Here is a 57,671-nt window from a genome sequence, read left to right on the forward strand (position 1 = left end):
GCGGAACAATCAATTCTCCATCGAGCGTGGTTTGCAGGTTATGCCGCTCCACTGTTACGGTATAGGCGCCTCCTGCATCTTCAGGAACCAGGAATCGGATTTCCTGATTATTAACAGAAGTAACTTCTGCTTCTGTCATGGCAGTTTCATTTTCCAGGAAGATTTTATCATCCGGATCAAAGCCCTTACCTCTTATGGTGGCTTCGCGGCCCGGCATAACCTCATTAATACCAGGAAAAACTATCTCCTTAAGAATTGGAGCAATGGGAATTGGAGCGGGTGCATCGTCTTTTTGGCAACCCCAGAGAACGAACAGGCAGCAATATAGCAGCCAGCAGTAAGAAAATGTACGCATGGTCAGATCGTTTTATGTTGGAGAATTTGAAGTATCAACAGCAGTTTAGAGGCCGGCTGCAATAACAAGAGAGAGGCCGGCAATAAACAAAAGAAACATGGCTGAAATGAGTTTTTTTACAACAGGCGGACTACCGGAAAATTCCTTCCAGATATATACGCCCCAGATTGCTGCAACGAGTGTGGCACCTTGTCCAAGTCCGTAGGAGATGGCAGCGCCTGCTTTTCCTGCAGCAATCAGGTTAAAGAGGTTGCCGAGTGCCCAAATAGCGCCACCAGCCAAACCAATCAGATGTAATGAAAAACGTCCCTTGAAATAATCGCTATAAGAAAGTGAATGGCCGCTCAATGGATTTTTCATGAGGTAGGAATTGAAAAACAGATTACTTAATACTATACCGAGAGCGAAGACAACAGAGGCGGTATAAGGTGTCATTTTTTGCGCAGCAGGTTGTTGAAAATTTTCAAGATCCATACTCACTGCAATGAATTTGTAAAAGAAAGACATTAATAAACCGGCTACAACAGAAAGCAGAATACCCCTGGTAGCAGGTTTCTGAGATGTGTTGGATTTTTTTCCATAGGCAACCGCATTCAGCACAATTGCCATCGCTACCAATGCAACACCTGTGAAAAGCAAAACTGGATCTCCATTTTCAGTACCGCTATAATTTACCAGCACACCAATAATTAATGCCAGACCAATTCCAATTGGAAAGGCCACCGACATACCGGCTATGGCGATAGCTGCCGTCAGCATCATATTCGCCAGATTGAATACGGCACCCCCAATAAGCGCGCTCAGGAAATTTCCACCGGACACCTGTTGCAAATCTTCCAGAAATGGGCGACCTCCGGCACCAATGCTTCCCATTGTAAGTGCAGCCAGCAGGGAGAATGCCAGGATGCCCAGTACATAATCCCAATAGAATAATTCAAAAGGCCATTTGCCTGTTGTAAGTTTTTGCGTATTTGCCCAGGAACCCCAGCAGAGCATGGTAATAAAACAAAACAGGATCGCGAGCGGATAACTTTGAATGATAAACATAGGCAGCAATTCAATTGGTGAGCAAAGCGTACAATTCTGTTATAATTAGGCACCAGCCAGTTGCAACTGGGCGGCAATCAGTTCATTTCGATAAGGAATGGAAGATTGGGCGCCTAATCGGGTGACGGATATCGAGGCTGCATCGCATGCAAAAGCCACAGCTTCCTTCAATTCTTTGCCTTCTGCGAGTGCCACTGCCAGCGCGCCGTTAAAGACATCACCGGCGGCAGTTGAATCAATAGTTTCAACCTTTCTGGCAGACTGAACAGAGAGTTCCCCATTTTCACAAATCACAGCCCCCAAACTACCCATCGTAACCACAACGTGTTTGACGCCTTTCTCACAAATAATCCGTGCAGCATCTCCAGCCGTTTCCATACTTGTCACTTCCATTCCGGCCAACATACCGGCTTCTGTTTTGTTTGGGGTAAGAATATCAACTCCGGACAATAGTTCCGGACTAAGCACCTGCGCGGGAGCAGGGTTAAGAATTACGCGTACACCATTGGCGGATGCATAATTAACCACATAGTCAACTGTTTCGATGGGAATTTCTAATTGAAGCAACACAATGCCTGCTGTATCAATGGTGGGAAGTGCTCCTTTCAGATCAGCATTTTGGAGGTTGGCGTTTGCCCCGGAAGCCACAACAATACTATTTTCACCCGCCTGATCAACTGTAATTAATGCTACACCGGAAGGCAGGTTTTCATCAAACTGAATTAGGTGAGTATCTATGCCCTCATGATTGAAAAGTTGGGAAAACTGCTTACCAAACAGATCGTTGCCGAGTTTGGAAATAAAAACAACTTCACCGCCCAAACGGGCTACTGCTACAGCCTGGTTGGCCCCTTTGCCCCCGGCATTCATAAAAAAAGAGCCTGATAAAACGGTTTCACCTGGTACGGGGATATGGTCCGTTTTCACCACCATATCCATATTAGAGCTACCAACTACTACTATTTTTTTTGAATTCATATGTTTTTATATGGATGAGAGAACTTGCAATCGTTGAAACCAAATGTACCTATCCAATCAGGTAAAAGAGAAGCCAACAAAACGATGATTCAGGATTCATAAATTAAGTGAATGTATTATTCTATCATTTTATTTCATTGTTAATCAATATATTGCGATTTAGTAGAATTGAACATTTCGTAATTCTTTATTGCAAATCATGTCAATTAAATCGGTTCAGCAATTAATCAACTCGATGTCGGGTGCAGAGAAACGATATTTTAAACTCAACACCGGCAAGGGGGTTGGCGGAAAAGATTATCTGCGTTTGTTTGAGTTGTTGAGCGAGGAAGGCATCCCCGATGAATTACTCCGGCAAAAAGCTCAATCCGCCTTTGACCCTATAGCGCTGGATAGCTTGTCGCGTTACCTGACGGATCAGTTAACGGATTGCCTGATCCAGTTAAAAATCAATAAAGACCCTTTGTTTCAACTATACCAGGGTATTATGCGGGTGAAGGTGTTGCAGGAGCGGTCATTGCAGACGGAAAGCGATAAAAAACTATTGAAGCTTCGGCAAAAGGCAAGTGAACTGGAACAACCATCGATCCAATACATCGCTTACAGATTGGAGCTGGACAGATGGAATGCAACTGGTTTTGCAACTATTACTGACCAGGAATTGGTGGATCAACAAATGAAAGCCCGGGAATTATTAAAAGGCATGAATTATATCCAGGATCATTATTCTCTTTTTGAGATGATGAAATTCAGGTTATTGCAAGGCGGACAAATACTGGCTGATAGCGATAAAAAAAAGCTCAATGATCTGATGTTAAGTGAGCTGGTTTTGATGGCGGGCAAACACCAGAATAATTTTACCACACAGAAACTGCACCTGCTGTTTCAATCTTATTTTCTTACCACGATTGGTGATTTTGAATCAGCTGTCAAAACCTATCATTCGCTTAATAAAGTATTCGAGGATCATCTGCATTTACTGGATCATCCGCCACTGGATTATTTAGCAGCACTGGAGGGAATTCTGAATAGTTTAAGAAGAGTTGACAAGTGGGATGATACGGATTATTACCTGGGAAAACTGATGCAGCTGGATCAATCTGATTATCCGGAATATTTCAGGTATCAGGTAAAAAAGACAGTTGCCATTAATGGATTAAGCCGGCTTCTTAATAAGGGTGATCTGGCTGGTTGTTTGCAATTGATCAACCAGCTTGATAAAGATGTAGTTGAATCTTATTCACGACTCAATGAAGAGAAGCAATGGGAATTGTATTTTTTTATCAGTGTGGTTTATTATCGGAATGGTGCGCTGAAAAAAGCACACCGTTATTTATCCAAGGTGCTGCAACAGCATCAATTACAGGCGAACTGGCTGGTGTGCAAAGCTGTTCGACTGCTGGATATGATTATCTATTATGAACAGGGTGATACGGATTATCTGGCATATGAAATCCGGACCTACACGCGTTTTTTTAAAAAAGAAAACCGTAGTCTGTTGAAAGTGGAAGAACTTGTTATCCGATTGTTTCAGGCTAAGCCAGCAATTGAACGCAAAGCGATGCCGCAGGTTCAGGAAAAAAAACTCCGCCGGCTAATTGCTGAAATCCAGACCGACAAATACGAATGGCAACTGCTGGCCTATTTCGATTTCAGGAAATGGGTGGAGAACCACATTTAGGTGTCAGACAGGTGTTAGAACGCTGTTAGTGAGGCGTCAGATACATGTTAGAACACTCTCAGACATGTGTCTGACACCTGTCTCACTGGTGTCTGACGTCTTGCAGGATCTTCCGGGCATTTTCACTATAGACTTTCCGGAGGACATCGTCGCTCAGGTTCAGGCCATGCAAAGCCCAGTGGTAGCCGTACAATTCCGTGGTATAAAAATGCTCATCCGCCGTTTCGAGAATGCGGAAGGTCGTTTCGTACATGATTTTAGTGGGATGATAATCCGTGCCATATACCACCTTATGTTTGCACTTCTCCAAAAAAGCTGCTGTAGCTCGGGGAATCGGCGCAATCTCCGCCATATGCGCACCCAAATCTGCATAAAGATTATCATAGGTAAGCAACAACCTCGATAACACCGAATAATCATTTTCACTATTCGCCAGATGGCAGGCAATAAAAGTTGTTTTGGGATTCGCTTTCACCACATTTTCCAGGGTCTGAATCATGGCTTTGTGATTTCGAAAGCCTGGCAGGGTAGAATCCAATCGCCATTTGTACCCGTTCATCAAGCCATCGTTGGTGGAATCCATTGGCTGGTACATCCAGATAGGATCACCCGTATGAATACTCACCGGGATTTTCAGTTCCGCACATTTTTGAAACAGCGGCTGCATTCGTTTGTCATCCGGATGCATTCCGTAGGCAGCAACAGGATCCGAAAACAATTCACCCAGCCCCTTATCACCCAACTCACCCACACCGCGGGCACCTACTTTTACGCAACGTTCCAATTCTTTTATAGCTGATGCACCCCAACCCGGCTCCTGGTATCCGGTATAATCAAATCCACACCACAATTCAAAACGATCGAGGTAGGGCGTATACACTTTGTAAACAGAATCAAACAAAGCACCGGTTGCCTTGGTTAAGAGGATAACTTTTTCAATTCCATATTTGTCCATCAGCTTAATCCAGTCCTTGATTTCCTTCTCTGACTTTGCATATTCATAATGCGAATGCATATCAATTACCGGAAATTTCGCCTTTTCAATTTTGGTCACCGGAATATTATAAACCGATTTCGGGCGGTAGTTTTTTAGCAGCAAACTGTCGAGCCGCTGAGCGAAAAGAATAGAAGGAAGTAACAAAAACGTTCCGGCTAGAAAAACTAATGACAAAGCCCTCATCGATCTGTTTTTTAGTTTTGAAAGATCATTTATTTTCGTTTCATTTCAATATGAAACTAAATATAAATTTTTCGAAACTAAATATACTAAAATTGAAGATTCAAACTATTTTTTCCTTTCGTATTTATAAATGTAGGGGTTCTGCCAGTTTGCGGTAAGCCGCGCTCTGTAGCAGACTGTATCGCCCCGCCTGATTGGCTTCCCTTTTTTTTATACTGTTTACGAAGAACGCTAACGCGATTTCTCTGCCAATTCCACAATCAGTTTCATAGCTTTATCCCACATGGCCTCATGTTGTGTTAAATATTTCTTTGCAAGCGGACCGCATTCAATTTCCAACTCAAATTTTCGATCTGCAATTTTGATGAGCCGGTATTTTTCTGAATATTCCCCGGGTTTTGCATTCGGTACCGCATTGATATCATCATACATATCAACCTGCAAATATTCCATCGGACGATGCGCTGCAACAATTCCTTTGGATCCAATATCTCCACCCGGATCTGTCCAGATTACAGTGGAGCCAATAGTCCAGTCCGTTTCAACAAATGCACCATCACCAAATGCCTTGCCCCATTGATTGCCCGGATGAAGTACTATATCCCATATTTTCTCGGCAGCCGCTTCAATTGAACTGCTTTTCCTGATCGTATCCGTTTCCACAAAAGAAGGGAGTGCTTCATTTACGAAATAGTTCCAGCCACCCATAAAACTTTCTCTTCTGAAATTTGGATCTTCCTGCGGAAAGCTTTCCAACCCAGTATGATGCAGTTTCAATCTGGTTGAATGTCCTCCTTCTGCAAATAATTCCCAGGTAAGAACGGAATATCCCTGATAATCGGGATAAGTCCAGGAATAACTGAGTTTATTGGGCGGATCACATTCCAGAATTTCACAGGCATGCAGGTATTGAATTTTTTCATCGCCGCCCGTGAATTGAAATTTAAAACCCTTTTCTGCTTTGAAATCGCCCAAATCAAAATACCATTCCTTCATCTGGCCGGCATCTGTAATTGCTTTCCATAATTTTTCAATTGGTGCAGCATACCTGCGTTCAAGGAGGAGTGGTGTTGATTCCATTTTAAATAGTTTAGTCTAGTAGAAATCTACATTAGTATAGGAATAATATATTTCAGCAAAATTTCAAAGGGAAGTTTACCTCGCCAATTGCCAAAATTACTGCCTGTAAATACAACAGAAGTTTTATAATCCGGAAGATACATCATGTATTGACCACCATTGCCGGAGGAAAAAAGACTTCTGTTTTAATGTTGCCATACTGCAAATCCTCCCGATACCAAAAGAAACCATAACGTGCCGATTCATATCGCGCATTTAGAATTTTTCAATAGCGCGTAAACGAGAAATCAATGTTAATGGTGCAATTGGTGGATTTTTCGATCCATGCTTCACTTACCAGCTGTTTGCCATTCCAGTTTCCTTTCTGTTTCACCAGGCTGATGACCTTGAAAAAATCAATCGGTTTCATAAAAAAGGAACCCGCCGTCATTCCGGAACCGGTAGGTGAAACAGTCCATTTATACTCCTCTATTCTCATGGGTTGGAAAAGGTATTTTTAAGCAAAGTCCATCACCGACATGCCGCTGGCACCTGCAATAATTTCACCCACCAGCAAGGGTTCATTGGAATTATACGACCAGTTCAAAACGGGTTCCCGGATCTTTCAACACCCAGACAAAAAGCACCCAGTCTTAGCTGTTCATCATCTCCGTTTCGCATTCCGGACCAATATCATAGAATTCTTCACAGTTGAGTCCGGATCGCATTTCGAGTAAATCCTGCACCCGGATTCTTTTTTTTCGTTCGTCCTTCAATTCGGGAAAAAATTATCAGATGGAATCGGTTATCTTAAACAGCTGCTGATCGATAGCAATTCCTGCCAGGATACTGGTAATTGATTTGAAAGAAGATCGCAGGTCATGGGGACTATCTTTTGTGAACCCATTGGATAGGTTTTATCGACGATTTTTATTCTACGTTCTTCAGGAATGGAACGGCTTGCTGGTTGTCTGGTTTACTAAGTTATTCAATAGATGGCCTGCTTCCAGCGTTGAGCCCATTTTATGCGTTTGAGCCCATTATTGGCCAATTTGAGCCAATTATTACGCGAAAATGAGCCAATTTTTAAGGGGACTGAGTTTGTATTGAATTACATAAAATCATTTTAACAAACTGATAATCTGTTCATTATGCCAGAATGAAGTGCTTTAACAAATTACCAGTTACCGTATATCTTCCGTTGTTCCTTCGTAGATCCTTCGCATTTGACAGCATAACAGAAGCAATATCAGCTAGTTATCATGGCTAATAAGTTCAGCAGTTGCATGCTGTCTGTATACAAAACATGGCTGTATATAGACTGGTGGCACGTACCATTACAAAAATTGAGTAGCCTTGTTACTAATAATTTCTGAAATGATACAAACCAGGATCAACCGAATTAGTAGTGTAGTGATTGCCCTACTTTCCTTTTCCTATTCAACCATACAGGCGCAGGCCTTACCCGAATTTAATGAGAAACCAGCCTATGTTGATGGCAAATTAAATGAACTGAAAGAATTGGAAAAATCGAGCTACAATAAAATGGCGAAGGCCAAAGGCCTGACAAAAGCAGAGGCCGGCTTTTTCTTAAAAGGACCTGCCTCTTCGGTTAGAATTGCACAGCAACCAGTATTAAAATTTGTGGTTAAGGTAAATCCCGGTACCGACCCAAGCGCTGTTTTTGATTTGGTTCGATTTGAAATCCGAAAAGATCAACGAGTTTTTATAGTGGCAACTGCCAATGCAACAAGCTCAACAACTTCATTCGAAAAAATAAGTTATGAATTAAAGAAAATAAAGGAAGGCTATTATTATTTATTGGTAAAAAATATGGGTGTTGGCGAATACTTTTTTGGTTCTGCTGATTTTATGTTTGCGTTTGGAATTGAGTAATACGGGTCCATCACAGTTTTTCGGTAAAGCGAAACTTCATATCGCAAAATAACCGGCCGATTACTCAGCCGTTTATTACAAATCAAAAAACAACTGCCTTATTTATAATAACTGCCAGCACGTCGAAGGGTTTCAAAATAACAGTTTAATCAGTTCCGGTTTAGCCTGGTAGCCATCTCCTAATGATGTCAGGATACCCGGAGCAATGCGTCAAAGCAAATGCGCCGGCACCTGTTCTTTCAATTCAATCAGGATTATTTCATAGGCTTTTCTTTACGCCAGGGAAATGTGATTCTAAACATTCTACCTTTCTGTTCATACAATAAATTAAAAGACTTTTTTGTCTTTTATTAAAATTCAATTCTTATATTTGCTCCTAATTATCTCAAATGTTTTCGAAAACTTGTGAATATGCCATTCGGGCTATGATTTTTATTGCACAAAAATCCAGAGATGGACGGAAAGTGGGTATAAAAGAAATAGCGGAAGGGATTGATTCACCAGAGCATTTTATCGCCAAGATTTTGCAGGACCTAAGCAGGAAACAATTGTTGCAATCCATGAAAGGGCCGCATGGAGGATTTTACCTGGACCAGCAGGGACTGAAACGTTCACTGGCAGACATTGTGAAAGAAGTAGATGGTGATAAATTATTTACTGCCTGCGGCCTTGGTTTAAAACATTGCTCTGAAAAATACCCATGTCCTATACATCATGAATTTAAAGAGGTAAGAAAACGCATGCTAACCATACTTCAAAACGCTAAACTCAATGAGTTCAATTTGGAACAAAACAAATTGCTCACATTCTTAAAACGCTGATTTTTTTTGCTTTATTAAAAGATATAAAGGTATTTTTCTCTGTTTAATAAGAAACAATGATTACCAAACGAATAATAGTTATTACTGCTCTGTTAGCGTGTTTTACCACCGGCTATTCTCAAAGCAGCATTCCTTCCAGCCTTTCTCTGGAATCACCTGAAGCCTTAACTGTCATCCTGTACCTGTTCCTGTTACTAATCGTACTAGGAGTACTGGCATTAAAAAATAAGGTGATCGGATTACGCCATCATTTTAATTCCAGATCAGAGGGAGACCAACTAAACAGACTCAAAAAGCTGGCAGATAATCTAAGCAGCGGGCAAATAAGCAGGTTGCAGGAGTATAAAAAAAGAAATAGCAATGAACGAATCAACAATGAGTAATCCAGGGATAATTATCACTATTATTCTGTTACTGCTTCCTATATTATTGGGAATAGTCATAGTGATCCTGAAAGTGATGGGCACCATCCGCCAGGCAAAAGACCAGCAACAACTTGAAGACGCAGATAAACTGGCTGAGTATCTGGGAAATTTGTCCAAAGAAGAATTCGATAAGCAAATCGTAAAAAGAAAAGCAGCATTGGATTTCCAACTATCGCATCAGGAATTATCCGGAAAAATGCCACCTGAAGATGAGAAGGGACTCCTTCATATCAATCAACCTCCGGGATTACCGATTGTTGCGGCCAAGAAAAAAGCATTAGCACGACCCCATATTGATCCTAAACTTTCCAAACTTATTATCTGGTATTTTTTGTCCGCAACAGCCTGGTTGCTCTTTGGAACAACTATAGGAGAATACCTCGGTATTAAGTTTGTGGCCCCAGACGCTGATCATATAAGCTGGTTAAGTTTTGGTCGTTTACGTCCCGTACATACCAATTCAGTTTTTTGGGGATGGGCCTCGCTTGGAATGCTGGGCTTAGGGTATTATATCATTCCCCGGGTCAGTAATACAAAACTGGCTAACCTGAACTACGGTTGGTACACCTTAGGACTGATAAATTTTGCTGTACTTATAGGCTCCATTTGTCTGATGGCTGGCATCAATAACGGTGGCGGCGAATATCGTGAGTACATATGGCCGGTTATGCTCATGTTTGCAATTGGTATTGTGCTCACACTGATCAATTTTATACAAACAATTGCCAGACGCACTACCAAAGAAATCTATATCTCAAACTGGTATATAGTTGCTTCCATAATTTTTGCCATAGTCATTACTATCGTAGCATATGTACCGAACTGGCAGAACGGACTGGGTGAAACAATTATACAAGGATATTATATGCACCAGGGGGTAGGTATGTGGTTCATGCTCTTTACACTTGGAATTGTTTATTACATCCTGCCCCAGCAGTTGAATAAGCCCATTTATTCTTATAGTCTGGGTATTCTGGCTTTCTGGACACAGATCCTTTTTTACACCCTTATAGGTACGCACCATTTTGTCTTCAGTTCAATACCCTGGTGGCTTCAGACTGTAGCCATTGTAGGCAGCGCCGGTATGGTGATACCGGTAATAGCAGGAACCACCAATTTCATATTAACATTTAAAGGAGCCTGGTATAAAATCAGCGATAGTTATACACTCCCCTTCTTTCTTGTTGGAATCCTTTTTTATTTTACCGGTTCCCTGCAGGGAACTGCTGAAGCATTCCGAAGCGCGAACCTTATCTGGCATTTCACTGATTTTACGGTTGCCCATTCCCACCTAACCATGTATGGCATTATCTGCTTTTTCCTATGGGCGGGAATTTATGCAATTCTTCCCAGGCTGACAGGTAAAGAAGCCCCACAAATAACGGTGGGTGCTCATTTCTGGTTAGCATTAATCGGACTTCTGTTCTATACCATACCACTAATGTATGGCAGCACACTGAAAGGACTATTATGGATGGATAACAAACCTTTTATTGAAGGAGTAGTGCTGATGGCTCCCTATTGGTTATGGCGCGCCATTGGAGGAAGCCTAATGTGGCTTTCTCATTTATTCTTTGCCTACAATATTTATCAGATGGTCGCCACCAGAAAAGAGGTTGATATTCAGGAAACAGCTATCCGGAAACTCACAGACCCGGTCACCCCTATTCAACCCATCACCTAATTCATATTAGCACAACCATGGAACTTTTTGACAATCATAAAAAGCTTTTTACTACAGCCACATTATTATTCCTGCTATTAACACTATTTGTTGCGATCCTGCCCGCGATTAATAACCAGCAGCGAAACCGCCCGCTTCCAAATGCTAAAATGCTTACAGAAGCTGAAATGAAAGGAAAAGCAATTTATATTTCAAATGGGTGCGTCGCCTGTCATACCCAACAAGTGCGAAATGTAGATATGGATAAAATCTGGGGAAGCAGGCCGAGCATCGCAGCAGATTATGCCGCCATCCATCGAACAGACCTATGGCGCAATACAGCAACTCTAATGGGAACGGAACGAACTGGTCCGGACCTTACAGATATCGGAACAAGGCAACCGGGAAAAGAGTGGAATCTCGTTCATCTCTATAATCCGCGTATTGTAGTCAAAGAATCAATAATGCCTGCCTATCCCTGGTTATTTACAATAAAATCAGCCCCATCCGATTCAGATGTTGTAGTAAATGTACCGGCAGCTTATCTTAAAAGTAAGGAAGGTAAACTGGTTGCAACCAAAGAGGCGCTTTATCTGCTGGCATACCTGCAATCCTTAAAGCAGACCAAACTACCGGAAGGCAACCCGATCCCGGAATTTCTTTATAAGAAAGCAATAAAACAAGCCGATAATAATCAGGGTCAGCAACCTGAACTGGATGGAAAAGCACTCTATACGGCGAGCTGTCAAAGCTGTCACCAGGAGAATGGTGAAGGATTACCCGGTGCATTTCCAGCTTTAAAAGGAAGTCCCGTTGTAATGAGTAATAACCTAGAATTATATGTAGACATCATAATGAATGGTTATGATGCGAGGCCGGAATTTGGTATCATGTCACCCATCGGGACAAACCTGGAATGGACTGAAAAAGAAGTAGCTGCAATAATAAATTATGAGCGTACGAGTTGGGGAAATGATGGGAAAAAAGTAACTCCGGATGAAATAAAAAAAATCATGGACTTGCTGAAATTAAAAACAACAGCACAATGAAAAAGATCCTACTATTCATGGCAATGCTTGTTCAATGCAGTTACTCCTTCTCCTGTCCGGTTTGTGAGCGAAATAAACCCGAAATACTAAAAGGAATTACCCATGGCCAGGGGCCTTCTTCCAACTGGGACTATGTCATTATTATAAGCATGATTGCAATAGCCCTGATCTCCTTTTACTTATCCTTAAAATGGATGGTACGCCCTGGAGAAAAATCAGCACATCATATCAAAAGAACCATTTTAAATATTGAATAAAATGAGTGACAAAAGCACCATTTTCATTTTTATTGACAACGATTCAAAGCCCATTGCGAAGGTATTGTCTCCCGTAAGTTTTGAACTGGATACGCGTAAGCTAACCGATGGCGAACATATTCTGCGGATTATTAGCAAAGACCCTACAGGAAAAGAGGGTATTCGAAAGATCCCATTTGTTGTACGGAATGGTCCGGCAATTGACATAGAAGGTATCCGGGAAAATGCGATTGTAGATGGTGTTATCCCCATTATGATTAACGCTTACGGGAAGGGAGATCAAAAAGGATTCCTGATATCTGGCAGTGAAACTCCGCAAAGCATACCCTGGTGGGTATGGATCATTATTATCGGATTTTCGGGTTGGGCTATGTATTATATGTTCATGTATTATTCAATTGTTTAATTATCATCAATGAGCTTGAAAGGAGATATTACATCGATAGAAGATATAAAACTACTGGTTAATTCATTTTATGGAAAAATCAGGGAAGATCAATTGCTGGGTACCATATTTAATACTGTCATACAGAACAGATGGCCGCAACATCTGAACAAAATGTATACCTTCTGGCAGACGGTACTTTTAGACGAACACACTTATTATGGAAGTCCTTTTCCTCCGCATGCCAAATTACCCATTCAACAGGAACACTTTGACAGATGGCTTTACATCTGGCATAACACCATTGATGAACATTTTTACGGCCAGGTTGCTGATGAAGCAAAATGGCGGGGTGGTAAAATGGCTTCTATGTTTTTAATGAAGCTTGATTATTTAAGGAACAGTGAAAGTCTGAATTCCTAATCAGCTTATTTTGATAATGGCAATGTTTTGCCTGGAATATTATGAATACAGCCAGGTAATGCATACCGGGCTCCCAACAGCAATTGTATGTTCAAAAAACAAATGGCCATCAGATTGTCTGATTGAGAACACAGTTATTGTATTACTGTCCTGATTGGCAGCCAATAACCAGTTTTCCGATGGGTCAATCGAAATATCTCTGGGCGTTTCACCTTTACAATGAATAGTATTAACAGGCCTAAGCTGGTCGTCTTTTATTTCAATCTGATAAATACTGTTACTGTCTCGCTCACTCACGTAAATGAACGTTTCAGAAGGGTTGGTTATGATAGCAGCGGCACTTGCAGAATCCTCCTTAAGCAGTAAAAGACTATGCATACGCTTGTATGAATACCCTTGCTTTTTGTAAAGGAATAGTTCGCCTCTCAATTCTCCAAGCACAACCAGGTAAGTATGTTGCTGCAGACTCAGCAGATGACGGGGTCCGGTTCCGGGAGGCAACTGAATTGTTTTAGTAACCTTCCTCTCAAAGCGTTGCAATTGTTCATCACGCTCATAGGTAAAAATGCAATCCATGCCCAAATCGGGTACCCAAAACGAATTTTCGTCAATTGTATAAATCATGTGCGGGTGTGCCGCCTCCTGGCGATCCGGATTAAAGCCCTTTCCGTCATGGGTATACGTGATAACATCCTTACCCGAAAATGTTCCATCATTAAAATCAACTATGCTTACATCACTGCTACTATAATTGGCCACTACCAAATCATCTCCCACCAGCGCTGTATGGCAGGGTGATGAACCGGGCAGAACCAATTGCTCGCGAAACACCAACTCCTCCTGGTTTAGCAGGTAAGATGCCAGGATTGGCTTCTCTCCGCTCATCACTTCTTCGGCAACAATCAACTGTTTGTGCTCCTTTATCCATACCGGATAGCTGGGATTACGTAAATAAACCTGTTGTACCAACCTTAAAAATGGCGGTTCAGGAAAAAAAATATACAAGTTAAGCCCTTCGCCTATTGCTTTTTTCGCAGGTGAGTTTTCCTCTGTGTATGACCCCGTAACGAACAACATATGGAATAATTTATGTGCAGAGTAAAGCTGCCTTCATGTAGCCAAGTGCATATGCCATTCCTGCATACCAGCCGCCTTCTCCAGCCATTTGTGGTGTATGATCGGGAATAAGCACTCCCTGAAAATTTTTCTCCCGTAAGATCCGGATAATTTTGATCATATCGATATCTCCCTCGTCTACAAACACTTCTTTATAATTCGGCGCTTTCCCTTTTACATTTCTGAAATGGATATAACTGATACGCTCTGCGTACTGCCTGGTTGCTTCATACACATCACCCTCTGTCATTTCTGCAATTGACCCCAGGCAAAATTCCAGTTTATTGGACGGACTGGAACTTATATCAAGCAACCGCTGGTACATGGCTGGCTGGTAAACCAACCGGGGCGTATTTCTTACATACGGCACCGGAGGATCATCTGGATGAGCCGCCAACTGCACACCCGCCTCCTCTGCAACCGGCAACAATTCTTCTAAAAAAAAGGCAACCCTATCCCATAAAAGGTCATGCGTTATGGCAGGTAAAGTACCAGGCTCTGCATCCTGATCATACACCATGTTCCAAACCATACCGTTAGGAATTGATCGTTCGTCAACGGCATCCATCCCTACAGAAATGGCACCTCCACGCGCAAATGGTCCGGTTATTCTGCTCGATACACCCGCCAAACTAAAATTGTATCCAATGATCGGAATGCCCGCTTTGCCTACATTTCGGATGTGCTTCTTTAACAATTCTATCTGTTGCTTTTTCTTTGGTCCGTCCAGAAGGATATCATGCCAATGGGCGGGATCAAAATTTTCTATCGCCTCCCAAACCAAACCGGCGTCTTCAATTTGTTTTTTTCGTTCGATGAGTGCTTCATATTCCCAGGAAGCAGCGGTGTTGCCGGCAATTCCCCAACCACTGTTATCGCCAATAGGCTGGTTGTTTTTGCTTTCCTGATTACCTCTATAAAAATAGTCTACAAGATGAACCACAATATGCGTGCAACCACATTGTTTGGCAAAATCAAAATGCGTTTTATTCAACATGTGACTGTATAAGCCAAGGCCAAGTTTCATTCTTATAATATTTAAAGTATACCATATTTAGCAAATGCGTCTGTACTTGACATACCATTCTCAATCTCTTTTCTTACCAGTTTTTCGCCGCGGGCTTTCAAAAGCGCACGTTCAATTACTTCCCGTTCATGTTTGCTTGGAATAATCAACACGCCGTCCATATCTCCAAAAATCAAATCACCGGGGTTTATCCAAACGCCGCCAATTTCAATCGTACATCTGTAATCTGCCACCTGTGTGCGAACAGAGGAATCCTGCGCGTACCGCCCCCTGCTGAATACCGGCCAGTTTTGTTCAAGTACTTTAGGAGTGTCGCGAAAATAACCATCCACCACAGCACCTCTTGCGCCGCGAACTCTTGCTGTAGCCGTCAAAATTTCTCCCCAATAGGCACAACGCATGGTGCCACCTGTGGTTATATAAATTTCTCCTTTTTCCAGCTGATCCAAAGCTTCTGTGAGTTTACCAAAAGGCTTTTTCTGCGGACCAAAAACATCAATCATCAGCACGGGCATAGCCCTGCCTATCACTTTATCCTGCAGAGAAGCGGGTTGAATCGGCTGTGGCAAAAACTGGTGGTAGCATCCCAGTTCATCCAGGATATCGCCAAGGACCGGCGTATACAATTCAGTTTCCATCAGGCTGTATAACTCCTCATCGGTTGACCAACTTACGCCCCCCATGGATTGGCTTTTATTTGTCATATTATTAGGTTTTTAGTTTATAATATTCTGGCACTGGTATATGCATTCGCGAAGCTCATTTCGCTGTTCATCATTTAACGGATGGTAAATAAAATCACCCAGGTGTGTATTATTTTTTTCAACAATAATCATTTCAGCGTCCTCTTGCATGGCAATGTTGTGCCAAACCATAGGAGGAATATTGTAGGTTACACCAATTTTCATATGTACACATTCGTACGTGATACGATCAGTTTCAATTGAAGCTGCAATAAGTATTGCCTGACCTTTCGTAAGCACAAATATTTCATCGGTTTGTTCATGCAGATCCAATCGGCTAATATTGTCGTAGCTGTGTTCAGGCAGGTAATTCAATTGCGCTACCTGCCAGTGATCTTTAATAAAAAAAGGATGATAACCCTGTTCATTGGTATAATATGTTTCTATCAGCGTTTGCATATTCGTCATTTTCTGGGATCATATTGAATAGTACTCTCTTTGTAACCTCCATCAATGTAGATTTCAGTACCAGTAATATAAGAGGCTAAATCGCTCGCAAGGAAGGCGCAGGTCCAGGCAACCTCTTCTGTTTTCCCCACCCGTGCTAACGGAATCCATTCATTAAACCGATGTCTGCCAAATTTTTCAATCTCGTCTTTATTCATATCCGTTTCAATGGCTCCCGGCGACACAGCAATCACTCGCACACCATCTGCCGCTAACTCCAAAGCCATACATTTGGTTAGCATATTCAGACCTGCTTTGGAACTGCAATAATGAATCAATCCCTTACGTGCCACTTTATCATGGATAGAACTGATATTCAGAATGCAGCCCTGCTGTTGGGTTTTCATCATTCTGCCGGCCAGCTGAGCTACATAAAACGCGCCTCTCAGATTTACCGAAAAAATTCGATCCCATTCTTCCAACGGCAGTTCAAGGCAGTCAGCTACCGATTCAACTCCGGCATTATTAACCAGTATATCTAAACCACCCCATCGGTTTGCCAACTCCTGAAATAAATGGTCCACTTCTGCGGGTATGCTTATATCTGCCTTAATCAAAATTGCGTCTATCTGGTAGGTGTCTTTCAAGTATTCCTTAAACTCCTCAGCGGCTGCATTTATGTGCGGAACATTTAAACAAATATTGGCACCAGAACTGGCCATTGCTTCTGCAATAGCAGCGCCAATACCCATTCCGGCCCCTGTAATAAGTACTCGTTTATTGTTCAGATCAATTTTGTTTTTCATACAGATTTTTTCAGTTTGATTTCTCGTAATATTTCATCGGTATGTTGCCCTAACAAAGGAGGAGCTGAATAAAATTTGCACGGCGTTTCACTGAATCGAACCGGAAAGCCGGTAGTTTGTACGGTGCCCGCTTCCGGATGTTCAAAATCTATGATCATCTGGTTATGTACAATTTGCGGATCATTCACCATGCCATCCAATTGATTTACATGCGAACACCAGATATCAGCGGGCAATAAAATATCCAACCATTCCTGCGTGGTTTTGTCCAAAAGCGTTTGCTGCAATAAATTAAACACCTCGTCGCGATATTCTATCTTATTATTGGTTGTGTAAGTTTCAGTATCTAACTCAGGTATATTCATCAACTGGCCAAGCTTTCGAACTGAGTTCATACCAATTGCCAAATAACTATCCTTTGTATTGTAAATTCCATAAGGTGCCCCCAACCATGGATTCGGAATGCCAGCCTGGCTTCTTTTGGGCAGGGTACCCATCGACAAAAAACTGGTTATTTCCTGGGTATGAAAAGAAATGACAGAGTTTAACAGGCAAGCTTGTATGTACTGACCCTGTCCGGTAGTAGATCTGTGATGAAGCGCAGCTAATACGGCCTGTACGATAAACAGCGCTGTCAAAAGATCAGCTTGCCCAACTGCCGTTACAACGGGCAGGTCACCATCCCTTCCATTCAAAAATGGCGTGCCTGAAATGGCCTGTGCCAGTAAATCCTGTCCCGGTCTGTCTTTATACGGTCCATCTCCCCCATACCCCGAACTGGAGCAATAAATTAAACCGGGATTTATCAACTTCATTGCCTCATATCCAATACCTAGTCTGTCCATAACACCGGGCCTGAAATTCTCTATTAAAATCGTTGAATCCGCTATCAGATCCTTAGCAGTTCGAATGCCTTCATCCGTTTTTAGATCAAGGCAAATACTTCTCTTGTTACGATTGAAACTCAGAAAGGATATGCTTTGTCCGCCTGGATAATGATTGCCATACGCATAATGCCTCATCCAGTCGCCTTTGGGAGGTTCTATTTTGATGATATCTGCACCTAAATCGCCTAACATCTGGGTTGCCCAGGGGCCCTGTGCCAGTTGGGTGAAATCAGCTACTTTCACACCCGCCAATGGTCCTGTTTTCTTCTGCTCCATCTTATTTTTTTTGGGTGAAGGATTTAATCATTTCCGCGGCAACGGGAGAACTGAACAACTCGTTAACGGAAGCTGATTCCATGTTCAGCCGGTCACTAAACCTTACGTTAGAGAGATGCGGACTGGTTAGCTCTTTTAATTTCCTGTGTGATTGTTTTGGAATTTTCAGTAGTTCATCAATCAAATCCTGTTTTCGTTCTTCCCAGTTATCAGCCACTATAACTTCTGTAATTAAATGGCGGTTGTACATTTCCGATGCATTGTATAATCGTCCCAGTAATAGCATTTCCTTAGCCACACTTAAACCGGCCAGTTGTGTGAGCCGTTGGGTACCCCCACCGCCCGGTATTAACCCAAGCTTCGCTTCAGGAAGTCCCATTTTTGCGGTGTCTTTTGCAATTCGGATATCACAGGCGAGGGCAATTTCCCAGCCGCCCCCAACTGCATAGCCGTTGATGGCAGCGATCACCGGGAAAGGTGCTGTTTCTATTAACTCATAAATTCGGGCGCTTTGTTGTTGAAAATCTAAAAAATCTGCAGCGCTAAATTTTTCATATTCCTTGATATCGGCGCCAGACATAAATGCCTTTCCGCGACCTTCCAGAATCAGCAGGCATAAAAATTCATCTGCCACCAACTCTTCCAGAATCGAAATGAATTCCTTCATAAGAAGGGTGCTCATGGCATTGTACTGTTCTGGTCTGTTAAAAAAGATCCGGGCCAGTCGGGTGTCATCCCGTTGAATCTCAATGCAGGTGAGTTTCCTGATGGCAGTGTTCATTATACAATTTGTTTATAGACTCAATTGTTGAGGCAATTGATCTGCTTGACGTAATGTGTTCAAAAACGATATCAGCTGCTTTCTCCTGGAATACATTAAAACCCGGTACTCTGGGCCTCAGGTAAGCCTGTTGCAGGGTTTTAATAGTATTAATGAAAAATCCATGGCAGAGAAAATTTGCCGATTCATTTACCCAATCGGTAACATGTGCCGACTGTCCGCCATTTTTTACATAATGGCTTTTGTAAACCGGAGGATTCAGCAAGTACTTAAGAAATGCGATTGCCTCCGTTGTACGGGTCGACTGACCGGAAACCGCAATACCTGCGCCGCCTAAAACAGACGAGTACCGTGAGCCCTGTAACTTGGGAACATTATCAAAGTGCAGCAACAGCTTTCTGAATCCCGTGCGTGCATAATTTGTGTAGCCAAACACAAATGGTGTATAAACGATCTCCTCTGTTGTACTCATATGGTCCAGTAACTGAATAGCATTCATTTCGCAGGAAGCGGGATGTAAAAAAGATTGCCATTCTTTGAGCATCAAGAGTGCTTTGGTTGCAGGCTCAGTTCGAACTCCTTTGGATGAAAAAACTTCCCCATTAGAATCCTGCGCACATAACGTTAAGAACACGCACCAGCAATCGGTTGGACATAATGCAATCGCTATTTTTTTGCCAACCGGAAGTCGTTCTGAGAATTCCTGAAGGTTCTCTAGTTTAGTAGGAAAACCAAATGTCGCATTTTCAAATGCTCCCTTATTGTAAGCTGCAACCATTGCTGCAGCATCAACAGGTAAAGCGTATAGGTTTCCATTATACCGGTAGCTTGCAAAAGAGGGGCCCACACTTAAACGCTCCTGCTCCTGTAGAAACGATGGCTCAAGGTGATCTGTCAAATTTACCAGAAGCTTATTGCTGTGTGCCTGCCCCATATAAGGATGGTCCAGCACTATTAAATCAAATCTGGCAGCCAGTTCTTCTACCGGCGTATCACCAAATTCTTTCAAACTCCGTCTGCTCCATGTTACCTTAATTCCGGTCAGTTTTTGATACTGATCACTTATGGCTTCAAGCGGCTGGTACCCTCGCGGGTGATCCCATGTAATTCCTTTCAATTGGGTAGATGATGACATAACACTTCTTTCTATGACTTGAGATGCAACGGCTTTGCAGGTTCAACCTGCTTCCAGGTTTGTTCTATTTCTTCCAGGGTTTTGCCTTTTGTTTCGGGGATATATTTTATTACAAAAAGTACCGACGGAATCATGATCAACCCATATAGCATAAATGTTGGACCTATTCCTATAGCGTCTCGCAATACCGGATAGGTTTGCGTTACAAAAGTGGACCCAAAGAAAAGAGAAAGGGTGGCAATAGACATGGCGCGTCCACGCACTGCTGTAGGATATATTTCAGCTATTACTACCCAAACCCCGGGGCCCAGTGACGCTGCAAAAACCGCAATATAAAAGATGAAGCCTGCAACCAGCAGATATTCGCTCTGATTGTTCATGAAAAAATACCCTATTAAGAATAAAGAAATGCTTAAGCCCGAGAAACCCGCAATCAGCAATGGCTTTCTTCCCCAAATGTCGATTTTCCAGATAGCCACTACCGTAAAAATCATATTAAAAAAGCCTATCACAGCAGCGGTACCCATGGCAGAATCGGTTTGAAATCCGGCTTTCTCAAAAATTGCAGGAGCATAATACATAACCGTAGTGATGCCGGCCAACTGACTTAAAAATGGTAAAACTATACCAATTACAAGAGCTAGTCTGTAACGGGGAGAAAATAACTCGCGCAAGGTTCCTTCTTTCTTACTAACAGATTCACTGATTGCAGAAGCTTCTTCCTGTGCTTTTTGTATCCCGTTAATTCTTGTTAGAATTTTCAATGCTTCCGCGGGTTGGTCTTTTGAAAATAGCCAACGCGGACTTTCGGGAACCAGCAATAGAAAAAGAAAAAACAGGATTGCAGGAACCATGTTAGATCCAAGCATTGCCCTCCATACTTCATCAATAAAATATAAATCCATCCAGTTATTGAACGGTTCACCCGTAGAAATTTTCAACAACCAGGCATTCGATAAATAGGAACACAAAATGCCCAATGTTATTGACAATTGATACAGGGAAACTAATCGACCCCTCAAATGAGCAGGAGCCATTTCAGATATAAACATCGGAGCTACCATTGCGGCAAAACCAACCCCAACGCCACCAATTATTCTAGCCCACACCAAATGGAACGGGGTGTTTGCCAGTGCACAATAAATGGCAGATACAATAAATAGCCAGGAAGATAAATACAACAGTTTTTTTCTTCCATATCGATCTGCCAGCCAGCCGGCAATTGCTGCGCCGCCCATACAACCAAGCAGTGCTGAACTCATCAGCCATCCTTCCATGGCTGCACTGAGATGAAATTGCTCTCTAAGAAAATTAATGCCCCCTGAAATTACGGCAGTATCAAATCCAAACAGGAAGCCCCCTAAACCTGCCGTTAGACAGATAAGAACCAGATAAACAGAGCCGCTCATTTTCATTTCTGTTGCTTTAAAGGGTAACGTAAACTGTACGTTTGTATGGCTTGTTTAGGGATGCTAAGTGGAAACCCAGAACCTTGTGCCGGCAGCTTTTCAAGTTCTTCCTCAATAAGATTGGTGGTACTAACAGCTTCCGCTTTCCAGGCATGCTGAAACTGAATGTTCAGCGGCTTCTCTTTCATGTTAACAATTCTTAAGATAACATCATCTGTATCGTCAGATTTTTTTACAGCAGTAATTTTTGCAAAAGGATCTGTTGTTCCGAAGAAGGAGTGAACCTGAGGCAAACGCCCTTTTTTCTGCTGATTAACACCTACCGCATACAAAGGATGATTGCTTTCAAATCCAAACTGATAACCGTTCTCCCAACCTGGCTCGTGAGATGTTATTGAAAATCTGAAGAGGTGACGACCTTTTTGATAATACCAGGGTCCTTCGCCATGACAGCTTTTCTGTGAGGTAAGTAAAACATATTGCAATACAGGATAGGAAACCGCTTCCCTGGTTGGATCAATCCAGTCAAAAACAGCCAATTGAGATGACATGGTTAAACCAAATTTAGCAGTTGAGGCGGTTACAAAATTTTGCGATTCGCGTGGATGAATTTCTTCCGGCTTCTGCCAATAGGTTCCACCCCAGGCCCAACCCTGCGGCCGCATCTGCAATTCGGAGTGCTCAACTCTAGCCATGCCCATGGGAATATCGTAGTCAATTGTAGCCTTGGGCGCCAATAGGGGCATTGCAAAGGTCAGTTGTCTGTTCTTTACTCCTTTCCAGTTTAACAAATCAATTTCAATGTCTATTTTTTTGATGGTATTATACACATAAATGCGCTGTATATAATCTACCTCATTCATTTTATAGGTTGCTTCGAAAACCGACAGCAGCTCGCCATCCTGTACCAGCTTCCAGTTTACCACGTGATTGCTAAATTTATCGTAATCGCGCATATTGGGCGGCGTCAGAATCGTGAACTCTCCGGCATCTAACCCGTCATAACCCAGATCCAATATATCTCCACCAGAAAATTTGGTGTCATTGATCAGTTCCTGCTTAAGACCCTTGTCGTAAAGGCGTTTAATACCTCCCGAACCGAGTTCAACGATATAAAACGAGTTCTCCTTTTTGTTGGAAAGAACCGGCACAAATTCTTTTGCAGCACGTTTTGTGGCTTCCATAGACATGGTGGAATATCCAATTGATGGAATTTCCTTAGCATCTATTGCGAGGTATTGTTTACCCTCTTTTTTGATAAACTGCGTAGCTACCGTTTTTCCTTCAGCAGTTTTAATTACAGATTCCTGCTGTGCTGAAGAAACGGGGAAATAAGCCAACCCATTCCGTTTCCAGGATACGTCGTTAAAAACGGCAACAGATTTATTTGATTTAGTATTGATTTCAGCTGCTATTGAACTTAGTGATTTTTTCAGCTCATTTACCGCCAGATGGTTTCCGCGTTCGAGGTAAGCCCGAAATATACTGTCAGTAATGTCTCCATTCTTACCACCCCAACCATGATCGGGATAAATAGAATAGTACCAGGCGGAATCAAATACTTTCTGCGGATACCTACTTAAATCATTACTCAACAGACCATCAATGGTGGCAAATGTTTCGGCTGCAGGCAGATGCACCGCCGACTGTCTTTTTGCCTGAATGGCTTCGTAGTGTGCAGGGCCGTGTATATAAAGCCAAAGATCCGGACGCTCACCAGAAATGGAATCAAACCTTGCCGAGGGTACATTTACCGTGCTTAAGAACTCATCAGCGGTACTATATTTTAAAACCGGAATTGCTTTGCCAGACAGTGCTACAATTTTGTTCCAGTCGCGCAGTACCTCTTCATAAAATACGGGTCCGGCTGCATCATTACTCAATACCACGGCGTAATGTGGTGGAATATTCCTACTTCTATAATATTCATTCCAGTTTTGCAGCACCTTATGCAGTTTGTCCATTGCGGTAGGCGCATCCTCATCAAAATATTTAAAGAACAACACTGCCCAGCCGTAATTACCCGGACTATAAGTAAATATTTTTGAACCATCAGGGCTATACCAGTTGAAGAATCCTTCTTTAAAGCGACTAATAAACAGATTTTTCACACCAGCCCGTGCAAGTATCTGAGGAAACTGCGGTGTTCGTGCAGGCACATCAATATTAAACGCTGTTTCTGCTGCTATTTTACCGCCGAATTCCTTTTTCATCCACTTCTTTCCGAGGTACAATTGTCTAACCAGTTGCTCGCTTGATTCGATACCCTCGTAAGGCTGGTTAAATGTTGCTCCCCAACCAAACTGACCAGACTGGTAGTTGCTAATCGCCCTTTTCGCATATGCTGCATCTTCATTTACCAGTTCAAGCAAATTGAGAGTTTGTTCCATACCAAACTTAAACTCCGGTTGTTTTTCCATAATATCCATGGCGGGTAATATGATCTTATGGATTCTTTCTTCTCTACAGGAATCTGGCGTATTCATCCAGGCGATATCCTGATGAGAGGAGGAGATGATATGGATAGTGCCTTTACCAAAATAATCCCAATCTGAAGGTATCATTGGTGTGAAGCGCTCTTCCGCTATAGCTTTTCCCTTTTGCTCAATTTTTATGTTACCCGCATTACCTATTAAGGGCAAGCGAACCAGTAAGCCGGAATCGGAAATAGTAAATGGAAGCTTTTCGTTGTTATAACTAACTGAGATACCCGCTGTGCTGCCAGCCTGCCGTATTATTGCATTGGCCAGAATTTCCTCGCCTTCTTTTACATATTTAAACGGTCTGAGATACTCTATGTATCGCTGCTGAGCGATGGTTGCCTCTGTGATAAGCATGCATAACACTACACTTAATATCCTGCTTACTGTTCGTTTGTTCACTACCATATTTTCTGCTTATTACAATTATTTCAATAATGGATTAACCTGTGTTTCAGCCAATGGGATAGGAAACCGGAGATTTGTGGTGGAAAAAACCGCGCCGCTCGGCAGGGTAAAACCAACAACATCTACAAACGTTTCAGTTGCCGGGTTCCATACTTTACCGGTTCGAACCATATCAAACCAGTGTTTTGTTTCGGCACTCAATTCCCAATAGCGCTGTTTCCAAACCTCTTCAGTAAATTGCTGTGAAGACAACCCACTTACCGGAGCAAGGCCCGCACGAGAGCGGATGGCATTCACTGCGGCATATGCATCCTGATTTGGATTTCCATCGGCAAGGTTTTGTGCTTCGGCAAAAATCAACAAGACTTCGGCGTACCGGAGCAAAGGAAAATCTTTGCCCGATTGGGGAGCCACATCCAGTTGTGCCGGATCCATAAACTTATAGATGGCCCAAGGAAATTCATAGGTATCCCCATCTACTTCAATACTATTAAAATAGAACCCCTGATTAGATTTTCCCCTTAAGTCTGTTGACGCATAGGACTCAATAAAGGCATCACTCGGAGAAAAACCTCCAAACTGAATATAGTTATTCCGCAGGAAACTTACCTCCTTTGGTAAAAAATAAACAGGATGTGACGCATCATTAATACTCTGTGTATAATTAATGCTGAATATATGTTCTGCCTGGTTATCAAAGGAAGGATTATTCAGCTTATTGAACCAGGTACTGTTTCCATCCGTCTGAAAGAGACGAAAGGTTCCGCTATTGATTACTTCCTGTGCCTTTTGTTTGGCTAATGCATATTTGTCTGTTTGATTAACCGGCTGACCTGCCATACTCAGATAGGCTTTCGCCATCAGCGTTTTAACCGCACCTACAGAAACTCTGCCTGAACCGTCTGGCCCTGCTGGCAAACTTGCTGCTTCGGCTTCCTGTAGGGAGGGTATAATTGCCTGCTCATAAATATCCTTAACCGGAGTTTTGGGCAACAACCCATCAGATGGTGTGCTGGTTGGTGTCAATTTCATAGGAACATCACCGAAAATATTAACCAGATTATAGTAGAAGTAAGCACGTAGAAAATTTGCTTCTCCCAGTAACCGGCTTTTAACAGTATTATCCATGGATATAGCCGGAATATTGGCAATAGCCAGGTTGGCTGCTTCAATTCCGGTATACGAACTGTTCCACCAACTGGATAAATAAGGACTTGCGGCATTATAGCGCAGATTGTAGAAATCGATGGTGATGGAAGATTGAGATTTGTTGATATACTGTCCGGATACTATATCCAGCATGGATGCCGCTAAATCATCATAACCGGTTTTATTATAAGGTGTGTAAATAAATGCATAGATCGCATTCACTGCAGCTTCCGCATCTTCAGGAGTTGCGTAGTATTGGTTGGTTGTAACCACTGAAAGCGGTTTTTCTTCCAACCATTTGGTACAGGAGCTAAAACTTAAGGTTCCTGCTATAAAAAGTAATATAGATGACTTTTTCATAATTGCTTAATTAAAGGGTTGCGTTAATACCAATTGTGAAGGTGCGGGGGCGGGGAGTTGAATAAAATTCAATACCCTGCGCAAAAGAGCCACCAAAAGTGCTAACCTCCGGATCATACCCTCTGAATTTTGTAGCCATGAAAAAATTCTGTACGTTTCCGTAAACTCTTAATCCTGCCAGACCTAATCCTTTCACTTTCAACTCAGGAAATGAATAGGCCAGATTGATGCTCTTACCTCTGATAAAAGACCCGTCTTCCACCCATCGGCTATCCATAAAGAAGGTAAGATCTGTTCCAAATGGATCAGCATTGGCAAGGCGCAGGCTGGGCACCGACGTATTTTGGTTTTGAGGCGTCCAGGCATCTTTCAAAATTGTTCCGTAGCTATTGGCATAATGTTGCCTGTCTTCCACCGTAAGAGTGGTGATATTCATGATTTCATTGCCCTGCCGAACCTGAATATCTGCGGTAAGTGACCAGTTTTTATATTGGAAAGAAGTTGAAAACGTAAGCTCATACTTTGGAAACATATTGCCAAGAACCATAGCATCACTATTATCGAATCTGCCATCGTCATTTACATCCAGTCGTTTGATATCACCCGGTTTTTTGCCATATCTGGCTGCTTCGTCAACTTCCTTATCACTCCAGGTTCCTGTTCTCTGGAAGCCCCAGAAGTTTCCAACGGGCTGACCAACCTGAAGTATATTCGTTTGACCCAGAAAATTCGGGCCAGGCAAGATGTCAGAATTTGTTAACCCAAGTGCAAGGATTTTATTTCGGTTTGCTGCAAGAATAACAGTATTACTCCAGGTGAAATTCTTGTTGTCAATCACCGTACCACTAAGCGCAAATTCAAGTCCGCGATTTTGAACACTTCCAATATTAGTTGTAACCGCACTATAACCCGTTACATTGCTGATGGGCACATTTAATAACAGATCAGTCGTTTTTTTGCTATAATAATCTGCCGTTAATGAAATTCGGTTATTCAGGAGAGAAAGGTCAAAACCGATATCCAGTTGAGCTGTTTGTTCCCAGCGCAAATCGTTGTTGGGCACTGTACCGGGTCCAATACCATTGACAATCTGACCATTTAGCGTAATACCATAATTTCTTACAGTTCCTAAAGAAGCATAAGGTGAAATTTCTGAATTACCCGTTACACCATAGCTTCCCCTAAGTTTAAGAAAAGAAATAAGTGAACTGTTTTCCAGGAATTTTTCCCTGGAAACGATCCAGCCAACTGCACCGGAAGGGAAAAATGCATATTTATTGTTTCCACCAAATTTGGAAGAGCCATCATACCTGCCGGTGAACGTCAGGAGATATTTATTTTTAAACGCATAATTTAACCGGCCATAATAAGAATTCAGCTTGAAGTCATAATAATTGGATTGGGGAACTCCACGTACAGAACCTGAAGAAAGGTTATTATATTGAAAATAATCCGTAGAGAAATTGGTTGCACTTGCTTCAGCGCTTTCTTCAGAGGTCTGCATCCAGGAAGCTCCGGCCACTGCATTCAGACTATGATTTAAACCGAAATTGGTAGTATAAGTAAGGTAATTTTCATTTTGCCAATAGATATTTCTGCTTGTACCTACAGATCCAACACCGCGTGTTGGCGCACCCAAATCCAATAAATCCTTACCAACATACAGATTGTTTTTTCGATTAATAACCTGAGCGGCATAGGTAGACCTGAATTCAAGCCCCTTTAACAACTTAATGTTCACAAATGTATTAGCAAGAATCTGATCGGTATTAAAAATCCATTGCATTTCATTAAGCAACCGAACCGGATTTTCTGCCGCATAAATTCCTGCTTTAAAAGCGGATCCATCTGTATTAAAACCATACCCAAAATCATTCAGCGTACTATACCTTCCATCCGGGTACTGAATGGGAAAAATGGGTAACATTTCCAGCATCATGCGCGTAACATTTTCTGCACCTACCCGGTAATCATCCACCACATTTGCCTTGGTTTGATTGTATCCCAGTTCTCCACCAACAGTAAGCCAGGGACGGATATTAATTTCACTGTTATATCTGGCTGTAAACTTTTTATAGTATGTATTCTTGATTATACCCTGATCATCCTGATAACCCAGGAACAACCCATTTTTAGATTTCGCAGTACCCTGTGTCATAGAAACAAAGTGCCTGTGCGATAAAGAGTTTCTTGTTGCAGCATCCTGCCAGTTGGTATTATATTTTGGTGTACCATTAGCATTGAACAGATCAGGATAATCTGTTGCAAGATCAGGTACCGGACCGCGATCCGGATTATATTCCCAGGCACGTTTGAACCAGTCCACATAACCATTTGCATCCAGCATATCTACTTTCCTGGCAACCTTGTTTACACTTAAATTACCGTCATACTGGACTTTGAAATCACCATTTTTAGCTTTTTTCGTGGTTACAATAATAACCCCGTTGGCACCTCTGGATCCATAAATGGCAGTAGAGGACGCGTCTTTCAGCACATCAATAGCTTCAATGTCTGATGGATTGAGCATCTGAAAATCTGCGCCAACAATTCCGTCAATCACAAACAAAGGAGCATTGGATGCAGAGATAGAATTAAACCCGCGCAGGTTCACAGATAACTTTCCTCCCGGGCGACCCGAATTATTGTAAATGTTTAATCCCGGTACCTGGCCAGATAAGGCATCCAGCGGGTTGGAGGTAACTCTGTCTGCAAGTTTGGTTGATTTCACAGTTGAAACAGATCCGGTGAGATCGGATTTTTTCTGCGTACCATATCCAATTACAACAACTTCGCCCAAGGAACTTGCAGCTGTTTCCATTAACACCTTAACAGGCTCATTAGAATTTATACTAATCTCTTGCGTGCCATAACCAGTCATGCTGATTATTATCACTGCGGCATTTTGGTCAGAAAGCACCAATGAAAAATATCCATTATCATCTGTTAAGGTTGCGTTTTGGGTATTTTTTTGTTGTACGGATGCCCCGGTAAGCGGACCCGCTTTATCTCTCACCGTTCCTGTAATTGTTTTGGAGCCAGTTGCCTGCTGGCTAAATCCGTTGGTTGCTGATAGCAATAGCGCCCAAAGCAGAAAAGTACGGATTAAATAAAGAGCGTTTTTTATCATCCATCTTGTTTGTTTCATCACTAAAGAATTAAAGAAGTTTAAAATATAGACAATACGATTTACCAGAAAGTGCGTACACTTTCATTACCCGGGAGGTATAAAATCAAATTTTTCTACAACTTGAGATGGCTGATTAGTCTGGAGTCAGACTTTGTAATTTTTTGTACATGGCAGTCGTTTTGTAATGAATAAAAGCAAGGTTCAGTATTTCAAAAGTAGCGTTAATGAATTTTATAAACTACAAGCCATTTAACTAGTATTTCAAGTATTTTAATCATTTTTACAATAATTAGCTAGTAAAATGAAAATATCGTACATTTTAAGATTCAAATGGTTGCATAATGAAAGCGAAACTCATTGAACTTGGAACCGAAAAGGCGCCACTATTAATCGTAAAAGAAATCACGGCAAATCATTTCTCAACTCCCTTCCATTTTCACGATTACTGTGAATTGAATTATGTGAAGAAAAGTTTTGGAAAACGTATTGTTGGAGACTCCATACAACAGTTCAACAGCGGAGATTTAGTTTTAATGAGCCCAAACCTGCCACATATCTGGTTTAATGATCCAGAGGTGTTCACTAATCCGAGAACAAAAAATGCACAGGCTATCGTTACCTATTTTTCGATGGAACGTATTGGGTCTTTAATATCCGACCCCATTACTTTGGCAAAATTTAATAAGCTTTTTAAAGAAGCCGCATGTGGTCTGCAGATTAAAGGAAAAACCGGAGAGTGTATCAAAAAAAGGCTGGAACAATTGATGGAGAAAAAAGGATTACAGAAGATCATCGATTTTTTAGTTATAATAGATATCTTACTTCATTCCAGGGAATACGAACCACTTGCTAATTTAGGATATAGCCATTCATACAATTATAAGGATACGGAACGAATGAATATCGTTTACCAATACATTATGAAAAACTTTAAGGAAGAAATTACGCTAAGCGACGTATCCCGTGTTGCCAATTTGACGCCACCAGCATTTTGTAATTTTTTCAAAAAACGTACACAGAAATCCTTTACACGTTTTCTAAATGATATCCGCATAGGACATGCCTGCCAATTGCTGAATGATGAATCCTTAAGTATATCAACTGTCTGCTACGAAAGTGGTTATCAGAATTTTGCAAATTTTAATAAATTCTTTAAAGATATAACAGGTAAAACGCCTACTCAATATCGGAAAGAATTATTGCTGACGATTGTTTCAACCAGGTGATGGCGTAAAATCAGGCGGGGTCTATTTAATTATCAACCTGATTTTCATCGATCTTTAGCTAACAATTGGTTGAATAGTTGCTGAGTTTGTCCCACTGGTTTTAATGCAGCTGCTTATGTAGTATTGCATTGGTTTCAACCCCTGCTGGTGAATTCAGCGTCAGGCATAATTGCTATCTTTTAAATTTCAATTTATTAATCATTTCAGTCGTCAGGCTATCAGCATATACACCATAAGCGTCTATAAGTGTACCCTTTAATCCGTCCTTTGATGAAATTGCGTAAACAATTGAGCTGTCATCCGGATTACTGGCCCCCTCAAAACGAAAGAATTTATCAATAATAAAATCAGCAGGATACAATTGCAAGTTCAAAGATTTGCATTCCACGCAATCAGATTTCAAATTGAAATCAAGGACATAACCTTCCTTGTTCAAAGTATTTAAAGTATCTGTAACAGTTGTTGTATTCATAAAATTGAGATTCTGAGGTTATTATTAATTCAATTTCAAAAGCTTTGCATTACTATTTTAGGATGTATGGACAGGATAACTGCTGTTGTCCTATCCAAATAAGATTTGTTATACAGATGTTTTAGCATTAAATGCAGCATTGATGTTTTCTTCGATGATTGTTTTATGAACTGGTTAATTAAAGTGCAGTAAGTCCACCATCAATGATCAATTCACTACCTGTCATAAATGACGATTCGTCAGTGGCAAGGAATAAAACTCCATAAGCAATCTCTTCTAATTTTGCACCTCGTCCCATCGGTGTTATTGAAAGTGCGCCTTTTTCAAAATCATTTGAACCTTTCATTTCTTTTGTCATGGGAGTTTCAACATAACCCGGATGAACCGAATTGACACGAATATTATCTTTAGCTAATTCCACAGCTGCACCTTTTGTATAGATCCTTGAACCACCTTATACTTTTTTGATGCATAAATAATATTGAATATTGTTAGGCCATCTTTTGAATGTGAATTAAACCCGTCTTCGGTGATTATTCTTTATTCCATACATCCGCATATTCCTCCGGATGTCGTTTGAATTGGGCATGAACATAAGGACAAAGGGGAATGACTTTTAAGCCGTTCTTCCTTGCATATCCGACCATTTCATTTAGAAGCATTTTTGCGTATCCTTTTCCTTCTGCTTTTTCAGCAACTTCGGTATGATAAACGGTTAGATTGCTACCGGATATACTTACTTCCATTTCGCCAAGCCGTTCATCGCTTTCCATTATATAAAAATGACCATATCCCTTCTCATCTATTGCTTGTAGTATTTCTTTCATAACTTATTATTTGGCAGAGGCTCCCACACTTTCACAATACTTAAGTATTATTCTTTGATGAATTCTTTTGTACTTCTAACTGTATCAATGGGCCGAACAGAATTTTCTATTACCACACGTTGCGGTTCGAGAAACGGAGGTAATGACAATTTCTCTCCCAGGGTTTCATATGGTTCGTCACCCATAAAACCTGGACCATCTGTTGCAAACTCAAATAAGATCTGCGGAGCCACTCTTGCATACAACGACTGAAAAAAGAAGCGATCTACAAAACCGGAATTAGGGAGCCTTATTTGATTTAACCAGTCAATCCATTCCTTCAGTTCTTCAGTATTTTCCACCCGAAATGCCGCATGATGTACAGTACCAAAGCCTTGTCGGGCTTCCGGCATTTCCGTATTATGTTCAACTATAACAGCAGCACCATTTCCGCCTTCGCCCATTTCGAATAGGTGAAAAGGTCCTTCCTGTGCCGTTTCTGTAAACTTTAGGGCTGATACAAACATTGCTTTCAATGCTTCAAAATTAGATATACAAACAAAAACCGGACCCAAGCCCGTTATGGCATGCTCTAATGGAATAGGTCCTTTTTGCCAGGGCGTACCGGATGCGATCCCATGATTACCTTCATCTGAAATCAATTGATATTGCTGCTCATCAAAATCAGTAAACGAAATAGTTTTCCTGCCGAATTGTGCTATAATTCCGGTGTGCGTAACTTTCAACCGATCAAATCGGCGTTCCCAATACATTAAGGCAGCATCACTGGGCACCCGGAAGGATGTTTTTGAGATTTCATTTTTGCCATGTACAGCCTTTTTCATACCGGGAAAGTCGAAGAAAGTCATGTCCGTTCCGGCACTGCCTTTATCATCTGCAAAAAACAAATGATAGGTTTGAATATCGTCCTGATTGACTGTTTTTTTCACCAAACGCATTCCTAATACGTTAGTGAAAAAATCATAAATTTTTTCCGCGCTGCTGGTAATGGCAGTTACGTGGTGCACTCCTTTAAGTGATTTCATTGTTTATTGCTTGTAATAGTATAACAATTACAGTATTTTAAATGTCATTTTGTAATTAATCTGGATACATTATACATTACCATAGACATTCGATTCACCACCATCAATGGCAATAGTTTGTCCATTTACATAAGACGCATCTTCACTTAAAAGAAATGCAACCACTTTAGCTACCTCCTGTGGTAATCCCAATCGTTTAACAGGGTTGCGTTGTGCATATTCTGTTTCTGCCGCTTTGGGATCTGCGGGATTAACCTGCCTGAAGGCTTCTGCAACCATTGGTGTAAGAATCGCTCCAGGTGCAACCGCATTTGTGTTGATGCCAAACCGCCCATATTCAAGGGCTGCATTTTTTGTCATACCTGAAACCGCATGTTTACTTGCAACATAAGGAATTTGGTTAAGTACGCCTCGAATACCACCAACAGAAGCAACATTTACAATGCGTCCGTACTTTTGTTTTTGCATTACAGGAATAACATAACGCATACCATAATAAACTCCCATCAGGTTAATGTCAATCACCTTTTTGAAAACACTAACATCATACTCAGTCATGCCGGCTTGTTTTCCTTCAATACCTGCATTGTTGTACAATCCATCAATGCGGCCAAAAGATTTAACAGTTTCATCCACATAATTTTTTACGGCATCCTCTTTTGATACATCTGCAACTACAGCTAATATTTTTACGTCGGGAAAACTATTATTAATTTCTTTTTTCGCTTCCTCTAAACTCATTTCATTGTAATCTACTAGTGTTAAGTTTGCCCCTTGTGCTGCAAGTTCCTTTGCCGCTGCCAGACCAAGTCCCATTCCGGCACCTGTGACAATGATCGTTTTCCCTTTCATTTCGCTCATGGTTGTTTGTTTAAAATTAATTAATAGGTTTAACCAGCCAGTTCTTTTGCTGCAGGGAACGGTGATAATGCAAATGATTGTGAAAATCTGCACCCACGAAATAGCATACTAAAAGTTACGGAATTAATGTTACGACTACAAATTATTTAGCTTAGCTATCTGTTATTTTAAAAATTAAATAGCCGTAACCTCACAATCAGTTTCTAATAAGAATCCTAAAGTAAAGGCTGTTTCATTCAAAACCAGATGAATAATGAAATTATTCTTCAATTAAGCTTTCCAATAAATTATCCAGATCAAGAGGCTTTGTAAACATGTCAATTGAACCATTGTCTTTTGTCGGCCAAAGTTCCCTGGGCCTATCCCAATATAACTCTACTCCGTTACCATCTGGATCGTCAAGATATATTGCCTCTGATACTCCATGATCGCTCGCTCCGGTAAATGGATAATAGGCTCTACGCAGCCGGTCGTATATTATTGCCAGGTCTTTTCTTGTTGGGTATAAAATTGCCGTATGGTATAAACCAACACCATCCTTAGGTGCAGGTGGCAAACCTTTGCTGTGCCATGTATTTAAACCAATATGATGATGATAGCCACCGGCCGAAATAAATGCTGCCTGGCTGCCATATATCAAGGTTACTTCAAAACCTAATAAATCACGATAAAACTCAAGAGACCGATTGAGGTCAGCTACTTTCAAATGGACATGTCCTATTCGCGTTTGTGCGGGTAATTTATACGCTTCCATTTTTAAGTAAATTAAATATTATTTTCTATCGTGTTGCTTTTAATTATATGAAAAAGGATACTGTTGGTTAAGTTTTGTATAGGTTAAGGCAGATATGCTGTTTTTTTTATTGGTGGCTATTATATTTCTCTTTTCGTTTCTATCAATCTTATACCGGGCTTAAATCAATCTCATTCGGTGAATACCCAAAATATATTCCTCCAATATCGGTCGGCTCGTATTCAATAACGATAGTGCCTGAAGCAGATATTATTAAAACCAGTAGTGATATTTTTCATACCACTTGAAATTACATCAAAAAGTAAATGTAATATCCACCTTCCTCTAATTCGGTCTCAGTAAAGGACTATTGCATTGGGTCAAATTTATCAAATAACTCACCTACACTCAATTTGAGATTAGAAATTCCTGTTTTAACAGCTAATCTAACAATTCCTTAATGGTAAGTGGCCGTCTTTTAGCCATAGATTTGGCGGAAATTGCAATTTTTCGTGTATGCCTGCCCTTAAGGATATTTGCATGTTTGATAATATCTATAATGAGTACCATAACGCTGTTTATGGTAATATTCTGCGTATCGTAAAAGATCCGGTTGCGGCTGAAGACATTCTGCAGGATGTATTCCTGGCCTTATGGGAAAATAAAAATGAGCTCGTCATGGATTCTGTTGGCGGCTGGCTCTTTACAGTAAGTTTCAATAAGTCCGTCAAATTCCTGCATCGTATAAAACGTCTGCCGCTGCTCTCCCCTGTGGAACTTTCCCATACGCTATGTGTGGAAGAAAATCCAGTTGATGAAGCCCATTTTGAATTCCGTTTAAAACTTATCGAAGATGCAGTTTCCAATTTGTCCTCGAGAAGGCGGGAAGTATTTCGTCTTTGTCGGTTCGAAGGCAAATCTGCGGAAGAAGCTGCTGCGCTTTTGAATATTTCAGTTCAGTCTGTACGGGATTACCTGAAGCAGTCTAACAGACAAATTAAGTCCTATTTGATTACGCGAAATGGTGAACTCACCATACTGAACGCCTTTCTCATCGATCTTTTACTGACGTCCTGAACAGGTAACAATTTGATTACATTGAATAGCATCCCCTTTTTGTTCTTTTCGGGTATTTATACCAGATGAAAGATTTACAGGAACAATTCTGGCAGGATTATCAATCAGGAAAGCGACACCTTTCAAAGGAGCAGTCTGCAGATATCCTGAATAAGCTGCACGGTAAAATAGGGTTTACTTCAGATAGGAAGATCATCCACCTAAAGGGATCCCTGTTAACTTGTGTAATCGCCGCCGCTATACTAGGCTTACTACTTAGTATCAGCTGGCTTCGGAAATCACCGGAAAGTCAGGATCAATTGTCTGAAAATCTTTTGCCTGATTTGGAAAGCGTAGGAATGATCTGGCATACTAATGTATCAGATACCAATCGCAACATTCGACTTTCAGATGGAACCCTGGTGTCACTACATCCTGGTTCCTTGTTGAGAATGCATTCCCGGTTCTCTGTGGACCGAAGACCAGTGTGGCTGCAGGGTACAGCTATTTTTTCCGTTGTTAAAGACAGCACACGCCCTTTCCAGGTTATCAGCCGCGATTGGGTTACAACAGCACTGGGAACCAGCTTCCTGGTTGATGGCAACGATCCGTCATTGTTACGTATAAAACTGATGGAGGGCAGGGTAGTGATTCATGAAAATCGATCGTTAAATAATAAAAAGCCTGTGTACTTGTTGCCTGGTGAGGTTTTCGAATATAATCAAACGCAAAAAAAGATCACGCATATTATTCCCAAGCCTGCAAATTCGCACAGGAAAGATATTCCCACAATTGACCAAATCAAATTGCCAACAAAACCCACACCAGGAGAACTTGTCTTTGTTCAGCAAAATCTGGGTGAGGTGTTGAAACAATTGTCCACCTATTATAATGTTCGGTTTTTGTATCAGCAGAATGAATTAGACTCCTTGGAATTTACCGGCACGCTTACGCTGACTTCTAATCTTGCTGATTTATTGAATATCCTGGCCGCAGTGAATGGTGTGCGCTTTGAGAAAACCAAACAAGGCATATTGGTTAACGCAGAAAAATAATACAGATACATATGAGTACATTAACAAAAATGGCAGCTGGGCTGCTGGGGGGACTTATTTTTGTCCTGTTCGCAAATAACACGCAGGCACAGCCTTCTGAAAAGATTTCGGGAATTGTGCTGGATCTTTCAGGTGAACCCCTAAGTGGCGTCAATATTACACTGATTGATTCATCGGGACAGCAAAAGACCTCCGCGTCAACAAATGCCTCCGGTGCTTTTCAGTTTATGAATCTGCCGGGTGGGGCAAAATATAAAATTACTGCTACCCATGTGGGTTATGAAGTATTCCAGCTCAATTCTTTCCTGATTCGTGAGGGTGTCAGGAATTCATTGGTTATTCGACTGAAGCCATTGGTTTCTGATTTAAATGATGTGGTGGTAATAGGTTATGGAAGCATCAGGAAATCAGATGTTACCGGGGCAGTAAGTTCCCTGAAGTCAGATAAAATCAATCAGGTTGCTGCAGGGGATGCCACCCAGGTTTTGCAAGGGCGCATCTCGGGTGTTACAGTACTGAGCCAGACCTGGAGACCCGGGAATATGGCCCAGGTAAGAATTCGTGGCAATCGCTCCATCAACGCATCTAATGAGCCTTTGTATGTGGTAGATGGAATTCCTTTCTCTGATGCTATCAATGTGATTAGTCCAAATGATATTGAATCCATCGAAGTGCTGAAAGACGCTTCTGCAACAGCTATTTATGGTAATCGCGGAGCCAATGGTGTAATCCTGATTACCACTAAAAAAGGCGTAAAAGGTAAAAGCCAGGTGGAATACAATGGCTATTATGGCATACAGAAAGATCGTCCCCTGCCTGCCCTTATGTCTGCCGCTGATTTTGTGGAATACTCCAGAGAAGCACAGCGGAACGCACTTGGCGGAACATATAACAAGGAACCTAATAAAGAACTTGATTTTAAAAATGAACAGTTGGTGGCTACTCCATATATGCTGGCAAACATGGAAAGGGCATGGGCTTCAGGTACCTATGATCCCACTCGTCTTATCAGTACAGACTGGATGGGTTATGGCATCCGGCAGGGGTCACAGCAAAATCACCAGATTAGTGTTAGCGGGGGGAATGATCGCACCCGTTTTCTTTTGTCAGCTGATTATTTCCGAAATGCAGGTGTGGTACGCGACCAGGATTTTACCCGGTATTCAGTTCGGATCAACGCTGAACATGCAGTAAGTGATATTATTAAAGTAGGCACACAAACTGTTTTTTCCAACTCCAGCCATAATGCAGGATGGGATGATGTATTCAGTGAATATGGTCTGAAAAGTTTTAACCCGCTGGCTTCTCCTTACGACGAAGATGGCAAAACTCTAACACTGTTCCCCACCAACAACACACGCACCCCAAATCCAATAACCAATTTTGGAAATACTAAAAGAGTGAATAACAAAGACCGGTTCCTGGGGAATTATTATTTAGATATTACTCCTCTGAAATACCTGAACTTTCGTTCCAATTTTGGAATTGACTACAGCCATTTGCAACACTATGAATTCAATGCTGCGAATACGGCTTCAGCAGGCGGACAGGCTCCTTCCAGCGCCATCAATAGCGGTGTTCGAAAGTTTATGTACAATTTCGAAAACATTCTGAGCTATAACCGGAAGTTCAATAAGACACATTCCCTGAATGCTACCCTGGTACAATCCCTGCAGTCAGAAAAGACAGAATCTAATTCCATCTCTGTAAAGGATTTGCCCTATGATGAGCAGCTTTATTACAATGTTGGGAGCGCACTTATCATCAACGGCGTAGCCAGTAATTTATCCAAATGGAGCATTGCTTCTTTTATGGGAAGACTAAATTATGGCTATAAGGAAAAATACCTTGTCACAGCCAGCGCCCGATATGATGGTTCTTCAAGATTAGCCGAAGGGCGCAAATGGGTAATGTTTCCTTCCGTTGCACTTGCCTGGAGAATTAACAATGAACCCTTCCTTCGTAACAGCAATGTCCTGAGTGATCTGAAACTTCGGTTGGGATGGGGCCGAACTGGTAACTCGGCCATTAATCCATATAAAACATGGGGCAGCCTTTCAACCATCCGCTATGTATTTGGCGATGCTTCTGTATTGGGATTCACTCCGCTGGAAATGATAAATCCCTCGCTTACCTGGGAAACTACCAGTCAATATAATCTGGGATTAGATTTCGGATTCCTGAAAAACCGCATTACCGGTAGCCTGGAATGGTATCGCCAGAATACCTACGATCTGCTGCTGAACCGGCAGTTACCGATGGTTTCAGGATTCTCGCAAGTATTGTCGAATATCGGAAGAACCATGAACCAGGGCATTGAACTGAACCTGCAAACGGTAAACCTTAAACGAAAAAATCTTGATTGGCGGAGCGACTGGATATTTTCCATGAACAGGCAGGAGATCATTGAGTTATACAATGGTAAACAGGATGATGTGGGTGCCCGGTGGTTTATCGGAAAACCTGTGCAGGTGCACTATGACCTGGGAGCTGACGGGGTCTGGCAGAATACTCCGGAAGACCTGGAATTAATGAGTAAGTTCAACAATAACGGTTCCACTTTCAAACCCGGCGATATTCGTCCCAAAGATATAAATGACGATTTTAAAATTGATGCTAATGATCGTTATATCATTGGTCAGGTAGACCCAAAATGGACAGCCAGTCTGAATAATACCATCCAATACAAAAATTGGGATGCTTCCATTTTTGTATTGGCAATGGTTGGTCATACCCTTTATCACGATGTGGATATGCGCTTTGACGGCCGTTATAATCAACCGAAACTGGATTACTGGACACCTGTAAATCCTTCCAAAACCTATCCTCGGCCACTCCTTGGAACTGCAGGATTGAATTACCTGAGCACACTCAATTATTATGATGCGAGTTTCTTCAGAATAAGAAATATATCCTTAGGATACACCCTTCCGTCCCAAACGCTTTCAGCTTTGAAAGCCAAACGCCTTCGCATATATGGCAGCGTGCAAAATCCATTGCTGACAACCAGATTCCCCGGTTCCGATCCAGAGGGCGCTACCGGTTTTAATGAACCCGCTTCAGTAACCTGGTTGATGGGTATCAATCTTCAGTTTTAACTCCATTAAAAAAGAACACAATGAAAAGATCCATATTATATTTTTTGCTACCGGGATTTATTTTTTGTCTGGGCTCCTGCAAAAAATACCTTGAAGAAAAGGTAGTGTCAAATGTGTCGTATCAGTTATATACAACCGAAAAAGGAATCGAAGGGGCATTGACAGCCGCCTATAATACTTTTCGGTTGGGCGTTTCAGGCGAAAGAGCGCTAACCTTCAGTGATGCCGGTACGGATTTGTTTACCCTGGGCTCCGATGGTAACCAGCCTTTCAACCTCTACCTGGGAACCCTTTCTTCGCTCGAAGGAAAAATTAATGATTATTGGAATTACCATTACAAAGGCATTTCAGAGTGTAATTTGGTAACTACTTACCTGCCAGGTGTTTCAATGAATGAATCGCGTAAATCGGTTCTTGCAGCTGAAGCAAGATTTCTTCGGGCACTTTATTATTTCGACCTTGTCCAGCACTATGGTAAAGTGCCCCTGGTATTGGAATCCTCTGACAAAATAATTACCAGTTTTAAGCGGGCGCCAATAAGTGAAATTTACGAAGCAGTTATTTCGGATCTGGTGTATGCATACGATCAGTTACCCATAACAGTTACGGCTCGTGGACGTGCTACAAAAGCTGCCGCGGCTCACCAGTTGGCCAAAGTGTACATGACTCGCTCCAGTGCTATTACCGCAGAACAAAGATTAGCGCGTGGTTCAAAAAATACTGATTTGGACAGTGTTATTCATTATGCAGGAAAAATTATCAACAAAGATCTTGGAAATTTTTCCCTGGTTACTGATTTCGCAAATTTATTTGATATGAAAAATCAGGTGAACTCAGAAGTTATTTTTGCTATTCAGTTTACTACTGATATGCTGAACAACGGCAGCGGAAACCAAATGCATCTGTACCATGTTCCTCAGTATGATGCCATAAATACCAAAATCCTGGCACGCTCCATAGAATATGGCCGACCATATCGCAGGGTAAGACCAACTCCTTATGTCTATAATGAACTTTTTGGCGATACCCGGAAATATGACTCCCGCTTTGCTAAAAGTTTTTACTGGGCCTATCTGGCCAATAAAGCTGCCAATAGTATTGAAACCCTGGCCGGTAATAAAGTGGACGTAAAAGTGGGTGATACCGCAGTCTATTTTACGCCGGAGTATTTTGCAACTGACCATGATTATACTTCGGCCACTCAGCTGCAAAATCGCTTTCCTTATTATTTCCCCCTCAACTTCTACCTGCCATTTACCAGGAATTACCTCTTCCCGGGACTGAAAAAGTGGAACGATCCATTACGTCCTACCACAAATGAAACAAATGGCTCACGCGATTGGGTGGTGATGCGCTATGCAGAAACATTACTGCTAATGGCAGAAGCTTATGGAAGAAAAGGTGATTTTGAATCCGCCCTGCCTTTTATTAACCAGGTAAGGGAACGTGCCGCCTATAAAACGGGCGAACTTAAAACAACCCAGTACTGGACTTTTGAAGGAGGGCGCTATGAAGATCGCATGCTGTCAACTGTTGGAAACATGAAAGTGAATGTTTCCAATATTAGCGGGAGGTTTGTTGATTTTATATTGGAAGAACGCGGACGGGAATTCCTGGGTGAATTGAACAGATGGGAAGACCTCGTTCGATGCGAGAAACTGGTAGAACGTGTTCTCCTGTATAACCCTGATGCCGTAAACATTCGGGACTTCCATGTCCTTCGACCTATTCCTCAAACGCATATCGACCGGCTTGATCCTAAAGGAAGTCCGGCTGAAGAACAAAATATTGGTTATTACTAAATTGAATGAAGATGAACAAGATAATACTGTTTCTAACTACACTATGTACAGGATTTATTGGGTTTGCCCAGCATAACGATCTTAATGCCGGTGTCAGCCGTACCGAAGAACTTAGGCGGGAATTCATGCAGGGCAATGGCACAACCGTTATGGTGGCAGCACATAGAGGCGTACATAATGATGTGCCGGAAAATTCAATGGCCTCTTTTCACCGCGCAGCACAACTGAGGGTGCATATTGTTGAACTTGATGTCCGCAGCACACGTGATGGGGTTCTTGTTTTAATGCATGATAAAACGGTGGATCGTACTACCAATGGAAGGGGAAGAGTTGATAGTCTGACCTATGCAGAATTGTCTGCCTTATCGCTCAAACATAAAGGGCAGGTAACCACGGAGAAAATTCCTACCCTCGAAGAAGCATTGTTATTTCTGAAAGGCAAAACTTTGGTTGACCTGGATATAAAAGCTGGCGACAAGTCCGGAGAGATCATGGAATTGGTTAGGAAAACAGGTACGGAAAGAACTGTGATATTTTTTGTTTATGATTCCATCCAGCTTCGTATGGTGAAAGAGTGGGATAAAGATGTGCTGGTATTGGCTAGAAGCCGATCGCATACCGCTGTAGCTCCTTATTTTGGTAAATTTAGACCAGAAGCATTGCATATTGATGAATCGCATCACCGGCCGGATGTTGTTAAGCAGATTCATTCCTCAGGAGCAAGGGTATGGCTTAATGCACTCGGCGAAACTGACCGCCTCGCGGCCTCTACAGGACCTCATGCCTTTAATACAGTATTGCAATATGGAGCCAATATTATCCAGACCGATTACCCGGAGTTACTACTTAAATACCTGAAGGGTAGAAACTGATGCATCTCAATTTTTTTATCCTAATTACAGTTTGGATGTTATTTTCACGGTTTTTGGAATTGAATTTCCTTTTCCGTTCGCTTCCAGAGCAACTTATCGTATTTCTCACTGAAATTTCCAATACTGGTGGGATTATTATAGTCTTTGCTAAAATGACATCACTGTTCAGTTCGCGGATCTTACTCAGCATTTCTCCAAGCCCAGTCTTCTGGAAAATCCTGACGAAAAACATCCACACTCTTGATGGCTGTATAACCCTCTTGCCAGATAAAACCCGCCAGTTCCTTTTCAATTTTCATCTTCACAGTTTGCCGGTTACTTATCTCTGAAATAAAAATCATTTTGTTGTACTCAGCTTTCGATGGTAAGTCGGGTTGCATAACACACCCCATATTTCCAAAACTGCAAGCTCAACCACCTCTTAAAGAGTATTTTCCTTTAAATCAATTTATAATGATTTTCAACGTCAAAAAAAAACTTAACTTATTATATACGTCTTACTGTTAACACTACCTTTATAAATAATGGCGAGATTCAGCCAATTGTCAACTTCGCCAATCATAGAATCATCATCATTATTAAATTTACCGGCCTCAAAATTCTTTTATAAGCCATTTACATTACTAATCAAGAGATGCATTACTTTAAAACCAATCTCTTATTGAATAGGTTCAATGTTCCATTTTGTACTTGTTAGCATGATTTCAGGTCATTGGCAACTTTTCTAGTACTTTAGGTTATCTTTTTAATTCAGTCTGAATATGTAGGGATAGCTAAAGAAAAGCACAACAATGCTGTTATTGTTTAGCTTTCAGAAACAAATATTTCGAATACAAATAATTTCTTCTGATTGGTTGTAGGTAGTATGCTTTTATTCCGGCACAAGCTTCCCCACCGTTATTTGTTTGCTATCCAACATTGAACACCACCAAACTCAAAAAAACTGAAGATTGATTAATGAATTCCCAATGGAGATGATATTCACTTCGATTGTTTGCCCAAAATCATAAGGCTGCTTTGATTCAATTAGCGGTTTATCCAGAATTGACATCTTACATATAGTGGACTTATTGGCTTTTTGAGAATTAAATACATAAGTATCGATTGCCCTATTTTCTACTTTCACGAATGGTTCCACGATTGAGTTAACAGCTTGTATATCTGAGGATTAGAGCTGCGCATTTTGTCTTGCCCTGAAATAGTTTTTTGACATGCTATTTCAGAACAAGACACTAATTTCCGGACGAAATAATTTCCTAAGTGGTGAAACAACAAGACAGGCTTATAACTTCGTATAATTTGAAATTAGATCTATTTACACTAGCGTTGCGGCGTTTTGAATAGTAGTTCTTTGAAAGTCTTATTAGTTGCGGGTTCAATAGGATTTTGAGTCGGCAACGATTTGAAATGACTGGAATACCTTCCTATACGTATATCGTTGATAATGAAGAAGAAAAGGATGGCCTTTTCACAGTTTATGGATTTTGCATCGCAGGATATTTTAAAAGTTTGTTTTAATTGTTACAAGGTGATTTATAAAACCAAGGAGTTTACCTGCAGGAAGCAATTTTGGGTCTGGCTTTTGGGCAATTAACCCATCGAGAAAGTATGAGCGACACTATGCGCTACCTAGAACTTAATTACGATAAATTGTATCACCTGGTAATTGGAAAGGCTGTAAATAAACAAGTCAACACTTTCTAGATCACATGAAAATAGGGACTGGCGAATATTTCAAGATTTTAGATTAAAGCTCATCGACCAAGCCAAATTTTTATATGATGGTGATAGCCAACTGGAAGTCCGGCTGAAAGGGAACGCATATGCACTTGATTCCACTACGATTGATCTTTGTCTGAATGTTTTCTGGTGGACCAACTTGTAGATTCAGGTCCATGGAATCCCTCCTATTCAGATTCATGTTATCCTCCCTGTGTTTGGAAATTCGGCGCAATCTGATCACTTTATTCCACTACAAACTGACCACTTGTTTCCAGGGCAAGTTGACCACCGTATTCCCTTAATAAATGACCACGTATGTCTCAACGATATTTATAGCGTTGTACGGTTCCTCAACGAATCGTTCAACTAACTGTACCCGTAAAGTGAAGTAAAGTGAAGGCAGACTAAAATGCAAAAAGCCTGCAAACACTTGATTTTGCAGGCTTTATACGTTGTACTTTACGTACCTTATTGATTTCAGCGGAGAGAGCGGGATTCGAACCCGCGATACCCTTTAGAGGTATACACACTTTCCAGGCGTGCTCCTTCAACCACTCGGACACCTCTCCAACTTTTCCTTTTACCCGCCGGGTGCCACCGGTCGGGTGGCACCCGGCGGGTAAAACGGGACGCAAATATAGGATTTCTCAGGGATTCGTCAACTCGCCGCGTAAGGAAGTTTCCAATAATTCGTGCAGCCGGCGCCGGGATGGCTTCTGCGCCAGTAAAAACATCAGCTTGGCCAGCGTGGCTTCAAAGGTCATATCATGGCCCGATACCACCCCCATCTCCTTCAACCCCCGGCTGGTTTCATACATGCCCAGCTCCACCGATCCCCCATCACACTGGGTTATATCAATCACGGTCAGTCCGCGTTTAATTGCCCGCTTCACCGCTTCCAGAAACCAGGAAGCTGTGGTCGCATTGCCACTGCCAAAGGTTTCCAGTATCACCGCTTTCGCCCCTGGTGTCTGCAATACCGACTCCACTGTTGCCTCCGTTATACCCGGAAAAATCTTCAATACCGCCACCGAAGCATCCAGCTTCCGGTGCACTTTCAAGCCCGCATCCTTATGCTTCAGCAAAAACTCCTTCTTATACTTGATATTAATCCCCGCTTCTGCCAAAGCCGGATAATTCATCGAATAAAAGGCCTCAAATTTTTCCGCATTGTATTTCTTGGAACGATTCCCCCGAAATAAACTGTAATCAAAATAGATACAAACCTCCGGTACCAGCGCCTTCCCACCTTTTCGCGCAGCCGCAATTTCCAGGGCGGTTATTATATTCTCCTTCGCATCGGTGCGGATCTCCCCAATCGGCAACTGCGATCCCGTCAACACCACCGGCTTCGATAAATTCTCCAATAAAAAACTTAATGCAGATGCCGTAAAAGCCATCGTATCCGAACCATGCAAAATCACAAAGCCATCAAACTGCTCATACTTTTTTCCAATAATTCCCGCCAGCTCCACCCAAACATCCGGATGCATATTCGAAGAATCCATCGGCGGATTAAAGGCATGTACATCCACCTCATATCCCAGCTTTACAATCTCCGGAATATTATCGCGGATCTCTTTAAATCCAATCGGTTTCAATGCACCCGTTACCGGATCCATCACCATTCCAACGGTTCCACCGGTATAGATGATCAGGATGCGGGGGGTACTGGAGCTTTTTCTCATTGGTATTATTTAGCAATCGAAGCTGGATGATATTGAAACAAGCGGTTCGCATTGGCTGTCGTAATCGCACCAATTTCTTCAGGCGAAACCCCGTATATATCCGATAACTTTTCGGTTATAGGTGTCAGATAGGCCGGCTGATTTCGCTTACCACGATACGGTACCGGTGATAAATAAGGAGCATCCGTTTCCAGTACAATATGTTCCAGCGGGATATGTTTCAACACTTCGGGCAGTCCGCCATTTTTGTAGGTCACCACGCCGCCAATGCCCAAATAGAATCCCAGCTTCACCACTTCTTTTGCCAGTTCGTAACTGCCACTGAAACAATGAAACACTCCGGATAGTCCCCCATCCTGCAATGCCTTCACCTCTTTTATACATTCCAGGGTTGCATTGCGGGAATGAATCGAGACCGGTATCCTATACTGTTTCGCCAGCTCCAATTGCCTTCGGAATGCCTCGTATTGCTGCGCATCATAATTCCGATCCCAGTAAAAATCCAGTCCGATCTCCCCCACCGCGGCAAATTTCCGCCTGCCCAACCAGTCCTCCACTTTTCGTAGTTCTTCTTCGTAATTCTCCTTTACATAACAGGGATGCAAGCCCATCATGGCAATACAGATTTCCGGATGCGCTTGCTCCAACTGCAGTAAAACATCGTGTTCAGTGCTGTCGATTGCCGGCAGATAAATCCGTTCAACCCCCGCCTGGCGGGCATTTGACAGCACCTGCTCTACATCATTCCGAAACTCTTCCACATATAAATGACAATGGGTATCGATTAAAGTCATTCGGCAAAGTTCAAGAAAATTTTATTCTATTTTAAACGTTTTGGATGCAACCCATTCTAATCTGGAAAGATTCTGCAACCACAAATCACCTTTTATGAAAATGAACCACCCAAAAAAACACCTCTTTTTATTAGCCTCAACAGCCCTGATCATCGGCTTCTCCAGCTGTTCAAAAAACAAGGAAGAAACCCAGATGGATCGCGATCCCGAACTTACCCAGGCTACCGTTGAAGCCGAAGCCGAAGGAGAACTGCTATACGATGATGTCTTCAACAACGTGATGGGCGCGGATCAAAGCGTAGCCATCGGCGGTACCGGCGTTTTTCAGTCGGCCGGCAGCGATCTGCCGGGTCCCCTTCAACCTGCCTGCTTTACCATCACCCTTACCAAAACCGGCGATGGCTTCCCGATTACCGTTACGGTTGATTTCGGTTCAACCGGCTGTCTGGGTCGCGATGGCCGCACCCGCAAAGGCTCCTTCAGCACGGTCTATACCGGCCATATGATCCTGCCGGGAAGCAAGGCTACCACTTCTTTCTCCAATTATTACGTAAATGGGGTAAAGGTGGAAGGCACCCATACCGTTGAAAACAAGAGCTCCGCCAACCAATGGGCTTTTGAAACCAGGGTAATAGATGGAAAACTCAGCCGCGAAAACGGTAACCAGATTAACTGGAACCGCACCCGCACTTTTACGATGATCGACGGATCCGGTACTCCTTATGTTCCTACCGACGATACCTTCGAGATTACCAGCAATGGAACCGGCTCTATAACTATTGGAGATAAAACCGGTACCTGGACCAGCACCACCACCCAACCGCTGGAAAAAGCATTCAGCTGCCGCTGGATCAGTGCAGGCACCCAGGAAATCCAACGGGTAAACGGCCGAAAAGCAAGCCTGGACTTCGGAAACGGCGAATGCGACAATAAAGCCACCATCACGGTAAATGGGGTTTCCCGAGAAATTACTTTGAAGTAATTAAAAATTTAATTTACCTTTAAATCAGTTTTCATAGGGTACGGATTAAAAACGGGCCAGGGTTTCTACCCAGGCCCAACTCTTTTTTAGGGGGTCCCCATTTTTCTCAGATATTTTTTTAGTGCATTTATTCTCAATTGTTTGTTACCCCAGTACCCATATTAAGTGTCTCAAATGTGTATCCGGCTCCACTTGCTTCCTCCAAAAATTTAGGTAAACAATACTGCATGCCGGACTTCGCTTTTTCACTGTCATGAAACACAATAATCGATCCCGGTTGATAGTTTTTTTGCACTAATTCCCAGCAATCTGATGGACTTAGTTGGGTATCAAAGTCAGCACTCAATAAACTCCACATTATGATCTCATAACCCGCTTCCCTAAGTGCTTTTCCCTGAAAGCGGGTGAGCTTGCCATAAGGCGGACGAAAGAGTTTACTGTCAATGTATTTTCCGGCTTCGAGAATATCGTTGAAATAGGCTGCTGTATTGGTTTTCCAGCCATTCAGATGATGCATGGTATGATTCCCTGTTCGATGTCCTTCAGCTAATATCCGTTGGTATATTTCAGGATATTGCGCCACATTTTTTCCAATGCAAAAAAAGCTTGCTTTCGCGTTGTAACGTTTCAATTCATCCAATACCCAGGGGGTGATTTCCGGATGCGGTCCATCATCAAAACTTAAGTAGATTTTTTTCTCTTTACTTTTTACTGACCAGATCCAATTCGGATACAGTGTTCGTAAAATTTTATTCCCTTTCGCCCAATAGATCATGACACGAAAATAATCAATACGCACGCAACAATACCCGACTTATCTTTGCGGCCTATGGCAACAAAAGTTCGTGTTCGTTTTGCTCCGAGTCCCACTGGCGGATTACACCTGGGTGGTGTTCGTACGGTCCTGTTTAATTATCTGTTTGCCCGCCATCACGGGGGCGATTTCGTTCTCCGGATCGAAGACACCGACAATACCCGATTTGTTGAAGGTGCGGAAGACTATATTATGGAAACCCTTCGCTGGTGTGGTATGGAGCCCGATGAGAGTCCGGCTGCGGGTGGTCCTTTTGCCCCCTATCGCCAAAGTGAGCGGAAAGCCAATTACCTCCAGTATGCAGAAAAGCTGGTGGCTGACGGTCATGCCTATTATGCTTTTGACACGCCGGAAGAGCTGGAAGAAATGAGGAATACTTTCAAATCAGCGGAAAATCCATCGCCCCAGTATGATCATAAGCTGCGTATGAAAATGCGCAACTCACTGAGTCTGGGGGAAGAAGAAGTTAGCCGACTGATTTCCGAAGGCGTTCCTTATGTGATTCGTATAAAAATGCCCGATAATCAAACCATTGGTTTCACCGATATGATCCGGGGTGAGGTCAATTTCTCTACCTCTACCGTCGATGATAAAGTATTATTGAAAAAAGATGGCATGCCTACTTATCACCTGGCGGTAGTGGTGGATGATTATCTCATGAAAATCACCCATGCTTTCCGTGGTGAAGAATGGTTACCAAGCGCCCCTGTTCATTTATTGCTCTGGAACTATTTGGGCTGGAGCGATGCCATGCCACAATGGGCACATCTTCCACTTATACTAAAACCCGATGGAAACGGGAAACTCAGCAAGCGCGATGGTGATCGCTTAGGTTTTCCCGTTTTTGCCATGAACTGGACCGATCCGCGTTCCAATGAATTCACGCAGGGTTTTCGCGAAAGAGGATTTCTTCCCGAAGCCTTCGTGAATATGCTGGCCATGCTCGGCTGGAATGATGGAACCGGTAAAGAGATTTTTTCCATGCAGGAACTGATCGCTTCCTTTGATATGAGCCGGGTGCATAAGGGCGGTGCCAAATTTGATTTTGAAAAAGCCAAATGGTTCAACCATGAATGGATTAAAGCATCCTCTGCAGCGCGTTTGCTGCCCGATGTAAAAAATAGTTTGACTTCAGCCGGCATCTCGGTTACAGATGATCGTTATCTGGCAACAGTTATTGATATGGTGAAGGAACGTTGTACGCTTTTGCCTGATTTTGTGGAGCAGTCGGGTTTCTTTTTTAATGCGCCTGCATCTCCTGATATGGAGCCGGTGAAAGCAAAATGGAACCTGGACAAAAATTTATTCTTTACTGATTTGCCCGGTGTATTGGAAGCCTTGCCAGATTGGAATGCAGTTGCTGTTGAAACCGCATTTAAAGAAATGGCGGTTGCCCGTGCCATCAAGGTGGGAGAATTGCAATTGCCCTTCCGGCTCATGCTGGTGGGTGGCAAATTTGGTCCGGCTGTTTTTGATATTGCGGCAACTATTGGTAAGGATGAAGTCATCGCGCGAATTAAAAAAGGTCTGGAATCACTTGCATAACTAAATTTCGTACTGTATTTTTCCCGATTATGAGAACATTGATCCCCTTATCCCGTTTATGGAAGCTTTCGCTTGTATTTTTTGCAGCTATTACGGTAATTTCCTGTCAGAAAGAAATTAATCCGCTGGAGGAAGATGGCACTTTACCTGGAGAAGAAGTGGTTGTACCAGCCAGTGATTCGTATATGCCTTATACCAAAGGTTCAACATGGAAGTATACAGATAGTGTAACAGGTTTTATTTTTGTTTTGCAGGCATCTGATGATCATAAAACAGTTAATGGAATTTCCTATAATAAGTATGAAGTAATTGAAGGTACCAGCGAAGGGGACTTATGGTATGGAAAACTAAAAAACGATTACTACCTCCTTATGGAAGCGGGTAGTTTAAGTGGGATTTCTGCAGATATAAATATGCTCTTTTTGAATGATAAGGAAGCCGCTGGCTTTACCTGGACCAAAGATGCCGGATCAGCAAATGGATTTCCTGCAAGGATCAAAGGTCAGATAATAGAAAAAGGCATTACCAAAACAATTGAAGGCAAAACATTTAAAGACATCATTCATACAACTGTTTCATTGGAATATAATATGCTGGGACAATGGATGTCAGTTGGAATTTATACATTTTATTGTGCAAAAGGTATTGGTCTGGTTAAGCTGGATAGTGGATTAGATGCACTCGGGCAGGTACGTCTTTTGCAATCATCAAGGTTAATAGAATACTCTATAAAATAACTCATCCCAATGCCTTCATTTCCTGCACCAGTGGGAGCCAGGATGTGCTAAATAAATTTTCGAGCAACAGGCGATCGGTATCATCCAGTTGAATAATTCCACTGGTATTTTCGATCGCCTGTTCTTTTGTACGAATACCGGGAATAACCGTACTAATGCCAGGCTGACTAAGAATAAAACTCATAGCCAGTCCGGTTTTGGTGGTTTGGTATGTTTGAACAAGTGGCCAGATTTTTTCTTCCAGAATTTGCAAGGATGATTGCATCAGTTCCTCATTTAAACGAAAACTGCGATGATCGTTTTGCGCGAACTGTTGATTTCGTTTAAACTTCCCGGTTAGTAGTCCAAATTGCAGTGGCATACGGGCGATGATTCCATAGTTAGTTGCTGCTCTTTTAATGAGCGGTAATGCCAGTTGATTGATTAGATTATAGACCAGCTGAAACCCATCGCCCTTATTCAGGTTCCATAAATAATCGGCTTCCGGTTCTGGTTCAAAAGTATTTAGGGAGAGTCCCCAATACCTGATTTTTCCCTCCTTCTTTAATTGTTCCATTGCTTCGATGCAGGCTTCGGTTTCAAAATGGGCGAGTCGGGCAGAATGCAATTGATAGTAATCAATTGTGTCTCTTTTTAATCTTCGTAAACTTTCTTCCACTGCATTTACAATATATCCTTTCGAATAATCCAATACGATTTTATCGCCTATAGCACGATGCCCAACCTTGGTGGCGATGATCATTTCTTTATTCTTCCCAATAGTTTCACCAAGCAATTTTTCGGAATGCCCCAGTCCATAAAAATCAGCCGTATCAAAAAAGTTGATGCCCTGATCCATTGCCTGGTGAATGGCCAGTTTTGAGGTGGTATCATCCGCAGGTCCCCATCCAATGGGCGTGCTGCCCACCATAGCATCCCCTCCAATGGCCCAGGCACCAAACCCGATTTCACTGACCCGCAATTCCGTTTTCCCAAACATTCTGTACTTCATCTCTCCAAACTACAACTTTTCCTTCACCCGCCGGGTGCACCCGACCGGTGCCACCCGGCGGGTGAAGGGGTGTTTTGCCTATCTTTACCGGGCCATATGAATACCATCAATCGTCCCATACGTATACTGGTTGCCAAGGTTGGTCTGGATGGACATGACCGAGGCGCTAAAGTAATCGCCACTGCCCTGCGGGATGCTGGCATGGAAGTCATTTATACCGGGCTTCGTCAGAGTCCGGAAATGGTGGTGAATGCCGCCTTGCAGGAGGATGTGGATGCCATTGGCGTAAGTATCCTCAGTGGCGCCCATATGACGGTTTTTCCCAAGCTGATTGCTCTGATGAAAGAACGCGAAATGAATGATGTGCTGCTCACCGGCGGAGGCATCATTCCCGAAGATGATATGCAGCAGCTCCAGGCATTGGGCGTGGGCAATCTCTTCCCGCCAGGCACCAACACATCCGAAATCGCGAAATACATCACCAGCTGGGTAAAAGAACACCGCAACTTTTAACTCCTTTCACCGGTCGGGTGGCACCCGACCGGTGCCACCCGACCGGTGAAAAAAAATAGACACACCATGCAATTGACTAGCCTAACAACCCATTTGAACGAAGGGATTTTAACCATCACTATCAACCGGCCGGATAAGCTGAATGCCCTGAACAAAACGGTTATCGAAGAACTCCACACCATTTTGGACTCTTTTTCCAAGCACCCCGAAATGAAAGCCGCCATCATTACCGGTGCCGGTCCAAAAAGTTTTGTTGCCGGAGCAGATATAGCAGAATTCCTGGAACTGGACGCTGCAGGAGGCGCCGCCCTTGCTGCCAAAGGACAGGAACTCGTTTTCTCTAAAATAGAAGCATCGCATAAACCAATTATAGCAGCCGTTAATGGCTTTGCTCTTGGCGGTGGTTGCGAACTCGCCATGGCCTGTCATTTCCGAATCGCCGCAGAGAATGCCCGGTTCGGCCAGCCGGAAGTCAACCTCGGACTGATCCCCGGTTATGGTGGCACCCAGCGCCTCACCCAACTTATCGGCAAAGGCAAAGCAATGGAACTGATGATGACCGGCGCCATGATCAACGCAGCAGAAGCCCTGCAACTCGGCCTAATCAACTATGTAACTCCCGCTGAAGAACTCCTCCCCAAAGCAAACAGCCTGTTGCAGACAATCATTCAAAAAGCCCCGCTTGCCATCGCAGAAATCATCCGGCTCACCAATATCGCAGCCATTGGAGACACAAACGGCCTGCAGGAAGAAATCAACGCATTTGGCCGACTCTTCGATACCGCTGACGCCAAAGAAGGCGCCACTGCTTTTCTTGAAAAAAGAACCCCGGTTTTTAAAGGAAACTAACCAGTGCCGTTAACTTTGCGGCCAATTAAATACTATCGCCATATGGACTATAGAATTGAAAAAGATACGATGGGTGAAGTGAAAGTGCCCGTGGATGCCTATTATGGTGCCCAAACCCAACGCAGTATTGAAAATTTCAAAATTGCGCAGGACACCAACAAAATGCCCAAAGAAATTATCCAGGCATTTGCCTATCTGAAAAAAGCTGCCGCAATTACCAATTTCGAAGCCGGCGTTCTTCCCAAAGAAAAATCAGACCTTATCGGAAAGGTTTGCGATGAAATTCTCGATGGCAAACTGGATGCTTATTTCCCACTGGTAGTTTGGCAAACCGGTTCCGGCACCCAGAGCAATATGAACGTAAATGAAGTGGTCGCTTACCGCGGACATGTGCTCAATGGCGGACAACTCAGCGACAAAGAAAAATTCCTGCATCCCAATGACGATGTAAACAAATCGCAATCCTCCAACGATACCTTTCCTACGGCCATGCATATTGCGGCATATCGGATTCTGCTGGAAGTAACCATTCCGGGAATAGAAAAGCTGCGCAATACCCTTGCTGAAAAAAGCAAAAAATACATGGAAGTGGTGAAGATCGGTCGCACCCATTTCATGGATGCCACCCCCCTCACAGTTGGACAGGAATTCAGCGGTTATGTATCACAACTGGATCATGGATTGAGAGCCATCAAAAACACCCTCGCCCACCTGAGTGAACTCGCATTGGGAGGAACCGCTGTTGGAACCGGTATCAATACACCTCCGAACTACTCAGAAAATGTAGCTCATCATATTGCCAAGTTAACGGGATTGCCCTTCATCACTGCCGAGAATAAATTCGAAGCCCTGGCTGCCCATGATGCCATCGTTGAAGCACATGGTGCATTAAAAACAGTAGCGGTTAGCCTGATGAAAATCGCCAATGATATCCGCATGCTTTCCAGCGGTCCGCGTTCCGGAATCGGCGAATTATTTATTCCGGATAATGAACCCGGCTCTTCCATCATGCCCGGCAAAGTGAATCCCACCCAATGTGAAGCACTCACCATGATTGCTGCGCAGGTAATGGGGAACGATGTAGCCATCAATATCGGAGGTGCCACCGGTCATTTTGAACTGAATGTATTCAAACCCATGATGATCTTCAATTTCCTGCACAGTGCCCGGCTGATTGGCGAAGGTTGTGTCAGCTTCAATGATAAATGTGCTGTCGGGATTGAACCCATAGAAGCCAATATCAAAAAGCATGTGGACAATTCCCTGATGCTGGTTACCGCCCTCAACACCAAAATTGGTTACTACAAAGCCGCAGAAATTGCGCAAACCGCTCATAAAGAAGGAACTACGCTGAAAGAAATGGCCATCAAGCTGGGTTATCTGACTGCTGAAGAATTTGATCAGTGGGTGGTGCCGGCGGAGATGGTCGGCCGGAAATAAGAACTTTGAAGTGGGAAGCAGGAAGTGGAAGTCCAAAAATCTAAAATCTTACTTCTTACATCTCACATCTACAATATTTTCTTTCCCGGGGCCGTTTTACCCTTATTAAATCGAAGCAACCAACATAAAATTTTCTCATGTTCTGTTTTGGTCCGTTCCCTAGTATTGATTTGACGACCAATATCCACTGAAAAACCAAGAGGCTTGGTTAAAAGGAAATGTTGTCAATTTCGAATATAGGGTTTAGCGTCCCTCCTTTTCTGGGAGGGACTATTTTTTTATCCGCCTGGAAAGGTATTTTTTCTAACGTAATGCCGAGAACCGGCCATTTGTAATGGTAAGAGGAGCCCCGGATTCCGAATCATTAACCGTACCGGAAAATGTTCCTACTACTTTTTCTGCTGTTAACTCCGTAACCACCAATTTAAAATTTTGCTGAATCGGACTCGATGTAAAAACTGCTTCATTATCCTCCACATATACTATGCTCGCAAATGGAGAAAAATAGTCGCCCACCTGCAAATCCAATCCGCCAAAACTAAGATACAATTGTCCCCGGCCATCCGGAGTTAACCCATCCATTGATAATAATTGAACGCCGGAAAAGTCCTCCACGTATGATGTGTCGATCAAGCCACTATATTCCGTACTACCCAGATTAAATCTCCAGGTATTATCCTGGCTGATGGCGGTAGTTTTTTCAACACTGGATTCCTTGGTACATGCCGAAAACAATACAGCCATCAGCAATCCAAGTACTATAAGTCCCTTTTTCATAGTCGTTTTTCTTTTAAGAAACCTGCACATCGTCATTAACGCGGGTGCTGGTTTCAATGGGTCGTTTTTTATTCTGATCTTCCTTTCCCATAAATTTATTCTGGAAAAGAAGAAGGGCAATTACACCAACTGAAATCGAAGCGTCCGCTATATTAAATACCGGACTAAAAAACTCAAACTCCTCTCCCCCTAGATAGGGAAACCATTCGGGATAGGTTGTCCGGATAATCGGGAAATAAAACATATCCACCACTTTCCCGTGCAAAAACCCGGCATATCCCTGTTCCGGAAAGATCTTTGCTACTGAAGTGTAGGTACTTTCCTCAAAAATCAACCCATAGAAAAGGCTGTCGATCAGGTTCCCCAGTGCCCCCGCAAAAATCAATCCCACACAAACTATAAAACCGGGATGTTGCTGCTTCCTCAATATACTGCGAATGTACCAGACCCCAAATACCACCGCCACCATGCGGAACAGGGTTAACGCAATTTTACCGAAATCGCCCCCGAATTTCCAACCCCAGGCCATGCCTTCATTCTCCACAAAATACAATTGAGCCCATTCTGCTTTTTCGCCAAAAAGCCGGATTCCCCGGTCATAGGGGGTCAAGGGCTGGTGACTGGCATCCCAGTGATAACTCAACGGCATCGAGGTTTTCACCCAGATTTTCAGGGCCTGATCCGCTACCAATATCAACAATATCAATACAATTAAATTCCTGGCTTTTAACATATGCTCTAAGTAAAACAACAAAGATAACCGTTGGACTCGTTTTATTCCTGGTAATAAATTCTTTTTACACGTTGTGAAATCCCCGTCAGGATTTCATAGGGGATGGTTCCCGCCCATTCCGCCACTTTAGCCACCGGCAATCCTTTTCCAAATACAGTAACGGGATCGCCCTCCCGAATATTGGATATACCGCTAATATCTATCATGGTCATATCCATACAAACAGACCCGATGGTTGGCACCAGCTTCCCCTTCAACAGCAACCAGCCTGCCCCATTCCCCAAAGATCTCGGATAGCCATCCGCATATCCCAACCGAATCGTTGCAATGGTCGTTGGCCGAATAATTTTACCTCTCCTGCCATACCCAACTGATTCGCCCGGCTGCAATTCTTTTATCTGGGCGATTGTTGTGACCAGGGTCGAAACCTCCTCCAGCGGACTGTTCGCCCCCATTGCCGCATCAAATCCATACAACCCGATTCCCAGTCGCACCATCTCAAACTGCCATTGGGGGTGTCGGAAAATCCCTGACGTGTTTTCAATATGCCGAAGAAACGGATACGCTATTACAGCTTTCAATGCTTCCGTGAACTCCATAAAACGATTCACCTGTTCGCCCGTAAACGCATCAAAGGAGGGATCCTCACTTGCGGCCAGATGACTGAATACTGATTGAATTTTACAATTGGTATGCGGAATATGTTCAATAAGGAAGGGCAGTTCAGACAGTGAAAAACCCAATCGGTTCATACCGGTTTCCACTTCCAGATGCACCGGGTATTGCGGTATCCCTTCCTGCCGGATAAATGCATCAAAAGCACGAAACAGACTAACTGAATACAATACCGGTTCCAGGTTATGTTCCACCAATGCATCGAAACCCGTGGGAGCCACATTCATCACCATTATGGGTAAATGGATGCCGGCTTTTCGAAGTGCAACCCCTTCATCTGTATATGCCACGGCCAGATAATCCACTCCATGAAACTGAAGGAGGTTCGCAATTTCATAACTGCCACTGCCATAGGAAAATGCTTTCACCATGGCCATCAATCGCGTTCCTTTATGCAAACGTTGCTGGTACCATTTCAGGTTTTGCAACATGGCATTCAGATTGATCTCCATAACCGTCTGGTGTACCTGCTTTTCCAGTTGAGCAGAAATTCGTTCAAACTGAAAACGACGCGCACCTTTCACCAGAATGGTTTCATCTCTAAAATTCAGTTCATCCCAATGCTGCAGTAACAGATCAGTTGCTTCAAAAAACTGCAGTTCCTGAATTCCGTGCGACCGGAAAATTTCTTTATGTGCCGCTATGACGGTACCCACACCAACAAGCCTGCTTACGCCATGGTGCTGCAATAAAGCAGCCACCCGCTCATACAACTCCTCCGCTTTCCATCCGGTTTCCGGAATATCGGAAAGCAACACCGTTTTCTTCTCATGCTGCTGTTGCTGCGATAAAAAATCCAATGCTATAACCAGTGAACTGATATCGGCCGAATAACTATCATTGATTATGGAACACTGATTGATTCCTTCTTTCAATTCCAACCGCATGGAGATGCCATGTAACAGCGCGATGCGTTGTTGAATCACCGAAATTTCCAATCCCAATGCCCCCATCACCAGGGCGGCTGTCAATGCATTCTCTACAGCCGCTTCATTAACAAAGGGAATGTCTAACCGAAATTCTTTATCCTGAAAAACCAGGTTCAGCAGGGTTGCATCTTCTTTTTTTAGG

General features: G+C 42.6%; 53 protein-coding genes and 1 tRNA gene (2 of these 54 only partly in view). 21 read left to right on the plus strand and 33 right to left on the minus strand.

The genetic code is table 11. The features are described 5' to 3' along the window. The 3 genes in view from B2746_RS01250 to rbsK are tightly spaced (at most 45 nt apart) and all read right to left on the minus strand, a layout consistent with a single transcriptional unit that may run on beyond the window. A protein-coding gene (locus B2746_RS01250; RefSeq protein ID WP_290790047.1) for an IPT/TIG domain-containing protein crosses the window boundary here: on the minus strand, positions 1-355 show its beginning. Its footprint begins 803 nt before the window's first position; the window shows 355 of its 1,158 coding nt (coding positions 1-355); its start codon is at positions 353-355; the stop codon falls past the left edge of the window. Between the two features lie 45 nt (positions 356-400). Continuing rightward, on the minus strand, positions 401-1,402 hold the full coding sequence (locus B2746_RS01255) for a GRP family sugar transporter (RefSeq protein ID WP_290790049.1): 1,002 nt from the start codon (positions 1,400-1,402) through the stop codon (positions 401-403). 45 nt (positions 1,403-1,447) lie between these two features. Further along, entirely contained in the window at positions 1,448-2,380 is a 933-nt protein-coding gene (gene rbsK, locus B2746_RS01260; RefSeq protein WP_290790051.1) for a ribokinase, read from the minus strand. Between the two features lie 199 nt (positions 2,381-2,579). On the opposite strand from rbsK, the gene B2746_RS01265 reads away from it, so the two are divergent. Continuing rightward, on the plus strand, positions 2,580-4,061 hold the full coding sequence (locus tag B2746_RS01265) for a hypothetical protein (RefSeq protein WP_290790053.1): 1,482 nt from the start codon (positions 2,580-2,582) through the stop codon (positions 4,059-4,061). A gap of 82 nt (positions 4,062-4,143) precedes the next feature. Here the strand turns inward: B2746_RS01265 and B2746_RS01270 are convergent, their stop codons facing one another. From B2746_RS01270 to B2746_RS01285, 4 genes are all read right to left on the minus strand, one after another. Further along, entirely contained in the window at positions 4,144-5,241 is a 1,098-nt protein-coding gene (locus B2746_RS01270) for an amidohydrolase family protein (RefSeq protein WP_290790055.1), read from the minus strand. Between the two features lie 231 nt (positions 5,242-5,472). Continuing rightward, the gene (locus B2746_RS01275) at positions 5,473-6,321 is read right to left on the minus strand and encodes an SRPBCC family protein (RefSeq protein WP_290790057.1); all 849 of its coding nucleotides are present in this window, start codon (positions 6,319-6,321) and stop codon (positions 5,473-5,475) included. A 265-nt stretch (positions 6,322-6,586) separates the two neighbouring features. After that, positions 6,587-6,799 (minus strand): hypothetical protein, encoded by a 213-nt coding sequence (locus B2746_RS01280; RefSeq protein ID WP_290790059.1) that lies wholly within the window; start codon positions 6,797-6,799, stop codon positions 6,587-6,589. A 154-nt stretch (positions 6,800-6,953) separates the two neighbouring features. Continuing rightward, a complete protein-coding gene (locus tag B2746_RS01285; protein WP_290790061.1) occupies positions 6,954-7,076 on the minus strand; it encodes a hypothetical protein in 123 nt (40 codons plus the stop codon). Between the two features lie 601 nt (positions 7,077-7,677). Between B2746_RS01285 and B2746_RS01290 the strand changes: the two genes are divergently transcribed. The 8 genes from B2746_RS01290 (at position 7,678) to B2746_RS01325 (ending at position 13,219) form a co-directional block, all read left to right on the plus strand. Then, entirely contained in the window at positions 7,678-8,196 is a 519-nt protein-coding gene (locus B2746_RS01290; protein WP_290790064.1) for a hypothetical protein, read from the plus strand. A gap of 389 nt (positions 8,197-8,585) precedes the next feature. After that, entirely contained in the window at positions 8,586-9,017 is a 432-nt protein-coding gene (locus B2746_RS01295; protein WP_290790067.1) for an RrF2 family transcriptional regulator, read from the plus strand. A gap of 56 nt (positions 9,018-9,073) precedes the next feature. Continuing rightward, positions 9,074-9,400 carry a hypothetical protein gene (locus B2746_RS01300; RefSeq protein WP_290790069.1) on the plus strand — a complete coding sequence of 109 codons (327 nt, stop codon included), beginning with the start codon at positions 9,074-9,076 and terminating at the stop codon, positions 9,398-9,400. Then, a complete protein-coding gene (locus B2746_RS01305; protein WP_290790072.1) occupies positions 9,378-11,126 on the plus strand; it encodes a cbb3-type cytochrome c oxidase subunit I in 1,749 nt (582 codons plus the stop codon). Before B2746_RS01300 ends, B2746_RS01305 begins: the two co-directional genes overlap by 23 nt. A 17-nt stretch (positions 11,127-11,143) precedes the next feature. Then, the gene (locus B2746_RS01310; RefSeq protein WP_290790075.1) at positions 11,144-12,154 is read left to right on the plus strand and encodes a cytochrome c; all 1,011 of its coding nucleotides are present in this window, start codon (positions 11,144-11,146) and stop codon (positions 12,152-12,154) included. After that, positions 12,151-12,411: a hypothetical protein gene (locus tag B2746_RS01315; RefSeq protein ID WP_290790078.1), complete on the plus strand. Its 261-nt coding sequence runs from the start codon at positions 12,151-12,153 to the stop codon at positions 12,409-12,411. Before B2746_RS01310 ends, B2746_RS01315 begins: the two co-directional genes overlap by 4 nt. A gap of 1 nt (position 12,412) precedes the next feature. Further along, positions 12,413-12,817, plus strand: coding sequence for a cytochrome C (locus B2746_RS01320; RefSeq protein ID WP_290790081.1), 405 nt, complete (start codon positions 12,413-12,415; stop codon positions 12,815-12,817). 9 nt (positions 12,818-12,826) lie between these two features. After that, positions 12,827-13,219 carry a group III truncated hemoglobin gene (locus B2746_RS01325; RefSeq protein WP_290790083.1) on the plus strand — a complete coding sequence of 131 codons (393 nt, stop codon included), beginning with the start codon at positions 12,827-12,829 and terminating at the stop codon, positions 13,217-13,219. A 39-nt stretch (positions 13,220-13,258) separates the two neighbouring features. On the opposite strand, the gene B2746_RS01330 is transcribed toward B2746_RS01325, so the two are convergent. The 12 genes from B2746_RS01330 to B2746_RS01385 are packed head-to-tail and all read right to left on the minus strand — an operon-like array spanning position 13,259 to position 29,331. Further along, entirely contained in the window at positions 13,259-14,296 is a 1,038-nt protein-coding gene (locus B2746_RS01330; RefSeq protein ID WP_290790086.1) for a lactonase family protein, read from the minus strand. A gap of 10 nt (positions 14,297-14,306) precedes the next feature. Beyond that, positions 14,307-15,362 carry a mannonate dehydratase gene (locus tag B2746_RS01335; protein WP_290790088.1) on the minus strand — a complete coding sequence of 352 codons (1,056 nt, stop codon included), beginning with the start codon at positions 15,360-15,362 and terminating at the stop codon, positions 14,307-14,309. An 11-nt stretch (positions 15,363-15,373) separates the two neighbouring features. Beyond that, positions 15,374-16,066, minus strand: a complete 693-nt coding sequence (locus tag B2746_RS01340; RefSeq protein WP_290790090.1) for an RraA family protein — start codon at positions 16,064-16,066, stop codon at positions 15,374-15,376. 12 nt (positions 16,067-16,078) lie between these two features. Beyond that, positions 16,079-16,504, minus strand: coding sequence for a hypothetical protein (locus B2746_RS01345; RefSeq protein WP_290790093.1), 426 nt, complete (start codon positions 16,502-16,504; stop codon positions 16,079-16,081). 5 nt (positions 16,505-16,509) lie between these two features. Beyond that, on the minus strand, positions 16,510-17,298 hold the full coding sequence (locus tag B2746_RS01350; RefSeq protein WP_290790095.1) for an SDR family NAD(P)-dependent oxidoreductase: 789 nt from the start codon (positions 17,296-17,298) through the stop codon (positions 16,510-16,512). Beyond that, the gene (locus B2746_RS01355) at positions 17,295-18,461 is read right to left on the minus strand and encodes a CaiB/BaiF CoA transferase family protein (protein ID WP_290790099.1); all 1,167 of its coding nucleotides are present in this window, start codon (positions 18,459-18,461) and stop codon (positions 17,295-17,297) included. The genes B2746_RS01350 and B2746_RS01355 overlap by 4 nt, the downstream gene beginning before the upstream one ends. Before the next feature lies 1 nt (position 18,462). Continuing rightward, complete coding sequence (locus B2746_RS01360; protein WP_290790102.1) at positions 18,463-19,242, minus strand: enoyl-CoA hydratase/isomerase family protein; 780 nt, start codon at positions 19,240-19,242, stop codon at positions 18,463-18,465. Continuing rightward, the gene (locus tag B2746_RS01365; protein WP_290790104.1) at positions 19,208-20,377 is read right to left on the minus strand and encodes an ABC transporter substrate-binding protein; all 1,170 of its coding nucleotides are present in this window, start codon (positions 20,375-20,377) and stop codon (positions 19,208-19,210) included. The genes B2746_RS01360 and B2746_RS01365 overlap by 35 nt, the downstream gene beginning before the upstream one ends. Positions 20,378-20,388: 11 nt before the next feature. Beyond that, complete coding sequence (locus B2746_RS01370) at positions 20,389-21,792, minus strand: sugar porter family MFS transporter (protein ID WP_290790107.1); 1,404 nt, start codon at positions 21,790-21,792, stop codon at positions 20,389-20,391. After that, a complete protein-coding gene (locus tag B2746_RS01375) occupies positions 21,789-24,668 on the minus strand; it encodes a glycosyl hydrolase-related protein (RefSeq protein WP_290790109.1) in 2,880 nt (959 codons plus the stop codon). Before B2746_RS01375 ends, B2746_RS01370 begins: the two co-directional genes overlap by 4 nt. Positions 24,669-24,692: 24 nt before the next feature. Next, the gene (locus B2746_RS01380) at positions 24,693-26,183 is read right to left on the minus strand and encodes a RagB/SusD family nutrient uptake outer membrane protein (protein WP_290790112.1); all 1,491 of its coding nucleotides are present in this window, start codon (positions 26,181-26,183) and stop codon (positions 24,693-24,695) included. Between the two features lie 10 nt (positions 26,184-26,193). Beyond that, positions 26,194-29,331 carry a SusC/RagA family TonB-linked outer membrane protein gene (locus B2746_RS01385; protein ID WP_290790115.1) on the minus strand — a complete coding sequence of 1,046 codons (3,138 nt, stop codon included), beginning with the start codon at positions 29,329-29,331 and terminating at the stop codon, positions 26,194-26,196. Between the two features lie 323 nt (positions 29,332-29,654). Here B2746_RS01385 and B2746_RS01390 point away from each other — a divergent pair, with 323 nt between their 5' ends. Then, positions 29,655-30,539 carry an AraC family transcriptional regulator gene (locus B2746_RS01390; RefSeq protein WP_290790119.1) on the plus strand — a complete coding sequence of 295 codons (885 nt, stop codon included), beginning with the start codon at positions 29,655-29,657 and terminating at the stop codon, positions 30,537-30,539. A gap of 172 nt (positions 30,540-30,711) precedes the next feature. Here B2746_RS01390 and B2746_RS01395 read toward each other — a convergent pair whose 3' ends face one another. The 6 genes from B2746_RS01395 to B2746_RS01420 all read right to left on the minus strand — a co-directional run bounded on the left by B2746_RS01395 (position 30,712) and on the right by B2746_RS01420 (position 34,478). Beyond that, complete coding sequence (locus B2746_RS01395) at positions 30,712-31,011, minus strand: phosphoribosylpyrophosphate synthetase (protein ID WP_290790121.1); 300 nt, start codon at positions 31,009-31,011, stop codon at positions 30,712-30,714. A gap of 178 nt (positions 31,012-31,189) precedes the next feature. Beyond that, positions 31,190-31,432 carry an SDR family NAD(P)-dependent oxidoreductase gene (locus B2746_RS01400; RefSeq protein WP_414655268.1) on the minus strand — a complete coding sequence of 81 codons (243 nt, stop codon included), beginning with the start codon at positions 31,430-31,432 and terminating at the stop codon, positions 31,190-31,192. A gap of 112 nt (positions 31,433-31,544) precedes the next feature. After that, entirely contained in the window at positions 31,545-31,838 is a 294-nt protein-coding gene (locus tag B2746_RS01405) for a GNAT family N-acetyltransferase (protein WP_290790124.1), read from the minus strand. A 47-nt stretch (positions 31,839-31,885) separates the two neighbouring features. Beyond that, on the minus strand, positions 31,886-32,863 hold the full coding sequence (locus tag B2746_RS01410; RefSeq protein ID WP_290790127.1) for a ring-cleaving dioxygenase: 978 nt from the start codon (positions 32,861-32,863) through the stop codon (positions 31,886-31,888). Between the two features lie 69 nt (positions 32,864-32,932). Continuing rightward, a complete protein-coding gene (locus B2746_RS01415; protein WP_290790130.1) occupies positions 32,933-33,715 on the minus strand; it encodes a glucose 1-dehydrogenase in 783 nt (260 codons plus the stop codon). A gap of 268 nt (positions 33,716-33,983) precedes the next feature. Further along, on the minus strand, positions 33,984-34,478 hold the full coding sequence (locus B2746_RS01420) for a VOC family protein (protein ID WP_290790133.1): 495 nt from the start codon (positions 34,476-34,478) through the stop codon (positions 33,984-33,986). Between the two features lie 495 nt (positions 34,479-34,973). Here B2746_RS01420 and B2746_RS01425 point away from each other — a divergent pair, with 495 nt between their 5' ends. The 5 genes from B2746_RS01425 to B2746_RS01445 all read left to right on the plus strand — a co-directional run bounded on the left by B2746_RS01425 (position 34,974) and on the right by B2746_RS01445 (position 42,340). After that, positions 34,974-35,534 (plus strand): RNA polymerase sigma factor, encoded by a 561-nt coding sequence (locus tag B2746_RS01425; RefSeq protein WP_290790135.1) that lies wholly within the window; start codon positions 34,974-34,976, stop codon positions 35,532-35,534. 65 nt (positions 35,535-35,599) lie between these two features. After that, a complete protein-coding gene (locus B2746_RS01430) occupies positions 35,600-36,568 on the plus strand; it encodes a FecR family protein (protein ID WP_290790138.1) in 969 nt (322 codons plus the stop codon). 11 nt (positions 36,569-36,579) lie between these two features. Beyond that, on the plus strand, positions 36,580-39,666 hold the full coding sequence (locus B2746_RS01435; protein ID WP_290790142.1) for a SusC/RagA family TonB-linked outer membrane protein: 3,087 nt from the start codon (positions 36,580-36,582) through the stop codon (positions 39,664-39,666). Positions 39,667-39,686: 20 nt separating this feature from the next. Beyond that, positions 39,687-41,468 (plus strand): RagB/SusD family nutrient uptake outer membrane protein, encoded by a 1,782-nt coding sequence (locus B2746_RS01440; protein ID WP_290790145.1) that lies wholly within the window; start codon positions 39,687-39,689, stop codon positions 41,466-41,468. Positions 41,469-41,479: 11 nt separating this feature from the next. Further along, entirely contained in the window at positions 41,480-42,340 is an 861-nt protein-coding gene (locus B2746_RS01445) for a glycerophosphodiester phosphodiesterase family protein (RefSeq protein ID WP_290790148.1), read from the plus strand. A gap of 2,203 nt (positions 42,341-44,543) precedes the next feature. On the opposite strand, the gene B2746_RS01450 is transcribed toward B2746_RS01445, so the two are convergent. The 3 genes from B2746_RS01450 to B2746_RS01460 all read right to left on the minus strand — a co-directional run bounded on the left by B2746_RS01450 (position 44,544) and on the right by B2746_RS01460 (position 46,544). After that, positions 44,544-44,631: transfer RNA gene (locus tag B2746_RS01450), tRNA-Ser, on the minus strand. A gap of 78 nt (positions 44,632-44,709) precedes the next feature. Continuing rightward, complete coding sequence (locus B2746_RS01455) at positions 44,710-45,750, minus strand: asparaginase (RefSeq protein WP_290790151.1); 1,041 nt, start codon at positions 45,748-45,750, stop codon at positions 44,710-44,712. A 5-nt stretch (positions 45,751-45,755) separates the two neighbouring features. Further along, on the minus strand, positions 45,756-46,544 hold the full coding sequence (locus B2746_RS01460; RefSeq protein ID WP_290790153.1) for a TatD family hydrolase: 789 nt from the start codon (positions 46,542-46,544) through the stop codon (positions 45,756-45,758). A gap of 94 nt (positions 46,545-46,638) precedes the next feature. Here B2746_RS01460 and B2746_RS01465 point away from each other — a divergent pair, with 94 nt between their 5' ends. After that, positions 46,639-47,526 (plus strand): hypothetical protein, encoded by an 888-nt coding sequence (locus tag B2746_RS01465; protein WP_290790155.1) that lies wholly within the window; start codon positions 46,639-46,641, stop codon positions 47,524-47,526. A gap of 133 nt (positions 47,527-47,659) precedes the next feature. On the opposite strand, the gene B2746_RS01470 is transcribed toward B2746_RS01465, so the two are convergent. Further along, on the minus strand, positions 47,660-48,301 hold the full coding sequence (locus B2746_RS01470; RefSeq protein ID WP_290790158.1) for a polysaccharide deacetylase family protein: 642 nt from the start codon (positions 48,299-48,301) through the stop codon (positions 47,660-47,662). A 54-nt stretch (positions 48,302-48,355) separates the two neighbouring features. Here B2746_RS01470 and gltX point away from each other — a divergent pair, with 54 nt between their 5' ends. Continuing rightward, positions 48,356-49,885 carry a glutamate--tRNA ligase gene (gltX, locus tag B2746_RS01475; protein WP_290790159.1) on the plus strand — a complete coding sequence of 510 codons (1,530 nt, stop codon included), beginning with the start codon at positions 48,356-48,358 and terminating at the stop codon, positions 49,883-49,885. 29 nt (positions 49,886-49,914) lie between these two features. Further along, positions 49,915-50,622 (plus strand): hypothetical protein, encoded by a 708-nt coding sequence (locus B2746_RS01480; protein ID WP_290790162.1) that lies wholly within the window; start codon positions 49,915-49,917, stop codon positions 50,620-50,622. A 1-nt stretch (position 50,623) separates the two neighbouring features. Here B2746_RS01480 and B2746_RS01485 read toward each other — a convergent pair whose 3' ends face one another. Then, entirely contained in the window at positions 50,624-51,613 is a 990-nt protein-coding gene (locus B2746_RS01485) for an aldo/keto reductase (RefSeq protein WP_290790164.1), read from the minus strand. 96 nt (positions 51,614-51,709) lie between these two features. Here B2746_RS01485 and B2746_RS01490 point away from each other — a divergent pair, with 96 nt between their 5' ends. The 3 genes from B2746_RS01490 to fumC all read left to right on the plus strand — a co-directional run bounded on the left by B2746_RS01490 (position 51,710) and on the right by fumC (position 54,415). Continuing rightward, on the plus strand, positions 51,710-52,126 hold the full coding sequence (locus B2746_RS01490) for a cobalamin B12-binding domain-containing protein (RefSeq protein ID WP_290790167.1): 417 nt from the start codon (positions 51,710-51,712) through the stop codon (positions 52,124-52,126). 66 nt (positions 52,127-52,192) lie between these two features. Further along, a complete protein-coding gene (locus B2746_RS01495) occupies positions 52,193-52,975 on the plus strand; it encodes an enoyl-CoA hydratase/isomerase family protein (protein ID WP_290790170.1) in 783 nt (260 codons plus the stop codon). A gap of 42 nt (positions 52,976-53,017) precedes the next feature. Further along, positions 53,018-54,415, plus strand: a complete 1,398-nt coding sequence (gene fumC / locus B2746_RS01500) for a class II fumarate hydratase (RefSeq protein WP_290790173.1) — start codon at positions 53,018-53,020, stop codon at positions 54,413-54,415. Positions 54,416-54,718: 303 nt separating this feature from the next. Here the strand turns inward: fumC and B2746_RS01505 are convergent, their stop codons facing one another. The 3 genes in view from B2746_RS01505 to B2746_RS01515 are tightly spaced (at most 41 nt apart) and all read right to left on the minus strand, a layout consistent with a single transcriptional unit that may run on beyond the window. After that, a complete protein-coding gene (locus tag B2746_RS01505; protein WP_290790176.1) occupies positions 54,719-55,192 on the minus strand; it encodes a hypothetical protein in 474 nt (157 codons plus the stop codon). A 13-nt stretch (positions 55,193-55,205) separates the two neighbouring features. Beyond that, the gene (locus B2746_RS01510; RefSeq protein WP_290790178.1) at positions 55,206-55,925 is read right to left on the minus strand and encodes a lipoprotein signal peptidase; all 720 of its coding nucleotides are present in this window, start codon (positions 55,923-55,925) and stop codon (positions 55,206-55,208) included. Between the two features lie 41 nt (positions 55,926-55,966). Next, positions 55,967-57,671, minus strand: the 3' portion of a protein-coding gene (locus tag B2746_RS01515; RefSeq protein ID WP_290790181.1) for a bifunctional UDP-N-acetylmuramoyl-tripeptide:D-alanyl-D-alanine ligase/alanine racemase. Its footprint extends 770 nt past the window's final position; 1,705 of the gene's 2,475 nt are visible here — the last part of the coding sequence; its start codon lies off the right edge, out of view; its stop codon occupies positions 55,967-55,969.

The sequence above is a fragment of the Flavihumibacter sp. UBA7668 genome, assembly GCF_002483205.1.
In the GTDB taxonomy this organism is placed as follows: domain Bacteria; phylum Bacteroidota; class Bacteroidia; order Chitinophagales; family Chitinophagaceae; genus Flavihumibacter.

Bases quoted from the DNA above. Each gene is read 5' to 3' on its own strand.
- B2746_RS01255 (WP_290790049.1), bottom strand. From the start codon at position 1,402: ATGTTTATCATTCAAAGTTATCCGCTCGCGATCCTGTTTTGTTTTATT.
- rbsK (WP_290790051.1), bottom strand. From the start codon at position 2,380: ATGAATTCAAAAAAAATAGTAGTAGTTGGTAGCTCTAATATGGATATG.
- B2746_RS01265 (WP_290790053.1), top strand. From the start codon at position 2,580: ATGTCAATTAAATCGGTTCAGCAATTAATCAACTCGATGTCGGGTGCA.
- B2746_RS01270 (WP_290790055.1), bottom strand. From the start codon at position 5,241: ATGAGGGCTTTGTCATTAGTTTTTCTAGCCGGAACGTTTTTGTTACTT.
- B2746_RS01275 (WP_290790057.1), bottom strand. From the start codon at position 6,321: ATGGAATCAACACCACTCCTCCTTGAACGCAGGTATGCTGCACCAATT.
- B2746_RS01280 (WP_290790059.1), bottom strand. From the start codon at position 6,799: ATGAGAATAGAGGAGTATAAATGGACTGTTTCACCTACCGGTTCCGGA.
- B2746_RS01290 (WP_290790064.1), top strand. From the start codon at position 7,678: ATGATACAAACCAGGATCAACCGAATTAGTAGTGTAGTGATTGCCCTA.
- B2746_RS01295 (WP_290790067.1), top strand. From the start codon at position 8,586: ATGTTTTCGAAAACTTGTGAATATGCCATTCGGGCTATGATTTTTATT.
- B2746_RS01300 (WP_290790069.1), top strand. From the start codon at position 9,074: ATGATTACCAAACGAATAATAGTTATTACTGCTCTGTTAGCGTGTTTT.
- B2746_RS01305 (WP_290790072.1), top strand. From the start codon at position 9,378: ATGAACGAATCAACAATGAGTAATCCAGGGATAATTATCACTATTATT.
- B2746_RS01310 (WP_290790075.1), top strand. From the start codon at position 11,144: ATGGAACTTTTTGACAATCATAAAAAGCTTTTTACTACAGCCACATTA.
- B2746_RS01315 (WP_290790078.1), top strand. From the start codon at position 12,151: ATGAAAAAGATCCTACTATTCATGGCAATGCTTGTTCAATGCAGTTAC.
- B2746_RS01320 (WP_290790081.1), top strand. From the start codon at position 12,413: ATGAGTGACAAAAGCACCATTTTCATTTTTATTGACAACGATTCAAAG.
- B2746_RS01325 (WP_290790083.1), top strand. From the start codon at position 12,827: ATGAGCTTGAAAGGAGATATTACATCGATAGAAGATATAAAACTACTG.
- B2746_RS01330 (WP_290790086.1), bottom strand. From the start codon at position 14,296: ATGTTGTTCGTTACGGGGTCATACACAGAGGAAAACTCACCTGCGAAA.
- B2746_RS01335 (WP_290790088.1), bottom strand. From the start codon at position 15,362: ATGAAACTTGGCCTTGGCTTATACAGTCACATGTTGAATAAAACGCAT.
- B2746_RS01340 (WP_290790090.1), bottom strand. From the start codon at position 16,066: ATGACAAATAAAAGCCAATCCATGGGGGGCGTAAGTTGGTCAACCGAT.
- B2746_RS01345 (WP_290790093.1), bottom strand. From the start codon at position 16,504: ATGCAAACGCTGATAGAAACATATTATACCAATGAACAGGGTTATCAT.
- B2746_RS01350 (WP_290790095.1), bottom strand. From the start codon at position 17,298: ATGAAAAACAAAATTGATCTGAACAATAAACGAGTACTTATTACAGGG.
- B2746_RS01355 (WP_290790099.1), bottom strand. From the start codon at position 18,461: ATGGAGCAGAAGAAAACAGGACCATTGGCGGGTGTGAAAGTAGCTGAT.
- B2746_RS01360 (WP_290790102.1), bottom strand. From the start codon at position 19,242: ATGAACACTGCCATCAGGAAACTCACCTGCATTGAGATTCAACGGGAT.
- B2746_RS01365 (WP_290790104.1), bottom strand. From the start codon at position 20,377: ATGTCATCATCTACCCAATTGAAAGGAATTACATGGGATCACCCGCGA.
- B2746_RS01370 (WP_290790107.1), bottom strand. From the start codon at position 21,792: ATGAAAATGAGCGGCTCTGTTTATCTGGTTCTTATCTGTCTAACGGCA.
- B2746_RS01380 (WP_290790112.1), bottom strand. From the start codon at position 26,183: ATGAAAAAGTCATCTATATTACTTTTTATAGCAGGAACCTTAAGTTTT.
- B2746_RS01385 (WP_290790115.1), bottom strand. From the start codon at position 29,331: ATGAAACAAACAAGATGGATGATAAAAAACGCTCTTTATTTAATCCGT.
- B2746_RS01390 (WP_290790119.1), top strand. From the start codon at position 29,655: ATGAAAGCGAAACTCATTGAACTTGGAACCGAAAAGGCGCCACTATTA.
- B2746_RS01395 (WP_290790121.1), bottom strand. From the start codon at position 31,011: ATGAATACAACAACTGTTACAGATACTTTAAATACTTTGAACAAGGAA.
- B2746_RS01405 (WP_290790124.1), bottom strand. From the start codon at position 31,838: ATGAAAGAAATACTACAAGCAATAGATGAGAAGGGATATGGTCATTTT.
- B2746_RS01410 (WP_290790127.1), bottom strand. From the start codon at position 32,863: ATGAAATCACTTAAAGGAGTGCACCACGTAACTGCCATTACCAGCAGC.
- B2746_RS01415 (WP_290790130.1), bottom strand. From the start codon at position 33,715: ATGAAAGGGAAAACGATCATTGTCACAGGTGCCGGAATGGGACTTGGT.
- B2746_RS01420 (WP_290790133.1), bottom strand. From the start codon at position 34,478: ATGGAAGCGTATAAATTACCCGCACAAACGCGAATAGGACATGTCCAT.
- B2746_RS01425 (WP_290790135.1), top strand. From the start codon at position 34,974: ATGCCTGCCCTTAAGGATATTTGCATGTTTGATAATATCTATAATGAG.
- B2746_RS01430 (WP_290790138.1), top strand. From the start codon at position 35,600: ATGAAAGATTTACAGGAACAATTCTGGCAGGATTATCAATCAGGAAAG.
- B2746_RS01435 (WP_290790142.1), top strand. From the start codon at position 36,580: ATGAGTACATTAACAAAAATGGCAGCTGGGCTGCTGGGGGGACTTATT.
- B2746_RS01440 (WP_290790145.1), top strand. From the start codon at position 39,687: ATGAAAAGATCCATATTATATTTTTTGCTACCGGGATTTATTTTTTGT.
- B2746_RS01445 (WP_290790148.1), top strand. From the start codon at position 41,480: ATGAACAAGATAATACTGTTTCTAACTACACTATGTACAGGATTTATT.
- B2746_RS01455 (WP_290790151.1), bottom strand. From the start codon at position 45,750: ATGAGAAAAAGCTCCAGTACCCCCCGCATCCTGATCATCTATACCGGT.
- B2746_RS01460 (WP_290790153.1), bottom strand. From the start codon at position 46,544: ATGACTTTAATCGATACCCATTGTCATTTATATGTGGAAGAGTTTCGG.
- B2746_RS01465 (WP_290790155.1), top strand. From the start codon at position 46,639: ATGAAAATGAACCACCCAAAAAAACACCTCTTTTTATTAGCCTCAACA.
- B2746_RS01470 (WP_290790158.1), bottom strand. From the start codon at position 48,301: ATGATCTATTGGGCGAAAGGGAATAAAATTTTACGAACACTGTATCCG.
- gltX (WP_290790159.1), top strand. From the start codon at position 48,356: ATGGCAACAAAAGTTCGTGTTCGTTTTGCTCCGAGTCCCACTGGCGGA.
- B2746_RS01480 (WP_290790162.1), top strand. From the start codon at position 49,915: ATGAGAACATTGATCCCCTTATCCCGTTTATGGAAGCTTTCGCTTGTA.
- B2746_RS01485 (WP_290790164.1), bottom strand. From the start codon at position 51,613: ATGAAGTACAGAATGTTTGGGAAAACGGAATTGCGGGTCAGTGAAATC.
- B2746_RS01490 (WP_290790167.1), top strand. From the start codon at position 51,710: ATGAATACCATCAATCGTCCCATACGTATACTGGTTGCCAAGGTTGGT.
- B2746_RS01495 (WP_290790170.1), top strand. From the start codon at position 52,193: ATGCAATTGACTAGCCTAACAACCCATTTGAACGAAGGGATTTTAACC.
- fumC (WP_290790173.1), top strand. From the start codon at position 53,018: ATGGACTATAGAATTGAAAAAGATACGATGGGTGAAGTGAAAGTGCCC.
- B2746_RS01505 (WP_290790176.1), bottom strand. From the start codon at position 55,192: ATGAAAAAGGGACTTATAGTACTTGGATTGCTGATGGCTGTATTGTTT.
- B2746_RS01510 (WP_290790178.1), bottom strand. From the start codon at position 55,925: ATGTTAAAAGCCAGGAATTTAATTGTATTGATATTGTTGATATTGGTA.